This window comes from Micromonospora sp. SL4-19, assembly GCF_047921475.1.
Lineage (GTDB): Bacteria > Actinomycetota > Actinomycetes > Mycobacteriales > Micromonosporaceae > Micromonospora.
The window spans coordinates 113,325-168,798 of the sequence record NZ_JBLROB010000009.1 but is presented as its reverse complement, the minus strand read 5'-3'; the positions used below and the strand labels follow the sequence as shown (position 1 = coordinate 168,798).

Below are 55,474 nucleotides of genomic sequence, written 5' to 3'. Positions count from 1 at the left end.
TACACCACCACCCCTGCAGGATGAACCAGGCCGCGACAGCTCAACAACCACTTCCTCGCAGGGCAGACCGCGTCGGCTGGGGACTCGAGCATGCCGATTCAGTAGTCCGGATCGGAGTCCAGATCACGGGCGATCTTCGCGCCCGTGGACGGATCGAACAGACCTCACCCGTCGTGCGATACGACCATCAGGATGTCGGCGCCGCTCGCCGGAACTGCTGCGGAGCCGACGCCAGCAGTCCGCCCACAGATACGTGTATGGCGTAGACAGGGCAGGCCATGTAGCAGGTGCAGGCATGACCAACGCACCGGGGAACCGGTCGCGTAGCTGCTGCTAATACTCACTCATGGGTAATGCTTCGTGACCGGCTCGTCGTCGTGGGTGGCGAGGATCGGGTGAAGCCGTCGAAGGAAATCTGTTCGACGTATGCCGCGCGTACGGTGGCGGCCAGTTCCTCGACGGCTGGCCCCAACCGCCTTCCCCGGCAACGTCCGCGCCGTATAGCTGGCCGAGGGGCAGGTCGACGACGCTGTTGCTGTAGTCGCCCGGATGACGATCTCCTCGAACCATCCGGGCGACCCAGCGTTCACCGGCCCGGCCGGTCAGGCACAGTTCGGCCAAGTGCCGGAAGGCATCGGCCGCGGCGGCCAGGTCGGTGGTCGGCAGGGCGATGCCGATCTCGGCCAGCGCGGCCGGCAGGAGGTCGCGAACGGCATGTGGGTCCCGGCCGCTGAGTCCGGCCAGTTCTCGCAGGGTCTGGCTGTCGTGGCCGTCGACCAGCCAGGCGGCGGCGTACCACGGAACGGTATCCACGGAGCGAGCATCCGCGCCGACGAGCGGATCCCATCTGAGGATCACCCTGCCTACACCGAGCGTCGGCACCGCTGGCTGCGGACCCGCCGGTCGTGCGGACGAACGGGTCCTACATGGAGTGGACTCAATGAAGTGATCTCAGCAAGGTTCGGCGGCCGAGTGGGGATGACACGGGCGTAACGTCCATACCAGACGGTGTTGGATATGCGGCGTGGAGCCATCGATAGACAGGTTCTTGCGACAGAATCCAGTCTTCGAGAGGGCTCCACGTGATCGCCTATTCTGCCAGGCTCGACGTGCCCAGGGAACTCGTACAGCACGTGGCGCGGCTGCTTCGTGCCGAGCGTCGGACGGTGGGCACCCGACCGGGAACCCGTGCGCTGACGTGCTTCTACCAGTCGATCCTGGTGTTGGTGTGGTTCCGCAAGGGCGAGGACAAGACCACCCTCGGGGCGGGGTTCGGGGTCTCGCGGGCTACGGCCTACCGGTACGTTGCCGAGGCCGTGCGGGTCCTGGCGGCGCAGACACCCACCCTGCACGATGCGCTGCGCCGGGTCGCCGCCGACGGCTGGTCGCACGTGATCCTCGACGGGAAGCTGTTCGACACCGACCGCCTTGCCGAGACCACCGTGAGCGTGAAAGGCGACACGATCGACGCGTGGTACTCCGGGAAACACCGCGACTTCGGGGCGAACATTCAGGCGGTGATGCGCCCCGACGGGCTCCCGATCTGGACCTCGGATGCGATGCCCGGGCATCTGCATGACCTGACCTGCGCCCAGCGTTTGAACGTCACCGGCGCCCTCTACTGGGCGGCCTCCGAACTGCGGCTGCCGACCCTGGCCGACTCAGGCTACGAAGGCGCTGGCCAGGGCATCCACGCTCCATACAAGCAGCCCGCCGACGGCCGCCGGCTCGCCGTCGACAACCGGACCTACAACACCGTCCTTCGATCCATGCGGTGCCTCGGAGAACGCGGCTTCGCGATCCTCGTCGGCCGCTGGCGGACCCTGCGTCACAGCACAGCCAGCCCACGCCACGTCGGCGACATCGTCCGCGCCGCTCTCCACCTCACCCACTTCGAATACCGATACCTACCGGAATCTTGTTGAGATCACGTCAATGTGGCAGAACCCGACCCACATTCCAGCAACTCATGGACCTATTGTGACCGTTTTGGCGGTGCGTCGACGGGGGTTACAGCTCGGCAAATAGCCCGGTCAACCGGCACGCGGTCAGCCGGGCGGAAAGGGATCAGGCACGCCAAGCCGACACTTACCGACACGGCCGAACCCTGCCAGCCGGCGACGCCGTCCACGTGCATTCCCAGTTCTACGGTCGTCGACCTCAACGCACAATTCGCACAACGTCGAGCCGGCCCCGACTACGAGGCGGATCTCGTCGCTTGGCGCGCGACCCACCGCGTGCGGCCTGTCCGACTACGCCTGCCGTGCGGTGTGCATGCCCGATCGGTCGCCGGATCGCATGGACTGTCATCCGCCGGTGTTCGGTCGGGTGAGTCCCTGGTCGTAGGCGAATATGACGGCCTGTACGCGGTCGCGGGCACCTATCTTGGCGAGGACCCTGCCGACGTGGGTCTTCACGGTGGACTCCGACAGCACGAGCCGCTCGGCGATCTCCCGGTTGGTCCAGCCGCTTCCGATCGCCACCAGGATCTCGCGTTCCCGGTCGGTGAGGCTGGCCAGCCGCGGGTCGGTGCGGCCCGGCTGCGAGGGGCTGGCGGCGAGCTGGCCGGCGAAGCGGTCCAGCAGTCGGCGGGTCAGCGCGGGCGCGATGACGGCGTCGCCGTCCGCGACCGCCCGGATGCCAGCCAGCAGCTCCTCGGGGCGCGCGTCCTTGAGCAGGAAGCCGCTGGCCCCGGCGCGCAGGGCGGCGTGCGCGTACTCGTCCAAGTCGAAAGTGGTCAGCACGAGCACCCGGGACCGGTCGCCGGCCGCGACGATGCGTCGGGTGGCCTCGATGCCGTCCATGCCGGGCATGCGTACGTCCATGAGAATCACGTCGGGGTGCAGTTGCTCGGCGCGGCGCACCGCCTCGGTACCGTTGCCGGCTTCTCCGACGACGTCCGTTTCCTCGTTGCTCTCCAGCAACATGCGGAAACCCAGCCGTTGCAGGGGCTGGTCGTCGACGATAAGCACAGTGATCATTTCCGGCCTTCGAGTGTGGCGAGCGGGGTCAGGTCGAGGATCGCCCGCACCGTCCAGCCTCCGCCGGGGCGCGGGCCGGCCTCGACGGTTCCGGCGTACAGGGCGGCTCGCTCGCGCATGCCGGCGAGTCCGTGCCCGGGTTTCGCGGGCGGCGGTGGCGGTCGGTCGGGCAGCTGGGGGCCGGTGTCGTGCACGGTGATCTGCAGCCGCCCGTCGGTGGCGGTGAGGCCGACGTCGAGGGCGGTGTGCGGCCCCGCGTACCGCAGCGCGTTGGTGAGCGCCTCCTGCACGATGCGGTACGCGGTGAGCTGTACCCCGGGGTCGAGGGCGTCGACGTTGCCGGCGGTGCGGTAGACGACGTCCGGTCCGGCCACCCGGATGCGCTCACACAGGGCGTTGATCTCGGCGACGCCGGGCTGCGGGTGGAGCTCGGCGGCCTCGGTCTCGTCGCGCAGGACGCCGAGCACCCGGCGCAGTTCGGCGAGGGCCTGCCGGCTGGTGTCGCCGATGAGTTCGAGCGCCTCCCGGCCGCGTTGCGGGTTGCCGCCGACCGCGTACGCGCCGCCGTCGGCCAGTGAGATGATCACCGACAGGCTGTGGCCGACGATGTCGTGCATCTCGCGAGCCACCCGGCCGCGTTCGGTGGCTGCGGCGAGCAGGCTGCGCTGGTCGCGCTCGATCTCCAGACGCAGCGCCCGGTCACGCAGCGCGGCCAGCTGTGCCCGGCGGATGCGGATGGCGACACCCAGGGCGGCGGCCGCGGTAGCGGCGCTGTAGAGAAAGAACAGCGCGTCCCACGGCGCCACGACGGCGGAGGCCCGCCACGCGACCAGGGCCATCGCCGCAGCGACGGTCAGCCCGGCCCAGAACAGCCGGGCCGGATGGACCCGCAGCACAAGGCTGTAGATGGCGATGAGCAGCGCGACGTCGGCGCGGAGCAGCACGCCGAGGGACCATTGCAGGACAAACACCGCGGCGATGGCGTAGAACGCGGCAGTTGGTGCCCGCCTGCGCCAGAACAGCGGCAGGACGAGGCCGAGCTGCAGGGCGACTGCGGCTGCCAGGGGCGGATGGTGCAGCGCCCGCGGCTCGTCGGTGCGGACGAGGTCGGGAATGCAGAACACCAGCAGTACCGCGGCGACCACCGCCGCGTCGAACAGCCATGGCCGCCTGGCATCGAACCGCCGCAGCCGCTGGCCAAGGCCGGCGAGCCGGTCGACCAGCGGATGGGCGGCGAGATGGTCGGTGTCTTCAGGGCTCATTGTCACCAACGCCTGCGATGGTCATGCGTCCTTGCGTACCAGGCGGTAGGCGCCGCCGGCCAGCGCCAGGACCGTCCAGCCCAGCAAGACCAGCGCGCCGGTTCGCGCGGACAACATGCCCGTGCTGTGGTGCAGCGCGTACAGCGCCTCGCCGGCGTTGCTCGGCAGGTACGGCCCGATGTTGTCCTGCCAGGAGGCCGGCAGCAGCGACAGCAGCCCGGGCACCAGCAGCAGCGTGGCGACGAGCACCGAGATGGCCCCGGGCACCGAGCGCATCAGCATCCCGAGCGCGGTCCCGATCACCCCGACGAGGCTCAGATAGAGGCCGGCGCCGAGCAGCGACCGGGCGACGCCGCTGTCCGACAGGGACATGTGGGCCGGGGTGCCGTTCACGACGGCGTTGACGATCAGGAACCCGCCGAACGCGCCGGCGACACCGACGACGAAGGCGACCACGCCGTACACGGCGGCCTTGGACCACAGCACCGGCAGCCGGCGCGGCACCGCGGCCAGCGTCGAGCGGATCATGCCCGTGGAGTACTCACCCGCGGCGACCAGCACGCCGAGCACGCCGAGCGCCAACTGGCCGAACCGTACGCCGAACAGCGCCAGGGTCACCGCGCTCGCGTTGACGAACTCCCCCGAGCCCGTCCGGGTGCCGCCAGAGGTGGTCAGCGACTTGTACCGCACTGCCGCGATGGTGCCGAACACCAGCAGGCCGGCCAGCCCGAGGGCGAGCGTGATCCAGGTGGAGCGCAGGGTCCACAGCTTCGCCCACTCCGAGCGGAGCACCCGCCGCCCAGTGACCTTGTACGCGGGCCGCGACGCGGGCCCGGCGCCGGCTCCCCCGGTGCGAACCTCCGTAACAGTGCTCATGCCGTCACCCCGCTCGTCACGGCGCCGTGGTACTCCACGGCGTCCCTCGTCAGATCCATGAACGCCTCCTCCAGCGATACGTGCTTCGGGGTGAGCTCGAACAGGGCGATGCCGTGCTCGGCGGCCACGAGCCCGATCTGCCGTGCCGACAGGCCGCTGACCTGCAGCTGCTCGGAGCCGGCCCGCCCGGTGATCTCGACGCCCGGGCCGGCCAGTGCGGCCCGCAGCCGGGCCGGGTCCGCGGTGGCCACGGTGACGGTGTCGCCGCCGGCCTGGCGCACCAGGTCCTGCACGGTGGTGTCGGCGAGCAGCCGCCCGCGCCCGACGACGATGAGGTGCTCGGCGACGAGCGCCACCTCGGCCATCAGGTGCGACGACACGAACACTGTGCGGCCCTCGGCCGCGAGCCCGGCGAGCAGGTTGCGTATCCACAGCACGCCCTCGGGGTCGAGGCCGTTGACGGGCTCGTCGAGCATCACCGTGGCCGGGTCGCCGAGCAGCGCGGCGGCGATGCCGAGCCGCTGCCCCATGCCCAGCGAAAACGACCCGGCACGCTTGCGCGCCACGGACTGCAACCCGGTCAGCTCGATCATCTCGTCGACCCGCCGCCGCGGGATACCGTGCGTGTGGGAGACGACCATCAGGTGGTCGAATGCGGTGCGGCCCGGGTGGATCGACCGCGCCTCCAGCAGCGCTCCGACCTCCTGCAGCGGCGCCCTGTGGCGCGCGTACCGCCGGCCGTTGACGGTCGCCGACCCGCTGGTCGGAGCGTCCAGCCCGATGATCAAGCGCATGGTGGTGGACTTCCCCGCACCGTTCGGCCCGAGGAACCCGGTCACCATGCCGGGCTTCACCTCGAAGTCGAGGCGGTCGACCGCCGTCTTCTCGCCGTACCGCTTCGTCAGCTGCCGTGCCTCGATCATCGACCATCCCTCGCCTCGACTCCGCCGCCTTTCCGGCGTCCCGCCAACGACGCTAGAGACCGAACGCCCTCCGGCAGCGGTACCACGGCATGATCTCCCGGTTCCGGCGTAGTACCGCGGTACCCATCCCGGCAGCCAACAGCGTCGCGCAAGGTACGGCGGGTAGCGGCCGTGACCTGGCCGCAGAGCGGCCGATCGACTGCGGCGATCCGCGCGCTACGCCCAGTAACAGCGAGCGGGACGGTCGGTGCCCAGACCTACCGAATGCTGCATATGGCTCTGCCCACGGCGGAAGGTCTTGAATTCGGAGGCGACGGTCGGAGAGGCTCAGGGCGTGCCTGAGCTGATGAACATCACGGTCGGTGACCTACACTTCTCACTGCGGGTATGGCAAGCCGTCGACAAGGGTAAAGCGCCTATCGTGCTGCTCCACGCCACCGGAAAGACCGCACGCGACTGGGACGTGATCGCCTCGGGCCTTTGTGTTGAGCGGACCGTCTACGCCGTCGACCTGCGGGGCCACGGCGCCAGCGACTGGCCCGGCACGTACCGCCTGAAGCTGTTCGCGCAAGACGTCATCGGCATCCTGGACCAGCTGGACATCGGCGCGGTGGACCTGGTCGGTCATTCCCTCGGCGGTCTGGTGGCCTGTACGGTGGCCGCCGAACGGCAGGGACACGTCCGCAAACTCGTGCTAGAGGACATCGGTTTCCCGCACCCACGCCCGCCAGAACTGCCCGACCGTCCCGCAGGGGATCTGCCCTTCGACTGGCACGTCGTGGAGCAGGTCCGGCCCGAGATCGACGATCCGGATCCAGGATGGGCCGACATCGTCGCCCGGATCACGGCACCCACGCTGCTCATCAGTGGCGGAGCAGCGAGCCCGGTCCCCCAGAAGCACGTCGCCGAACTCGCCGATCGTTTGGCCGACGCCCGGCTGACGGCGATCGAGGCCGGCCACCTGGTGCACGAGACCCTGCCCGACGAGTACCTCGGGACCCTGATCGCATTCCTTACCGAGTGATCGACGCCCATCCGCCATTGCCACGATCCGATCGCTACGGCGCCACGTTCGGGCAGGTCATCGGCCTCGTCCGAGCCCGGGCGATCCTCCGCGCCATGCACGCGTATCACGACCGGGTCCAAACTCAAGATCATCGGTCGGCGGCTTGTCGTCCATCTCCGCCATCGCGAGCTCGGTGCGTTCGGCGCGGATCCGTGCATCGCGCCGTTCGCGTCGTTCCGCGACTTCGTCGCTCGGCTGACGTGGGCGCCCGTGTCCGTTGCGGCTCATAGCGAGTGAGACTCGCATCTCGGGGACAGTTCTTCAAGAGCCACTGCTCGGCACGCCTCGCCACTCAAGGCGCCGGGCCCGGCGACCAGTCGACGCCGCGTTTGCCTGCTCGCCGATGCCAGTGCAGCCAAGGGTCGATGGCGCCCGAGCGGGCGGCGAGTGACCCGCCGCCCGCTCGCTGTCGGGTGGACCTCGCTACCCGACGGGTGAGCCCGTGACCAACGCATCGACACCGAGGAAGTCCCCCCACGATCTGCCGGACCGGTTCGTGGTGCCGGCGGGTCGCGTGCACGTACACGGGCCCCGGAAACGACGAAGGCCGCCGTGCTGGATTCTTCCAGCTCAGCGGCCTGTTGCGTTGGTTCTCAAGATCGTGTCCGAGGGGGGGATTCGTACACGAATTTGCGGCACCCATGCTCAGCATGGGTGCTCAGGCCGTAATCCTATAGCAGTCAGCGGGCACTGTGGAGAATTAGCCGACGGTCGGAGTGGGCAGGACTCCGGATTACTCATTTCATGACGAAGCTGAATGGCTGCCACGTAAGCTTCCCCCGGATTGATGGAGCGGCGGTTACCTGCCGCCGCTTGGTGCAGGGGGTGGCGATAGCTGGCTCAGCCAGGTCGTTCTGGCGGGTGTGCCAGGCGGTCTTGTACTCGTCGGGACTACTTCTGCAGGTCGGACAAGAGCAGCTTCCAGTCGACCACGCGAAGACTCTAGCCGCCGCGTACGAGGCACTGCCCTCCGTTAAGTTAAGAAGTTGTCAGTAGCGACTACAGGAGGTTGTGCTTACGGGCGAAGTCCGGGAACTCCGCTCCGGAGCAGGGCAGACGAGCACCGGTTGCTCTCAGTGCCTCAATGAGGTTCCCCGAAGCCGTCAGGGTTTGCTTGCCGTCCCGGCAGGCCCCCGCGAGAAGCCAGATGGTGCCGTGGACGCGGGCGTCGTGGGCACGGGCGACCTGCGTCGCGTTCCTGTCGTCCGTGATGGCCACGCCTCCCCGCAGTTCGGCGGCCGCGAGGACGGACGCTTCCCCGAGGTCGCGCTCACCCGAGCCGAGCCGCGCGGCCCATTTGGTGAAGCACCGCACCTCATCGAGCGTGTCCAGTTGGGCAGTGGCCAGCCAGTCCGCCTCGCAAGCGACGGCCAGTTCGCGATGATCCTCAGATCCCGCCCGCAACTCCTCCCGAACCACCTGAGTCGTCCAACAATCGGCATCGAGCAGCAGATCCTGCAAGACGTCTAGCCGGTCAGCGAGAGTGAAGTGGCTGAGAACCATCGTGTCGAGCACAAGGACGGAGGTGGCTTGCGCCGACCGGCTCACGGCGCGATCTCCAGGTCGTCGTCCTGCGGTAGATCCGCCTCGGCGATGTGGCCATGCATCAACTCCAGAGCCCTGGCCCGGGTGATTCGCCTGTTCCGCAACGCTTCCATCACGGCCTGTGCGTAGGCGGGCGATACCCGTACCGACGCAAGGTCGGGCTGCGGCGCCCAGCCCAACGCCTCCATGAACTCCACGTGTGTAGGCCGAACCTGGCTCCAGGACCTACGCGTCTCCGGGTCGATGGCCCCTGCCTGCTCAGCCTGCCGCAACGCCAGCAACCAAGAGGTACGGTATCGAGCCGCATAGCTCACGATCTGATCCCGGCTCACCGTCCCACGGGCTCCCGCTGCGGCAATCGCTTGCACGGGCAGCAGCAGTTCCGCGGCGAAGGCATCAATCACCGCCTCCCGTTCTGCACGCGAGGCACTCACGCCGAGGTCGGCGGAATACTCATCACCAATGATGAGATGCCCCAACTCATGCGCAGCGGTAGCCCGACGGCGGCCAGGATCGCCCGTGGTGCTCACGACAGCAACCGCGATGTCGCCCTCGATGAGCGATGCGCCGTCGCCTGGCAGGTCGGTGACCAGAACCCACTGACCTGCGCGCTCACAGACGTCCATGATGCTGCCGATCGGTTCATCGCCGAGCCCGAACCGCTGTCGCAACCACCGGGCTGTCTGACGCGCATCATCCTCGGATGCCACCGGATGCGGGTAGCGCAGCAAAGGACGGGCACGCAACACGCCAATGTCCAGCAACTGCTGAACATTGCGCAGCCACTCAACCATCGCGATTTCGAGGCGTTCCGATGACCGTGCTGCCTCAGTGTCCGTTTCCTCGGTCAGCGGCGCCGCCCGTCGGGACAACACCGCTGGCGGCGGCTGAATCAAGTACTCCATCGACACCTTCAGCGCCCTGGAAAGCCGAGCCAGCTCCAAGCCGTCCAAACGGCGGCTGCCAGCCTCAACCTTGGCCAGCATGGTTCGGTCTAACCCCACCATCGCCGCGAGATCCTGCTGCGAGATCCCCAACGACAAGCGGGCTTGCCGTACCTGCTCACCGACAAGGGGCCAGTCCCAGCCATCAGCCATGGTGCGATAATCGCACACTCAGCGCCGGAATGGGTCAACACACGGAAGATCAGGGTTTCGCGCATCCAAGTCTGGGGTCGGTGACGAAGACACCCTTGCCCTGCTGACGCCGGATGACACCGCCGGGCCGTCGCGCGTCGAGCGCGGCTTGGGCGGCCAACATCCAAAGCCGCGGGCCGAGCCGGCGAAGCTCGTCGTCCGGCTGCACGAGTACGGGCCAGCAGGCGCTCGACCTACACGTCCTCGTTCCCAGCGCCCACGTGAGCGCGAACGCATCGACTGCCGCACACCTGCGGGGAGCTTCCTCGCCGCCACAGCAAAAATCCCCGCCCAACGGGACGGGGATCACGCAAAACACGAAAACCATCACGCTTCGTGTGGAAATAACGTGTCCGAGGGGGGACTTGAACCCCCACGAAGCAGCCCGCTGAGCTGGGCAAATTCTATCGCTCCTGCTCAGCGTGTGTCTACTCGTGTTCCATTGTGGCCGCTTGTGGCCCTCTGTTCCCGGCGATGTTCCCGGCGGGAACATCGTTGATCTCGTCCAAGCGAAGGGGGCCGGCCCAGCGGACCGGCCCCCAGCTGTAGGGCTACGGTCGCTCAGCGACCCCGTGCACCGTGTCGGCCGCGTCGACCGGCACCTCTTCCCACATCCAGTGGCCGCCCATCACCACGTACCGGCCGTGCTCGTCCGGCTCGATGCGCAGGTCCTCCGCGCCGAGCGCCTGGCGCTCGACCACGATCACGTCGTCTTCCCAGCGCATCGGCGGCACGTCCTGGTCCAGGTACCGCTCCAGCTTCTCGCCGGTCAGCCCGGAGTGCGCGAGCAGCACCCGGTTGTGCCGCCGGGCCATCTCCTGGTCGGTCACCACCGCGTCAGCGACGTCGCGGGTGCAGGACCACACCGCCCAGCCGTTCCACCGCTTGATCAGGGTGCCCGCGTACGCGGACTCGAAGCGCCGGCCGCCGTCGTACGGGTACTCCAGCCACTCGCCGGAGAAGTACCCGGGTTCGTCGGGCTGGAGGTGCGGGTTGAGGTCGAGCGGCACACTCGCCTCCGGTCGGTCAAGAGTCAGTTCCACGTGAACTCCTTCGTCGTCAGAACAAGGTCGCTACCGGCGTTTCGCGCCGCCGGTCCAGCTCGCGTACTTCGTTGCCGGTCTGGTCTCCCCACCACGCGCCGAACATGCGCCGGTGGCACCAGTTGTCCGGCGGCGGCACGTTCAGGTCGCAGAAGCAGAGCAGGACCAGGCGGTCACTGCCGGCCGCGTCCGCGATCTCCGCCAGCTGCTCGGAGATAAGGTCCACCCCGGCGGCCTCCAGCCGCTCCAGGTAGATGTGCCGGTACGGCCCCTCCTGCATCCGCAGCATCGCGTAGCTGGGTGCGAGGAGCCGGGCGAACCCGGCCACGTCGTACGGCAACTGGAACCGGGGCTTCCCCACGGTCGTCCGGACCGGCGCCCCCTGGTCGGGCCTGAACCGCTGGTAGCGGTTCGTGAACAGCTGCAACTCAACCTCCATGTTGAGGCTCTTCGTGGTCGTCGTAGAGCTTCCCGATCAACGGGACCAGCTCGTCCAGGTGAGCGCCCAGCGCGTCCAGCGCGGACGCGACCACCGACGGCGGACCGTGGACGGTCAGCAGCTCCAGCCACTCGATTGGCTCGCCGTTCCCGGCGTCGGTTCGCTGGCTGTCCGGCAGCGGCGGCAGCGGCATCTTCGCCGTCGCCTCCACCATCGGCACGTAGATCCCGCCCTCGTGCCTCAGGATCACGCTCACGCTGCTCCTCCCATCGCTAGTAGCCGCTTGCGGTGGCACTTCGGTCCGACCCGCTCGGCGCGGGCCCGTGGCGTCCGCAGGGGACGTCCGCAGTCCTCGCACTCCACGGGCTCCTCGTCGGGGCTGGCCGCCACCTGGTCGGTCATCGGCTACCTCCCTCCTCGCAGCCGGGCGGCGATCCCCCGGCACCATCTGCGGTCGACCCCGAGTCGTTCGGCCACCTCGTCGGCGCTGTAGCCGTCGACGAGGTACCTCGTGGCCAGGGTCGCCACCCGGTCGTCGACCGGCGGGGCGTCCGCCGGCGGCCGGGTCACCATCGGCCGGCCCCGGCGCGGCGGCGGCTCGGCCCCCGTCTCGCGCCGGGTGGCGCGGGCCCGGGCCAACGCCCGGTCCCGCGCCGTCTGCGGCCCGTCGGCCACTACGCCGCTGCCTTGGCCCGGTGCTGGCCCTCCGGCGGGGACGGCATGGGCACCACCGCGACGACCTTCTGCCGCTCGGCCATCCACTGCCCGCCGACCCGGGCCAGCCGCTCGACCAGCTCGTCACGCAGCTTCGCCGCGCCCTCGACGTACTTCTCCAGGTCGTGCAGGACCCGGCGGGCCAGCGGGTCGCCGGCCTCGGCCTCCGCCTTCGCCCGAGGGAGCAGGTACCGGTGATGGGCGGCCAGCTCCATGTCGGCGACGTCGCAGGCGAACGCGATCCCGCGCACCTCGGCGCCCTTGTGGATTGCGTCGACCACGGCGTGCGCCAGGTCCCGGGCGTCGCGCTCGTCGAGGCGCAGCCCGATGTCCTTCCCGGCCGCGAGGAGCACGGCGGCCGCCGTCTCCCGCACCGCCAGGTAGCCCGGCAGGGCCGCCTTCACCTGGCGGGCTTGCTCCTCGTGCTGGGTGTTCCGGCTCATCCGACCTCGTTCCTCACCGTTCGGTGGCCGCAGTCGAGCATTGCGGCCGTACAGCTTGCGGGCACACTCGTCCCCTCTCCGTTCGGTTGCTCCGGCAGCTTCGCTGCCCTGACTTCCGCGACGAGCGCCGGACCGGCGTGGGTGTCGAACACCGCGCATCGGGCGACCCGGAAGGCCGCCGGTCCGAGCGGGACCGCGTTCAGCATCCGCGCCTGCCGGTACAGCTCGGCCTGCGCTCGCCGCATCGACTGCCGCAGGCGGTCCGGCCCAGACGGCAGCGGCCACGCCCACAGGACCGTGACCACTCGCCTTGCACCGATCGCCTCCAACAGCCGAGGATTGTACATAAACATTGTATCTAGCAGAGCATGCACGGTCAAACTGCGACCGTACAGCCTGCGGACACGACGACGTCGCCTCACAGGTTCAGGGCCCGCCGCTGGTCGTCGGAGAGCACCGCGCGGGCCTCGTCCACCAACGGCCCGCCATCGCAGGCCAGGCACAGCACCACCGGGTCCCGGTCGCCCCGACGCGCGCGGATCCGGCTGCGCCGGCAGATCCCGCACGACGGCAGGTCGATCGGCCCGACGACCGGCATCAGGACGCTCCACGCGAACAGCCGTCCACGCCCGGAGCATACGCATTCCCACTGCGCCCGCACAGGGATCGCCGGGACGCGGGACGGCCCGCGGGTCAGCCTGCGGGACGTCCACTCTCACCAGCCGCTCAGCTCAGTGCTGGCACACCGGGCAGAACCCGGCCTCGTCGACCGCGCTGGCGTGGCCCTCCCACGTGCAGTTCGGGTCCACCTTGATCGGCCCCGTCGACGTCACGTCGACGACCTCGGCCGGCACCTGCACCACGGCCTGCGGGTCCAGCTCCACCGTCACCGACGCCGCCAGGGCCTGCGCCTTGCGCAGCTTCGCCGACACCTTCCCCGCCGCCGTCCGCAGGTGGTCGACCCGCTGCCGGTACGCCGCCACACCGCCGTCGGCGCCGGCCAGGACCTTCGCCAGCTCCTCCGCGTCCATCGCCGCCAGCTCGGCCAGGATCTCGCCGGCCGCCGCCAGGCGGTCGATCTTGCTCGTCACCTTCTTCCGCTTGGCGACCACCTCCGCCTGCTTCTCCTCGCTGTGCTCTTCCTCGTCGATCTGGAAGAACCCGGCCTGCTCCTCAGCCAACTTGCACGCCTTCGCGAACTCCTCGGCGTCCCGCGCCGACCTGAACTCACCCCGCGCCCACTTCACCAGGAACCGCCGCTGCTGGTCGGCCGACAACCGGCACACATACCAGGCGACGCCCACCTGCAGCTGCCCCTTGGCGACGAGCTGCTTGGCGTCGTCGATCAGCCCGAGCAGGTCGATCCGCCACCCGATGTACGGCTGGCTCTTGCCGAACAGCTCGGCGATCCGCTCCGTCTCCCAGCCGGCCTGGGCAAGGCGCTGGTAGGCGGCAGCCTCCTCCATCGCCGTCATGTCCTGCCGGTTGACGTTCTCGGCCACCTGCGCGATGAACGCCGTCTCGTCGTCCATCTCCCACACCATCGCGTGCAGCTCCTCGATGCCGCCCTGCTGGGCAGCCCGCCAGCGCCGCTCGCCGACGACCAGGCGGTACTGGCCCGCCCTCGCCGTCTTGCGCACGGCGACCGGCTGGAGCTGCCCGAGCTTCTGCATTGACGCCGCCAGCTCGGCCAGCTCCTCCTCGGTGAACTGCTTGCGCGGCTGGTCCGGGTCCGCCTCGATCTTGGCGACCGGGATGGTCCGAACCACCGGCCCCTTGTTGCCCTTCGCCGGTCGCTTCGCGGTCGCAGTCGCAGTCATCGCTTCCTCCACAGTGAACGTGCACAGTACGCGCGGTGCGTACACATTCATTGTAGGCGAAAGTCGATCTTGGCGTCAATAAACTATGCATGCCGGACCGTGGAGCACATCACGCAACCGCGTTGGTCAGAGAGGAGAGGAATGTCGGCACCAAGGGACCGGCCGCCACGTAGACCATGCTGCGGCGCACCGCCCGGCGGACAATGCCGGACAGTTCGACCGGAGAGGACGGCCGCAGCACCTCCGCGACCCGCTCCGCCTGTTCGTCGCTCAGGTCGGCGTCGTCCACCCGCCCCGAAGCCAGCTCGGCCTCAATCCTGTCCGCCAACATCTGGATCTCGATCGTGCGCTTGCGATGCAACGTGCAGCTCCCCGTCCGTCTCGATGCGCCAGCCATCCCACTGTGACCCCACAAGGTAGGCGGCTTATGCAGGACCAAAGAAAGATCGAACAGGGGGGATCATATGGGCGAGAGCACGGCGTGCAACAGGGCAACTGTCCTCAGTGAAAGGAGAATCCCGCAATCTGGTTACGTTGCCCGGCTCTGCACCGATAGTCCGATATGGAGCAGTGTCACCCCACTACTTCCACACGAACTCAAGCCGGTCGACGTCCAGCTGCGCCGCGCCGGCCCGGGTCGCCGGCTTCACGATGATCCGATCCAGGACGAGCGCCAGCAACTCGCGGCGCCGCTCCAGCGGCGCGTCGACCCACCACTCGGACAGGCCCTCCGGCGTCGTCGCCGGCAGCGCCTGCAACCGCGCCGCCTGGGCGATGCGCTCGCGGACCTGCTTCTGCTCTCGCTTCGCCTCGGCCTCGATCGCCGTCAGCGTCACCAGGCTGATCTCCCGCCGCGCGTACGCCTGCCCCGCCTCAGCCAGCCGGTCCTCGATCGCCCGGAGCACCTGCTCCATCGTCGCCGCGCCGTCCTTCGCCGAGCCGACCGCGCGCTCCAGGCGCGCCCGAATCTTCGGCGACGCCAGCCGCGCCAGGGCCCGGGCGGCGACCTCCTCCTCCAGGCTCTCCGCCGCGATCCGGATGCGCCCGCACCCGTAGCTGGGGCTGCCGGCCCGGCACACGTACCCGCGCTTGCCGCTGTTGCTCGGCTGCGTGTACAGCGGCTTCCCGTCGATGTGCGTGCCCGACCCACTCTCGTCGGGCAGCGGGTACCCGCACACCAGGAACCCGCCGGACAGCAGGTACTTCCGCTGGTTCGTCGCGTGCGGCTGCTTCCGCTCCGGGGCGTCCAGCAGATCCAGCAGCCTCCGGTGCGTGTCCCGGTCGATGATCGCCGGCCACGGGGCGTCGCCGACAACCTCGCCGTGGTACGTCCGCAGGCCCGCCAGCCGCGGGTTACGCAGCAGCCGCGACAGCGACTGCTGGGTCCAGGGCCGCCCGGCGGACGTCGCGACCTCGCGCGCCCGCAGGCCCGCGACGACAGACCGCATACTGTCCCCGTCGAGGACCCGCTTCACGACCTCACGGATCACCGTCGCCTCGGCGTCGATGATCTGGCGTCCCGTCTCGTCGTACCCGTAGCACCGCACCGTCTGACCCCCACACGAAAGGCCGGCCTGAACTCGACCGGCCTATAAGCTAGCAGTGCCCCATAGCACCGTGCTACGTACAGGTGCGTAGGAGTTACCGACGCGTGATTGTCGCGTTCCGGACACCGTACCCCCCCACCCCGTCCGCGCAACCCCGGCACGCAAGAGCCCGGCACCCCCTGAGCATGGGTGCCGGGCTCTTTTGCCCGGTGCGGGCCCGGTCAGATTGCGCTGTCCCCCGACGGCTCCCCTGACCGGCCCCGCGCTCCGAACGACTCCCTCGGATGGGGCCGGTCACATTCAACCACTGCGGCCGGACGGCTCGCCACTACAGCGAAACCCAGCGGTCCCCGTCGCGGTACTGGATCTCGACGCAGCCGTAGTTCGGCGTGCCGAAGTCGTGCAGCGGCCCGAAGTCCTCGTCGCCGCCCGGCTCGCCCGCCGTCCAGATCAGCCCCTCGTACACCACGCCGCGCTCGTCCGGGTCGACGTCCTTCCCGTCCTCGATCGCGCCGTGGTCGATGTCGCCCTCGTCGAGCAGCCGGAACCGGCGGCCCTCCGTCCGGGCCCGCTCGATCATCTCGTCGTCGGCCTGCCGGGGACCGGCCGACCCCACCTCCGACTCCGACGTGCCGTGCAGCTCGTGGTCCCGATCCCGGATAATCACCCAGGCGTACGGGTTCCCCGGGAACTGCGCCGCCCGCTCGGCCGCGATCATCGCCATCGACACCATCTGTCTCTCCTCCTCTACTCGGCCCCGGCGCCGACCGGCACCCGGGCGTCCTGCTGGTCGGTTTCGCCGGCGACGTCGCCGCCGGCCTCCTGCTCGGCCTGGAGCTCGCGCCGGGCCTCCTTGATCCGGTTCCGGCCCCACCGCTCGCTCCGCTTGAAGCGGTCGCCGAGCGCCTTGCCGGTCAGCGGCTCGCTGGCCGCCACGGAATCTCGCCACGCCTTCCGCGCCGCCGCGTTCTCGTCGGCGCCGTCCGGCGGCACGAGGTCCGGGTCCGGCACCGGCTGCCGGGCCGGCCACGGCTCCGGCGGCACCACCACGTCCAGCGGCGGCAGCGGCACCCGCGCCGACTGCGGCACCGGCACGGGGTCCGGCTCCGGCTCGGGGTCCGGTTCCGGCTGCGGCACGGCGGCCGGCGGCACCGGCTCGGGCTGCGGCACGGCCACCGGCACCGGAGGCGGCGGCACCGGGGGCGCGGCGACCGCAGCCAGGAACGCCTCCTGCTCGGCGGCACGGGCCAGAGCGGCGGCACGCTCGGCCGCGATCGCCGCGTGCCGCAGCTGCGACAGCACCACCAGCCCGATCGACGCCACGACCACCAGGCCGTCGACGGACAGCGGCAGCGTGTTCGCAGTCAGGTCGTCCTCGCCGTACTCCAAGGCCAGGCCCCGCATGTGCCGGTAGCTGGCCAGGGCGGCGACCCCGGCGACGATGATCGTGCCGAGGACCTGCGCCGCCTTCAACAGCCGGTGCCGCGGTGCCGGCACCCGCGTCATCACCTCCGAGCACAGCAGCAGCGCCAGCGGCGCCCAGCCGGCGACCGCCTTCGCCCCGGCTCCGGCACCGGCGTGCGCGATGTTCGCCGCCAGCGATGCCGCGATGCCGGCACCGAACGCCAGCCACACCGACACCCACGCGCTCTTGCTCGGCCGCTCCGGCACGTCGACCTTCTCCACGTGAACCACACCGGCCTACCCGGCGGCCTCGGCGGCACGGCCGCCGGTCGGCAGTGCCGGCACGTCCGGCACCGTCTTGCTCTCCATCGGTTTCCCTCCAACAGGTCGAGGCCGCCCGGGGTCCCGGGCGGCTCTCCTCGGTCGTCACAGGCGGGTCAGCGTCTCCCCCACCAGCTCGCCGCGCTCGGCCACCGCCGCCTCGTGCTCGTGCAGGTGGTTGGCGCACAGCAGCCGCACCTGCCGCCACGGGTCCAGCTCCAGGCCCTCCTCTGGGTCGAACAGGCAGAGCCCGCCGTCCCCGCACTTCTCGCCGTCGTGCTCGATCACCAGGCGGGCGACGGCCGGCTCGGTGCACGGCCCGCCGTCCTCCTCGGGCACGAACTCGGCGTTGAAGGTCGGGATCACCAGGCGCTCGGCGCAGGTCAGGTCGCTCATGTCTCTCTCCTCAGGTCAGGGTCGGGTCAGGTCGGGGCGGGCACGGAGAAGGCGGGCGCGCTCGAGGCGCGCCCGCCGGCTCGGTCAGCGGTAGCGGTTGAGGGTCACCGTGTACTCACGGCCGTCGGTCAGGCGGATCACGATGCCGTTGTCCCGCGTCATGAAGCCCGCGTCGGCCAGCGTCTGGACCTCGCGGACCTCCACCGGCTCGCTGTCGCGCTCGTCGCGCAGCGGCTCGTCGCCGATCGTCTCGGCGGCCTCCTCCGGCGCCAGCTCCTCGGCGGCGGCCAGCAGGGCGCGCTCCAGGATCTCCTCGTAGCTCAGCATCGTGCTCCTCCTAAGTGCAGGATGGGGACAGAACGTACAACTTCATTGTAGGCAGACAGCACTCCTTGCGTACAGGTTTTATGTATGCTCTGGGCCGTGTAGCGAGTCACACGGGCCGCGACTCGGGCCGCTCCCCCAGCCGCCGCGCGTCCAACTCGGCCGCCGCCTCCAGCAGCCACGCCGGCGGGCCCGGCCGCCGGCCCGCGGGGCGCGGCAGCGCCCGGCCGCCCGGCGCGGTCCGCTCCCGCCCGCAGCCCCGGCAGCTGGTCGTCAGCCACACCAGGCCACCGCCCTCGGTCGCCGAGCCGTCGAGCAGCCCGGCGCAGGAGTCGCACACCCCGACCGGGCCGGCCTCGGCGGCGGCGGCGAACGCCTCGACGTCGACCAGGCCGTCACGCACCAGCCGCGCGTCGATCGCCACCGCCCACCTCCCCGGCTCCGATGTGGCGCGGGGCCGGGCGAGGGTCGCCCCCCCGCCCAGCCCCGCACCCGGTCACTCCTGCTCGGCCGCCGGCAGCGCCAGCAGCTCGGGTAGCGCCAGCCGACCGTCCCGGTAGGCCGCCGCCACCTCCTCACGGCCGCCCTTCTTGAAGGTCAGCGTCGTCGACGGCGGCGGCGGCTCCGCGACCTCCACGAAGTCGAGGACCCGGCCCGTCTCGCCGTCGACCACCGTCCCGTCCGACTCGACCCTCATCCGGCCGAGCAGCGCCTTGCGGAACGCCGGCCGCACCGACTCCACCGGCTCGGGCACGGCCGCCTGCACCTCGGACGGGTGCTCCGCCTTGCAGTACGCCAGGAACCCGGCCTCGTCGACCACGAGGCCCGTCTTCGGGTCGGAGAGCGTCACCTGCGCCACCGGGCCGTCGTAGCCCGGCAGCCGGACCTCGATCGTCTTCACGCCCAGCGCGCCGTTCAGCTCGACCAGGCGGCCGTCGGCCTCGCCGCGGGCCACGTTATAGACCTTCTTCACCTCGTCCATCAGGGCCTTGAGCACCGCCGCCCGCATGGCCGCCTGCTGCACCGTCATCGGCCCGCTCCCGCCGCCTCAGGCTGCCGGCCGTTGGCCGATGCGGCACCGGCCGCGTCGGTCAGCGCCTGGTCCAGCTTCTCGCCCGGCACCGGCAGCGGCGCGTTCCTGGCGGCCGCGATCTCCGCGCCCCGCGCGTCGAAGGCGGTCCGCAGCTGCTGCGTCTTGCCCAGCCGCTGCGCCCGCTGCCACAGCACCAGCAGGTCCTCCCGCGAGGCGCACGCCGCGAGGGCCGCCGTCCAGTCGACGTCCTTCGGCGGCTCGCCGTAGTCGAGCCAGTCGAGCAGCTGCAGCGCCAGCTCCGACCCCGGCTTGTGGATCACCTGGTCGGCGAGGGCGTCGCACCGGCTCTTCGTCACCCGCAGGTAGTGCTCCTGGTCGATGTCGCCCACCAGGTCGAACTCGTACTCCAGGCCGTCGCGCTGGTCAGGCTGCATCCCCAGCTTCGCCACCTTGGCCTTGCCGTCGCTGCCCTCGACCAGCTCGTACCGCTGCTTCGACCGCATGCACACCACGACGTGCCCGGGGAAGCTCATCAGCGCCTCGATGTACGCCCGCTCGATAGGGCGCACGTCCTTCCAGCCGTCCATCGACCGGCCGCCGTGGTTGCGGGCGAACCGGTCGACCAGCTCCAGCACGCCGCCCGGTCCGAACCAGTAGTGCGACAGCGAGTCGACCATCAGCCCGGTGAACCCGGCGACCGCCGCCTCGTCGATCAGCTCGACCAGCTCCCGCGGGTCGTACCGCACGGGGCTGACCTTCATGAACCCGTAGCCGCCGGCCTCGTCCGGCGTCATGTCGCCGACGCCCGGCAGCTCCGGGTTGACCGCGTACTTGTCCGCCGAGTCCCGCTCGGTGTCGATGAACGCGATCCGCTCCAGACCGTCCGCGACGGTCCGCGAGCCGGTCAGCGTGTAGAGCAGCTTCAACCCGGTCAGCGTCTTGCCGGCACCGCTCGGCCCGGCGAGGGCGACCCGTGCCTTCGCCTTCTTCCGGCTGGCTGGCATGAACCTCGAACTCATGTCGTTCCTTTCCACGTGAACGAACGTCCTACATAGACTTTATACGGTCGCGGTCAGGGACTGCGACCCCACACCCTTGACCGACGAAAAAGCACCCGCGCAGCCCGCGCAGGCCTCACTCCCGATAGCGGCCGGCAGGCCGCAGTCCGGGTACCGGCAGATCACCGGCTCGGCCAGCTCGGTGCAACCCGTGCCCTCGCGGTGCCGCCAGTCGTCTCCGGCGGCCACGAGCACGCCGCTGCACGTCGCGCACTGCGCGACGTCGACCGGCGCGAGGTACACCCTCACTCCCCGATCACTCTCCTTCCCTTCTCGGGCACGGCCCGCAGCGCGGGCCCGTGCAGCGGAGCCGACTTCCTGCACCCGGGATAGGCACAGGAGCCATTCGGCCCCTCGACGTACCGGTGGTCGACACCGCTCGCGGCGCGGACGCCAACCGGTTCAGGTTCCCTGTATGTCTTGCGTCCGCGTGGCGGACCAACTCGGTCCGCCTGGCGGACTAGTTCTAGTCCGCGACCCGGACCAGAACCGCCCATCGCTGGTCCGCCCACCGGACTACCAGACCCGGGCGGTTCGGGCACGGCTGGTCCGGCACGCGGACCAACTAGCCCCAGCTCGGCGAGCCTCCGCAACAGCTCCGGCGGCACCCCCATGCGGTACACCGTCCGGGCCTTCTTGCGCCGCGCGTCGGCCACGCTCGGCCGGTCGCGCCACACCCACTGGCCCTCCAGCTTGTTCAGCCACGCCGCAACCGTCGACCGGGCGAGCCCGGTCGCCTTCTCCAGGTCGGTGAGGCTTGGCGTGAACTGCTCGGGGATCGTCGCCGTGGCCGCGTCGGACCACGTGAGCAGCGTCAGGACGAGCTGCCGGCCGGGAGGGTCGAGCATGCAGAGCTCGTGCCTCACCGCCCTCTCGACCGTCCACCGGTCCACCATGCAGGCGGCCTCTCTGTGCAGCGCCGCCAGCGCACCGTCGCCCGAACTGGCGTACGATGCGCGTGCGACCCGTTCTCCGTTCCGGGTACGTCCACTTCGGCCCCGCCAGATGACCGCCTGGCGGGGCCGAGACGTTTTCCGGCACCCTACACCCGCCATGTACGGCCGCAATGGGAACCAGCGTGTGCATACCTACGCCGCCTCGTCGGCCTCTTCGAGGACATCCCACGGGTCCCACACGATCTTCCGGTTGGTCTTCTCGGCCCAGGCGTAGATCGTCATGAGCTTCCACTGCGGGTTGTTGCTGACCTCGCCGTCCTCCTTCGGCAGCTGGCCCTTCGACCGCCACTGATACGGCGTGTTGTCCTTCACGCCGAACATGCGAACCAGCTCCTTGAGCCCCACCATCGAGGGGATCTCCACCGGGCCCGGGGTCATCAGGTCTGCCGCGATCCGCCGAGTGACCGCCTTCAGCTTCGCCTGGTTCACCTTCACTGTTCCTCTCCTCCCACGGCCTGGTGCCATACAAGGTCAATGTACGGCACCCGCCGGGGGCGGTCAGGCCGCCACCCGGGCGGCGGCGTACGGCGCGCTGCGCAGCAGATCGCGCGCCAGGTCGAGCAGCGGGCAGCATTCGAGCAGGTGCACCCGCCCGTCCGAGAAGATCGACGGCGGCTCCAGCGGCACCTCGTCCAGCAGCCGCACCGCGGACTCCCGGGCGATTTCCTCCGCCACCTTGTCGTGCATCCACGTCGGCACCAGCGCCCACCGCACGCCCTGCTCGGACAGCTTCGCGGCGACCCACCGGCTGGCCATCGGGTTGCGCTGCGCGTTGGCGACCAGCAGCACCAGGTCGCACTGCCGGGCGACCTCGACCTGGCCGGCGTCCAGCGCCCTGTCCAGGTCGACCACCTTCACCTCGGCGGCGTGCCGCTCGACCGCCCGCAGCGGCCGGAACGGCTCGTCGACCACCCGCAGCTCGTCGGCCGGCGTGCCCAGCCGGTCGTCCACGCCGCCACGCCCGACCGCGTCGACGAGCAGCGTGCGCCGCCCCTCCTCGGCCCCGACCAGCCCCAGCGCCACCACCAGGGACGTCGCCCCGGCGCCGCCGTGGCCGCCGACCACGCCGATCCGCACCTCGGCCGCCTGACCCTTGGCCGCCTCGGCGACCAGCTGGCGGACGGCTGGCGCGCCGGTCGACAGGTGATACACCGGCACCTCCGGGTACTCGGCCTGCCAGCCGCGGTACACGGCGGCCAGCCGGTCACCGTCCAGCTTCTCCGGCGCGACGACCACCATCCGCGGGTGCGCCGGCATCCCGGCCGCCAGCGTCAGCACGCGGGCGTCGATCAGCACCAGCGGTGCGCTACGCCACCGCGCGACGGTCGGCTTGCCGACCACGACGTCCACTTCGGCGTCGCCGAGGGCGTCCACCACCTCGTCCACGTACTCGTGGCCCCAGGCCACGAGTAATGCCTTGCCCATCCAAACCTCCTGTTGAGGGCGACGATTCATACAAAGACATTGTATGTGAATCAAGGCGTGGCGTCAATGTTTTATGTACGTACGGTGCGGTGCTTTGCCCGCCGCTCGACCGGGCCGCTATGCTGGTGTCTCCACGTGAACGCAGCGCAGCCCCGGATTTCGCGGTCCGGGGCTGCGCTGTTTCCAAGGCCAGGTCAGCTGGCTACGGCGTCCGCCTGACCCGGTAACCGCCCAGGGCCGGCAGGGCACCGACAACACCCTTACGCGTCGATGCCGAGTGCCTGTCACAATCCACGCCGTGATCAGCCCTTCCACTGTTCCCGAAGGTGGCGCGACGGGTCCGAAGAAGGATCCGAGGCCGAACTGGCCTTACGTGCTCGCCACTGTGCTGCTCGTTGCACCATGCGCCGCGGTACCGAGCGAAACCATCTATCCCGGACCGGGCTGGCTCAACCTGCTGAAGCTCATCGGGGGGATCGTCTTGGCGCTGGCTGTCGGGCTCACGATCGTCGGGATTTGGGGTGGTCCGCACACCGGCGATGGGAAGGAACCCAAGTCGGCGGTGCCGAGCCGTGACCGCCCCCCGCTCCCTGCGGCGGTGGCAGCAGCCGACGAGCCCGTCGACGAACCGGAACCAGTAGCGGCGGCGCCGGACGGTGACCGCCCACAGCCTCGGGAGGTCGTGGGACCTGCCGAGCGGCCCGTTCATGAGGAGGAACCGATGGCGGACTTCTTGCGCGATGACGCCCGTACGGCCTGGGCCTACCGGAGGTACCTGGCCCAGCGCGCGCCCGGAGGGATCAACGCCGAGGTTGGTCGTCGGCTCCTATCCTCCCTCGAGCCTGGCGACCACGCCGAACTCATCGCGGATGCCATCCTCAGGAAGGATATCGGTGTGCTGGACGCGGTCGGCCTGCCGAGACCGGCAACCGCCCCGTTCGTCGCCGTCCGCACTCTCCGTTCCTGGATCTTCATCGACCGCTCAACGGGCCTCGCCACCGTCTTCGCCGGTGAGGCCTGGGGTTACATGCAAGCCACCACCAGCGGGGGCACCATTTGGCCGAACACCGGCTGGGCAACCGTCCTGCAGAGCGCGGACAAACGGTCGTACGGCGTCAAGCTCTTCCTCGATGACCGCGACGGGCCTGAACCCGACATCATCGAAAACGGTGCTGGCAAGCACATCCTTCGTCTGCCCGAGGCTCCCGCCGTGCCTGTCATGCCGGACCTGGAAGCCCTGCCGGCGGTGGTAGAGCCCGTACCCGCGGTTTTCCTGCCGGCTGACTGGCAAACGGCCGAGGAGATTGCGTGCGCTCACATGCGGAGCCTCGGCTTCTCTGACGCCGAGACGACAACCAGCGGCCGGGACGGCGGACTGGACGTCGTAGCGGACAGGGCCGTCGCTCAGGTGAAGATGCTCGCTCAACCCGTCGGTGCCCCGCCCGTCCAGCAGTTGCGTGGCACGCGGCCCCACGTCGCGTACCACCTCTTCTACTCGACATCGGGCTACACCCCTGCCGCCATAGCCGCCGCAGGCGAGATTGGGGTGGCTCTGTTCAGGATCGGACGGAACGGTTCGGTCACCGAGGTCAACGAACAGGCGGTGGCGCTGGTCCACGCCGGGGCTGTCGACGACGAGGACCAGGTACGCGCAGCACGGGGCCGGTCGGCGAAGCATCTCGTCGAGGAGTACGCCCAGGCTGTGGCAGATCGCATCATGCGTGCAGTGAAGAACACCAGCCTGGACAAGGCGCACGAGATGGAGACTTACGAGGGGCAGGCCAAGCGGGCGGGAGGGTACCTGAAGCGGGCGCTCGACAACCTCGAAGAGCAGCCCTCCTTCGGATCGCTGAAGTCGGCGCTCATCTTCTATCACCACACCGAGCTCTTGGCGCACGTCTGGTTCCAGGAACTGAACGTCCCCTACCCCGGTGGTGCCGGTGATGTGGAAGCCGACTCGCTGGAGTCCTATTACAGCTAGGCAGTGGGGCAGTTCGTTGTCACGGTACCTGCCGGCGACGGTAACGGGTGGTCGCCCGCGCGCGGCGACCGGCGGGTGTTCAACGGGATCGTGTGGAAGATCCGGGCGGGCGCGGCGTGGCTACCGCGCCCGCCCGTTACGGTCCTGGGTTACTGCAGTGGGTAGCCCTTCGGGGCGCTGGCTAATAGCCGACCTCCACGACCACCAGCCCGCCGAAGCCCTTACCGCCCGCGCGGGACGTCACGCTGGCGATCGCGCCCGAACCGCCGCCGCCCCAACCCTCCGCGTTGTTCCCGTTCCCGTTGACCGACCCCGACGCGGGAGCACCGAACCCGAGCAACGAGTTGCCGCCCCGGCCGCGGAACAGGTGCCGGTTGTCGAGAGACCGACCGTAGTCGCCGTGCTCGCCGGGTGAGTTCAGAACGTTTCCGCCCGTCGCGGTGCCGCCGGCGCCGCGACCGCCCACCGTGTCCCCGGCGTTCGCCGCCGCCGGGCCGCCCGAGCCGCCGCCGCCGGCCGTCCACAGCCCACCGAAGCTCGTCGCCCCGCCAGCGCCGCCACCGCCGAACGCGCCACCGGCGCCGCCGGCCCCGACGGTCACCGCCACCTTCGCCGCCAGGTCCGCGGCGGCGAACAGGCTCTCGCAGTAGCCGCCACCGCCGGCGCCGCCGGCCGCGCCGTTGCCGCTCGCCGCGCCGGTCACCCCGCCACCCCCGCCGCCCCCGCCGACGCCGTAGGCCCGGATCCACCGCGCGCCCGCCGGCACGGTGAACGTCCCGTTCTGCGTGAACGTCTGCACCAGCGCGTCGGACGGCTCGCCCGGCGCTGGCGTGCCCACCCAGCCGACGATGTGGTTTCCGGCGGGCGGCGTCTTGAGCACCATCACCCTCGCCCGAACCGCCACCGGCCCGATCATCGACGTCACCCGGATCGCCTGGCTGTCGCCATCGTGCAGCGCCCGGATCGTCCCGTCGGCCGCCACGCTCGTCACCGTCGCCGGCCGCAGCCGCCACACCAGGCCCAGCCGGACCGCCCGGTCCAGCACCGCCTCCGCGAGCGCCTTCACCGGCACCGCCAGGCCCGACAGCTTCCCGTCCCCGCTCACGCCTGCCCGCCTTCCGTTTCCGGGTACGCCCGCCGCAGCGTGTGCCGCATCTCCCCGCCCGGCACCAGCGGCATCGTCCAGCCGACCTCCAGCCACCGCGCCCCGTCCCAGCGCACCACCTCGTACGCGTCGTGCCGCGGGTCCACCGGGGTGCTCAGCTCCACCACCTCGTACACCGTCTGCTGGAGCCCCAACGTCCGCGCGTACACCGTCGCCTGCGCCTGCGAGCGCACCTGCACGTCGACCGTCTTCGGCAGCACGAACCCGCGCTGCGCGATCGAGTGCGGCGCCGACGCCGGCACGTCGTACACCCCGACGACCGGCTCCGCCTCCTCGCCGGGGTCGTTCGACACCACCACGAAGCGGTTCGGCGCGGTCAGCAGGTCCGTACCCCGCGAGATCGACCCCCGGATCACCCGCCGGGAGGCATCCAGGTCGATCGTCACCGCCTCATCGGCCGGGTCGAACGCCCGCCGCATCCGCAGCCAGCCCCGATGGTCGAACCACGGCATGAAGTACCCGCCCGACGCGGCCAGGTCCCGCAGCGCGTTCGCCCGCGACGTGCCCGGCGACCAGGCCGCCACCGACGTGAGCTCCGTCGCGTCGACCACCAGCTGCCCGATCGGCAGCCCGTCGACCAGCCGCGCGGCCACCTGGTCGACGAGCTGCCCGCCCGCGTCGAAACCGACGTCCAGCTCCTGGTCGACCACGAACATCTCGTCCAGCAGCGTCAGCGGCGCCGTCGACCCGGCGCTGGTCACCAGGTCCGACGAGTCCGACACCAGGTAGCGGCCCAGCCGGTACGACGAGCCGTCGCCCAGCACCATCCGGGGCGCGATCCGGTCGGTCAGCTGGTTGATCCGCTTCGCGTCGTCCACGCCGAGGGTCACCCCGGACAGCCGCCGCGGGATCGTCGACGTGCTGTCGTGGCTCAGGCTCGGCGGACTGTCCCGCAGCGGCGTGAGCTCACCCCGGCGCACGCCGGTCGGCCCGTCGATCAGGTCGAACCGGAACGACGCCGACCGCTGCCCGCGCCAGCCGGGCAGGTCCAGCAGGTCAGGCGACGGCGCAGATGCCACGACCGTCCACCTCCCACGTGTTGCCCTGCGCGTCGACGAACCGGGCCGTGCCGGCCGCCTGGCCCTCGAAGTCCGGCGCGGCCAGCACCAACCCGTCGACGCCCCGGCGCACCTCGGCCCGGGCCACCGTCACGCCGCCGGTCAGCGTCAACGCCAGCCGCCCCGCGTCCACCGTCGGCGGCTCCGGCGCGGCGACCGGGCCGCCCAGCTCCGTCCACGTCACGCCGTCGTCCGAGCGCCAGAACGACACCACGCCGTCGCCCACGAAATCGTTGCGGTACACCGCGCGCAGCCACCGCCGCTGCCGGGTCACCACCAGGTCCCGCGTGTCATCGCAGCCGGTGAACCCTGCGCCGCCCCACAGGTTGAGGCAGGTCCGCACCTGGTCGGCGGTCAGCTTCCAGCCGGTCGCCCCGCTGTCGTCGGTGCGTGACAGCTCCGCCGTCCACTCGTCGCCGGTCGGCCGCAGCTCCACCCACACGTCCAGGTCGTTCGACGCCGGCTGCCGCACCGACAGGTCGCCGACCTTGATCGTCGGGGCCGCGTTCGTGTTGCCGGCCGTCACCACGCCCCGCACACCGACCTGCCCGGCGCCGGCGATGGCGCTGTCCTTCGCCGACTGCTCCCACCGCGCCATCTTCTGCCCGTCCGGCCACACCGCCACCCGGACCGCCCCGTCGCGGACCTGCAACCGCATCCAGTACCACGGGCCCGCCTGGTAGCCGAGCAGGTCGATGCCGTTGGTGGCCCGCACCGTCGCCAGCGCCGTCACATTCGTCAGCGCGCCGCCCACAATCCGCTCGATCGCCACGCCCAGCTTGCCGTCCGTCTGCGCGGCAAGCCGGGCCCGGTAGTGCGTGTTGGCGTTGGCGTGCCGGCCGATCAGGTACGCGTTGATCGGCTGGCCCGTCGCCACGGCGTTGAACTGGAACCGCGCCTGGACGTCGACGTCCTTCCAGCCCGCGCCGACGACCGCCGTTCGGGAGCCCCCGCCGGCCACGTTGATCGTCGCCGCCTCGGCGGCCACCGAGTAGTCGGCCGCCGCGCCCTCGATGATCGCCCAGCCGTTCCCGAGGCCGCCCGACACGTTCCGGTTGAACCCGTCGGAGAACACGACCGGGGCGAGGCCGGCCGCAGGCACCGGCGCGGTCGCCGTCACCGACGACACCTGGCCCTCCGGCCGCAGGCCCTCGCACGCGGCCGGGCCGCCGTCCAGCGGGGCCGGCGTCGCCGTCACCTCCACCACCTGCACCTGCGCCAGCTGGAGCTGCCCCGCCTTGCGGCGCTTCACCGACGCCGACGGCACCAGCAGCGTCGACAGCCACCGGTTGTGCAGCTCGTCCCGCACGCACACGTACGGCACCGTGTCCCACGCCAGGTCCCGCAGGTCGGTGAAGCCGCGGTCCATCGTGTCCGGCGGCACCGCCGCCACGTTGACCAGCACCGTCCGGGTGAACTCGACGCCGCCGCGCTCCAGCGGCCGGAACGCCGTCCGGAAGTCCCGGTCGAACATCTCCTGCAGCTCGACCTGCCCCGCCTCGGGGAACACGAACTCCTCCACCGACGACCGGTCGAAGTTCTCCACGTACGCCAGGTTCCCGGCCGGGTTGTGGTTGCTGGTCAGGATCAGCACCCCGGTGCCGACGTTGCGGCCCTCCACGCCCGGCACGGCGACCGTCGCCGCCACCGGAGGCGACCACGGCCCGGCGAGGCCGAGGCGGTGCACCATCCTGATCCGGTACCGCGACTCGACGCCCACCCGCCCCTCGTAGTCGTCGACCGCCGTCACGGACGGCTCGACCACCTTCGCGATCGTCTCCCACTCGTCGGCGGCCATCGTGTCGTCCTGGCGCTGCACCTCGTAGTGCCCCCAGCCGCCCACCACCGCCGAGTTGACCGCCGTCCACGACAGCCGGTGGTAGCGGATGCCGGTCGGGATCTTCGCCGCCGGCCGGTCGCACTGCTCGTCGACGACCCGCAGCGGCTGCACGGCCGGCTGCACCGCCAGGCCGGTCACCGCGTCCATCTCCTGCGCGAACATCAGCGTCAGGTCCGCCGACTCGTCGGACTGCCCGTCGATGACGGCCCACGCGGTGCGGCCGCCGTACCCGGTGTCCGCCTCGGACCCGGCCGGCTGGGTGCTCCACGGGTTCGCGTCGGCGCCGAGGACCTGCCACGGCGACTGCCCGTCCGCGCTGCTGGTGAACGTCCAGTACGTCGTCGCGCCCAGCCCGTCGGACAGGTACGGCGGGTCGAGGCGCACCGTCACCTCCCGCCAGCCGTCCGCGATCTCCGGCAGCGCGTCGAACTCCTCCACCGTGACCCGCGCGATCGGGCCCAGCCGCCGCGTCGTGTCCAGCTCAGACACCTGCGCCAGCTCCAGCGGGGCCCGGGTGCCCGGCAGGTGCCGGGCGTAGAACCGCACCCACACCCAATCCGCCGCCACGTCCTCGACGAGCTGCTGCATCGTCCAGCCCACCGGCGTCAGCTTCGACACCGTGGCCACCGCCTGCGTCACGTAGCTGTGCGAGCTGAGGTCCGGGTTGCCCGGCGCGCTGATCCCGGTGAACAGCACCACCGACGGCAGCTCGTCGACCGTCTCCACCGTCGGCGTCTGCCCGGCCCGCAGCGTCTTGCGCAGCAGCACCCCACGGTGCGCCGGGTACGGCTCGACCGGCCCCAGCCGGTCCGCCTTCACCGGCACCGGCGACGCCACCGACAGCTGCCCCGCGTACGCCTGCCCGACGGTCACCGCGTACTCCCGCCCGCCGGTGAGGTCCACCGAGCCGGAGAAGTTCACCGCGTCCCAGACCGGCACCTCGTAGTAGTAGCCGCCGATGTAGTTGGCCCCCTGGGACAGGTCGACGCCGCCGCCGCCGACCCGGTTCTCCTCCCCGTACGACACCTCCAGCGCGAGGTAGTGCACCTGGAACACCGCGGTGGCCGCCGCGTTGGCGGCGACCTGGAGCCGCACGTTGATGTTCGTCCCGCCCGACGCCGACAGCGAGGGCAGGCCCGCCGGCGGGTTGCCGGTGCCGGCGAGGTTCCGCGCCCGCCACGGCACCCTGCCCCGCTCCGTCGTCGGTGCCGCCGCCGTGTTCCACCACGGGTTCAGCTCGCCGAGACGCGACCGGCCGATCGCCGTCACCCCGTTGTGGACCGCCGGCCCGTTCAGCGTCTCGTCCATCAGCCAGTTCACCCCGGACGACGGGCGCTCGAGGCCGAGGGTAACCGCCGGGGCCAGGTCGGCGAACGGCCCGCTGATGACGTACAGCACCGTCACGTCGAGGATCCGCCGGCCGTCCAGCTTCGCGTGGGTCAGCGACGAGTTCGTGTCGAACCAGAACCGGGCTGCCGCGTTCGGTCCCGTCAGCGTGAGGTGCCGCGGGTCGGACGGGTTGCTCACCGCGTCAGGCGGCGTCGCCGACCCGCCGGCCAGGGCCGCGCCGGTCACCAGCGCGCCGTCGCGCACCGGGATGGTCAGCTTCCGCACCGGCCCGGTGCCTGCGACCTGACCCGCCGGGTACAGGTTGACCAGCAGCTCCTTGCGGTTCGGCAGGCCCGGCGGCGGTGACGCCACGTGCAGCCGCACCCGCCGCAGCCCGCTGCCGGCCGCGTGGCTGGCGCGGGCCCGGAACGTGTAGCCCACCTCGCTGCCCGTGTCGAGCAGCACCGTGTCGGCCACCAGCGGCGCCCACTGCATCCCCAGCACGTAGGGCCGGTCAGGGTTGTACTCGCCCACTCAGATCGTCCTCACGGTCGTGGCCACGTCCCTGCGGGCCAGCGTCTCCAGCACGCCTTCGCCGACCGCCCGGCCGGTGTCCAGCGCCTCCTGCCGGGTCGGCAGGACACCCTCGAAGGTCACGCGGATCGCGTCGCGCCCGAACACCACCGACGCGCCGCCGCCCGGCTCGCCGAGCAGCCGCATCAGCCCGGACTGCTCGGCCAGCTCCCGCGCCCGACGCGGCCGGGTCAGCGGCACCACCACCTCGTCGCCGGCCTCACCGCCGACGAACAGCGTCGGCCGCCGCAGGATCGCACCGTTCGCCAGCATCGGGATGCGCGGCAGCGACCCGGGGAGCTTCGCGTCGATCGACGCGATACCCGAGTTAATCTTGCCGATGACCCGGTTGATGAACCCCTTGATCGCCGACGTGATCGACCCGGCCACGTCCCCGATGAACCCGCCGATGTTCTTCAGCCCGTTCATGAACCCGCCGATGAGGCTCCGGCCCGCCGACACGAACTTCCCGGCCAGCCCCGCCAGCCGCGACGGCACGCTGCTGATGAACGACACCAGGGCGCTCACGCCCCTCGACGCCGCGCTCTTCGCCGCCGCCCACGCCGACGTGAGCGCCCCGCCGAGGACCCCCGGCAGCCGCGACAGCCCCGACATGATCCGGCCGGGCAGCCCGGTCACGAACGACACCACCGCGGTGACGCCGGACGTCGTCAGCGCCTTCGCGCTGGCCCACAGCCGGGTGAAGAACCCGGCCAGCAGCCCCGGCAGCGCCTGGATCCCGTTGAGGACCAGGCCGGGCAGCTGCGTCACCGAGAAGATCAGCAGGCCGATCCCGACACCGACCGCCTGCAACCCCATGTCCAGCGCCGACGTGAACAGGTTCCACAGCATCCCCGGCAGGCTGGCCAGGAACGAGCCGATCTTCCCGGGCAGCTCCGCGAACCACTGCCCGATCGACTGGAAGAACCCGACCACCGCGTTCCACGCCGACGAGAACGCCCCACCGATCGCCGAGCCGACCCCGGCCCAGTCGATGCCCGCCAGCCAGCCGGCGACCCTGCCCAGCCACTCGGCCACCCCGGTCAGCGGCGACAGCAGCCACGCCAGCGCGCCGGCAATCGCCGAGATCAGCGGCGCGACCGCCTGCGCGACCAGGAACTGCAACAGCAGCGCCCCCACCTTGAGCAGCGGCGCGACGAGCTGCACCGCCACAGCGGCGAGCTGCGCCACCAGCTGGATCAGCGGCGTCAACGCCACCACGATCTCGACGAGCGGCGGGAGCAGCGACACGATCGTCGGGATCAGCGGCATGATCGCCTGCACCAGCGTCCCGATCAGCGGGCCGACCGCGGCGAGGATCGGCGCGAGCGCGGTGCCCAGGGCGGCGACCACCTGGCCCAGCGGCGGGCCCAGCTGGGTGAACAGCTCGGCGAGCAGCCCGGCGACAGGGGCGAGGACCGCGGAGAGCGTTTGACCGATCTGGAGCAGCACCGGGCCCAGCGCCGACACCAGCGGTCCGAGCAGCGGGCCCAGCGCGTTCAGCGCGGTGGCCAGCGGCCCGATCAGCATGGTGATCAGCTGCCCGATGACCGGCAGCAGCGGCGCGAGCGCCAGTGCGATCGACGCGATGACCTGACCGATCGGGCCCAGCGCCGGGGCGAGCGCCTGGATGCCGACCGACAGCGCGGAGAACACCGGCCCCAGGGCGGGGCCGAGAGCGGCGACCGCCGGCCCGAGCCCCGACGCGAGGGCCTGCAACGCCGGCACGACCGCCTGCGCGATCGGCATGAGCGCCGGCACCAGCGACTCGCCGATGATGCCGAGCAGCGTCCCGAACACCGGTGACAGCCCGGCCGCCAGGGTGCCCAGCGTGGCGAACAGCCCTTGCAGGGCCGTCCCACCCTCCGCCGACGACAGGAACTGCCGCAGCGTGCCGGTCACCGTCACCAGCGTCCCCAGCAGCCCGCCGCCGCCGGCCTGCGCGTTGGCCGCCGCGAACACCGAGCTGATGATCGACCCGACGTTCACCGCGACCGCGCCGAGCTGACGCATGACGCCCAGCGCCGCCTGGATCGCCGCCGCCGCCTGGCCGCTCTGCGCCATCGACGACAGCCACGTCCCGAACTTCACGCCCAGCCCGCCGGCCACACCGGACAGCTCGCGGATCGTCGGCAGCGCCACCACCGCCAGGTCGCGGAACCCGGCCAGCACCGGCCCCACCGAGACGCTGAGGTTCGCCACCGAGGCGCGCGTCGTGTCGAGGACCCCGCGCAGCACCGACACGGTGGCGCCCCGGCGGGCGAACTCCAGCGCCTGCCGTGCCGCCTTGCCGTACTCGGCGGCGACGCCGGCCAGGCCCACGCGCAGGTACCCGGACAGCGCCGAGGCGGTCGCCTGGATCTGCCCCACCAGCGGGGCCGCGAACGCGTCCTGCGTCGCCGTCCTGATCGACGTGAGCGCCGGCTGGATCGCCAGGAACTCCCGGGCCACCCGCTGCGCCTGCGGCGACAGGTCCTCCAGGGCCTTCTCGAACTTCTTCATGTCGCCCTCGACGGCCGCGGAGAACGCGTCCCCGAGGCCGGAGATGGCGACCTTCAACGCCGCCATCGCCGACGCGCCGACCGCCATCGCCGCCGGCAGGGCGAACGCCGCCCCGGCGGTCTGCGCCAAGGCGGCGGCCAGGCCGACGACCTGACCGGCCGATGCGGCGGCCGCCGCGCCGACCCCGGTGATCGCGGTGACCTTCAGCGCCTTGGTCAGTCCGGCCTTCAGCTGCGGCGCGAACTTCCGCACGTCGCCGATGATCTCGATATACGCCTTGCCCAGCGCCACGCCCCCAGCGTAGACCGGATTCAACGGTCGCAGTCTCTCACTGCGACCGTATGGCGATGTGGACAGACGAAGGGCCCCGGTGACGCAACCGGAGCCCTCCGCGGGCGCTCATCCAGCGAGCCCGACCCGTCCCGCGCGCCGAGTCTTGCCGCACAGCCTAGCCACCACGCCGGGCCAGCCGAAAGCCTCACGCATACCGCCCCCCGCCGTCGCCGCGTACCCTCACGGCAGGCCGCGTGCCAACCTGGCACCGTGCCAACGCCCGGAGGTGCAGCACACGTGATCAGCCCCCTCGCCCGACGTCTTCGCCTCGGGCGCGCCATCCGCGAGCTGCGGGAGGCGAACGACATGACCGGCGCGGCGCTCGGCCGCGAGGCCGGCCTGGACCGCACCGCGGTGTCGAAGGTGGAGAACGGCGAGCGGCGGCCGCTGGACACCATCCTGCGGATCCTCGACGTGTTGCTCCCCGAGAGCGACGACCGCTACCGGGCGCTCCAGCGGGTCGCCCGGGACGGCCTGGCCAAGGGCTGGTGGACCGAGGCCAAGTACGCCGCCATGGGCGACCGGCAGGCCCGCACCGCCGACATCGAGTGCGGCGCCCGCACGATCCGCGAGTACCAGAACTCGCTGCTGCCCGGCCTGCTCCAGACCGAGGCATACGCCCGCCACCGGGGCCAGGTCGCGCTCGACGACGGAGCCGACTTCGACCTCAACGGCACCGTCGCCGGCCGGACACGCCGGCAGCTCCAGATTTCCGGCCCCGACGGGTCGGAGTACGACGTCGTGCTGGAACCGCAGGCGATCGAGCGGCTGCCCGTGCCGCCCGCCGTCATGCGGGAGCAACTGCACCACCTGCTCGCTCTGGCCACGACCAGGGAGAACGTCAGCGTCCGCATACTGCCGGTTGACGCCCGGCTGGGACGCGGGTACGTCCCACGCTCGCCGTTCTCCCTGTACGCCTACCCGGACCCCGAGGACCTGACGCTGGTCGCCGTCGACACCGTGACGACCGACCTGCTGGTCACCGAGGCCGAGGAGGCGCAGCGGTACGCGCGGCTGTTCGACCAGCTGCGTGACGCCGCGCTGTCCCCCGAGGCCAGCGCGGACCTCATCCAGAAGGCGGCCGACCTGGTGGCCGCCGAAGCCTGACCCAGGGAGTCACCATGAGTGATCTCGCTTTCCGCCCCTGGCGGAAGTCCACCAAGTCCGACGGGGGCCAGAACTGCGTCGAGGTGTCCGACGCCGTTGACGGCAGCACCATGCTGGTCCGCGACAGCAAGGACCGCTCTGGCCCCGTCCTGACCTTCAACAGCGCCGGCTGGACCGCGTTCATCGCCGGCGCGAGGAAGGGCCAGTTCGACCTGGCCTGACCGACCGCAGCACCCCAGAGAGGGGCCGGCACCGCACGGTGCCGGCCCCTCGCGCGTCCACGACCGACACGCCGAGTCAACTTCCACGTTCCCCTTGTGACATAGACCGGCTCCGTGCCATGCTGGCACCGTGCTAAACAGCACGGTGCCGAGGCGGCACCGTGCGGCAAGTGACCACCATCGAGAACCGCACCCCTGGGGGCAGCTCATGGTCCAGTCAGGACACGTGCCACACGCAGCACCACCACCGTCCACGCTGGTCGCCGGCGACGTCCCACCGCCGCCGCCCGGCGAGCTGGTCCCCCACGAGGGCTACATCGTCTTCACCGGCCGGGACCACCGCGAAGCGTTCGCCGGCTACGTCCTAGCCGTGCACCTGCCCGGCTCCTCACAGATCGAGGTGCGGGCCTGGCCGCCCAAGGTCAAGGTCCACCGCCGCTGCACCTGGTGCAGCTCCCCGTTCCCCTGCACCGCCGTGCAGTGGGCCACCGGAGCCCTGAACTCGGAGGGGCCGGCGGGCCCGGCAACCCCGGCCCCTCCGCACGCCACCGCGCAGCCCAACTGGAACGCGCCCACCGAGATCATCTGGCCGGAAACCGGGCTGCTCACCACCCCCGCCCAGCAGCTCCGAGGCAACGGAGGCCGCCGGTGAACCGCCTCCGCACCGCGACCCGGCTGCCCGCCGACATCATCACCACCCTGCCCGGCAGCGTGCTCTACCGCGCCGCCGTCGACAGCTACCTGCGCCACCGGCCTGGACCGAACGGTGTCTGCTCCTGCGGACAGCTCGGCTGCCGGTGCCGCTCCAACGCATCCCGAGTGATCGAGGCGGCAGGGGTCGAGCCGTCGTCCGTCACGGCCGCCGACGCCGCGCCAAAACCGTGGCACGAGCGGCCCGTTCCGTCCGCCGTCCCCGCAGGGGGTGCCGGGGCGGCGCAGTGGCCGGCAAACCCGACGGGCGTCGCGTCAACTCCCGGCGTGGCCCGGCCGGCACTGGCCGGGGGGCAGGCGGGGGGTGACCGCCGCCCCCCGGCGCACGGACCGCGATGAGCCAACCGACACTGCGATCCCGCATGACCGCCAGCAACGACCCGTACCTGCTGCGCCTGCTGCTCCACTGCTGGCACTGCGACCTGCGCCTCGTGCCCGTCAACACCACCGAGTTCGACGAGGAGCAGCAGACCCACGCACCCAAGCGCACCTACAAGTGCGGGCTCGGCTGCCACAAGCAGCTCATCGACGCCGCCGCCATCGAGTCGAAGACCTGGACCGCCGCCGAACGCCGAGCCACCCTCACCGACATCCAGCTCGCCTACCGCCAGTCCGTGCTGGAAATGCTGCTCGCCAAGGTCGTCATCGGCCCCACCGAGGCCGACATCACCTACACCTGGCGCATGTAGACCCCCGCCGGTCACCGCACCCGCGCAGTTCACGCGGTGACCGGCGGGCCTCAGCCACCGTGCGACGCGGTTCCCCCCGTGCTCGTCGCGCGGCGAGCGGACCGGCTGTCCTCCAACTGGTGCGGCGGCGGGCCAATCCGCTCACCCGGGCGGGCGCGCCGCCCAGGACAGCACCCGGCGCGCCCGCCCACCTTCCAGCCGCCCCGCGCCAGTCACCCCGGGCCGCTACCGTAGAGCCGCTGTCCCCCGACAGACGATCACTGCCGTCGGGAGGACAACCAGTGGACATCATCAGCCGCGCCGAATGGGGCGCCCGCCCACCCGAGTCCCGCTCGACCGTGCCCTGGTCGAAGCGGACCGTCTTCATGGGCCACTACTCCGCCGCGTCGGCGACGCAGACCCCCCGCCAGATCCAGGACTACCACATGCGGGTCAAGGGCTGGTCGGACATCGGCTACAACTTTCTCATCAACTCGATCACCGGCGTCCTTTACGAGGGCCGCGGGTGGAACCTGCTCGGCGCGCACTGCTCCGGCCACAACACCGAGGCCATCGGCGTCTGCATCATCGGCAAGGACCAGCCCGGCCGCCAGGACGTCACCGACGCCGCCCGCCGCGCCTTCAAGTGGCTCTACGACGAGGCCAACGACCGCAAGGGCAAGCGGCTCCAGCTGCTCGGCCACCGCGACCGCGGGAACACCTCCTGCCCCGGCGACGAGATCTACGCCTGGCTGCACGCCGGCCTGCCCATCGTCGGCGGATCCACGCCCGCCCCGCAGCCGAAGCCGCCGGCCGCCGGCAAGCCGGCACCAGGCACGCCGATCGCGTTCCCGTTGCCCGCCGGCTGGTACTTCGGCCCGGCGTCCGGCCCCGACTACAGCGTCTCCGGCAAGTACGAGCGCTACTTCAAGGGCCGCACCGACCGGGCCTGGCTGCGCGAGTGGGCCACCCAGCTCAGCCGCCGGGGCTGGTCGATCGGCAAGGGCAAGCGGTGGCTCGGCGGCGCCGGCAACGACGGCATCTACGGCCCGGAGTACAAGGCCCTCGCCGAGGCGTTCCAGCGCGACCAGCGGCTGCGCGTCGACGGGCTGATCGGCGTCGCCAGCTGGAACGCCGCCTTCAAAAACCCGGTCACCTGAGGCGGCGACGATGGAGCCCGTGCTCATCGCCGCGCTCGTCGGCGGCGGGTCGGTCGCGGGCGCCGTCGTCGACCGCGTGCTCACGGCGGTCCTCGGCCGGCGCAAGGAGCGCACCAGCCTCGCCGACTACGAGACGCAGATCGCCGAGCGGCTGCTCGGCCGCATGGACGCCCAGCTCTCTGGCGCCGAGACGAAGCTCAGCCTCGCCGAGACGCAAATGGCGGCGGCCAACCTGACCATCCACCAGCTCCACGAGGAGCTGGCCATCACCAAGGCCGAGGTCGCCCAGCTCCGTGCCGAGCTGGCCGCCCGGCAAACCCTGGCCGCCGAGCGGGACAAGCTCCTCATTGAGAACGTCCAGCTCAAGGCCCTCATCCAGCAACTAGGAGGGAAGCTCCCGTGACCGTCAGCACCACGCAAACCCGCTACCCGTGGCGGGCCGTCGCCCGCACCACCTTCGCGGCCGTCGTCGCGCTGCTGTCGCTGCTGCCGACCATCGCCGCCGCCGCCGGCGTCGACGCGGTGCCGCTCGTCGCCCAAGCCCTCGCCGTCGCCGCCGCGGTGACCCGTGTCCTCGCGATCCCCGGCGTCGACGACTTCCTCCGCCGGTACCTGCCGTTCCTGGCGTCGGCGCCGGCCGGCGAGGCTCCGCCGCCGCTGCCCCGGCGTGAGCCCGGAAGCACCCTGTTCCGGGGCGACGGCTTCCGCAGATGACCCCGATGATGAGGAGGGCGGCCACCGGTGCTGGGCCGCCCTCCTTCTATTTTGGGGCCGCGTCGGCCATGCTGCCCAGCACAACAAGAGTGTCTACGTCCGCGCAGACTCATCCACGCGCCACTCGTGCCCCTCAGAACAGGTCCACGTCGGTTGGCCTTCGTAGATGACGCACCCACCGAGTGCGATCCGTCCCTCCTCCGCCGCGGCAATCATTTCCGGGCCTGGCGCCCCATACATGATCGGCACGCCCGTCCGACCACAGTCAGGGCAGGTGGCGGCCGGTGACTTCTGGGCAGGCACGGTGCGTCTCGGGCCGACGCTGGTGCGGGATGCCCGGATCCTGGCGGCCAAATCATCTGGTGGCATCGGCGGGTCCTGCGTATGGACCATCGCGTGGCAGTTGGGGCAAAGCGGCCGTAGGTCCGCGATCGGGTCAACCTGGTAGTCGGGTCCGAGCTGCGACACTGGCGTGAGGTGGTGGACATGGATGAATCCCTTGCCCATTTCGCCGTAGACGGAGGCAAAGTCGAGCCCGCACGCTATGCAGGCCAGGCCCCAATGCTCGACGCACGCCGCGCGGGCGCGTGGATCGCGTTCGTAACGATTGACGACGATGGTCCGCACCGCGCCCTCTGGGAACAGCCCCGGGGGGAGCTCGCCTGGGTCGCGGGCCTCGTGCTGCGGGCCGAAACGCTCCCACAAGGCGTGAACGGCCGCCTCGGACTCCACCGGGACCGATCTTCCCGATCCGTAGACGTGGTCCCACCGCACGCCCGGGGCCTCTGCGTTCAGCACGACCGGGGGAATCCGATCCGGGATCGGCAGGAGGCTCAGCCAGTCGATCTCCACATAGTTGGTGGTCTTGTCCGGATCCGAATAGTGCTCGGCCTCGTACGGCTCGGACCGTACGATGGCACGTCCGATCAGACCGCGGTACTTGCCCTGCACCAGCAACCACGCGTCGGATCCTGCAGCGATGTTGACGTGTCGACCCACACTCCATCTGTCGCGTTTCGTCCCGTCGCGCTGCACCTGGGCGGCCCATTCGTCGTAATCGGCCCAATTCCACCGCTGCGGGTTCCAACCCAGGAGGATCGCCGACATCCCTGCACCTTTCCCCGTAGGTTGTCCAGTGGCGGTGATCCTAACGGGCCGCCCTGACAGCACCCTCGCTAGAACACCCACGACGATCTCCGCGCCGGATCGAACATGATCTGCATCCGCAAACACCGGTGTGGCATGCTCTCGCGGTGCAGCCTGAGGATCTAGTCCGCGTCCGCATCCGCGATGTGCTCGCCGTTCCAGGCATCGACCGGCTCGTTGCCACCTACTTCAATCCCGATGGGCCATTCGCCGGCACGTCGTTCGACCTGCTCGGCGAGAACCCGCCCGATGTGCTCACGCTCGACGACCTGCTCGCAACCACACTGCTGGACATCTCCTGGCGCCCGCTCGCTATCCGTGCACTCCTCGCTGGCAGCGGCCCCGTCACCGCAGGGCTCGCTGCGATCCCCACCAACCTGGACCTATGGAATGCCGGTCCCGACGCCCTACAGTCAGCAACGGTGTTGCATGAGTGGCTCGACGATCTGCCTGGGGTCGGCCCAGTGATCGCGAGCAAACTCCTGGCCCGGAAGCGACCCCGGCTTGTGCCCATCCATGACGACGTCGTGCTTCGTGTGCTCGCTCCGCCAGAGAAAAAGTTCTGGGTGACGCTGGCAGCCGCGCTGACCCAATCCGCGCTCCGCCACGAGATCGAGGCGCTCCGCCCAGCCGGCGCCGACTCAATCAGCCTGCTTCGGCTGCTCGACGTCGCCATTTGGACACGTCATAGCCGGTCGCGAAACGCCCGCAATGCCCGCAGCGCAGTCGGGGTACCCGAACCTGGCCCGCTTCCGCCACCAACTGCCAACGGGAGCGCCCGATCCCCGGCCGCGGTCAGCCGCAAATGAGGCTGCCGATGCCGCACCTACCTAAGCGTTGACAGTTGGAACACGTTTCCACCGAGATGTAGCAACTCGAGCGTGGGTGGGAAGCCCTTGGGCCAAGGTGCCAGGCGATGGGCGAGGAGCCAACGACCAACACTCGCGCTCCGAAGTTCGGTACATCTAGCCCAAAAGGATTCAGAAAGCGGAATGGCGGCGCGACCGTGGACGCCCAGGTCGACATCCACATGCTCCCAGCCACGGTCGAAGTACGTATCCCGGTCTGCGGAGGTTACGCGAAAGCCATACCCCGCACCTGACGAACTCGCCGAACCGTTACTCCAGGCCGTCACTCGCATGTCAGCTCCTATCCGCCACAAGCATTACAGGGCCCAGGACGATCGTCGAGGTATGCGGCTGACCGTCCAGCGCCGGCACCACGGTTGGCTTTCACGAGGTCTGCCGAGGTGTACGGTCTGTGCCGGAGGTGCACCGTGGCCGAAGAGTTGCTGTTCACCGTGGACGGCGCGACCGCCGTTCCCGCCCAACGAATCTCGTTGGCCGAGGCGGGCCTGTTGGAGCGCCAACACCTGCAGCAGTGGGTGATCGACAATCCGGAGCTAATCGGCTCAGGAGTCAAGGTCGTCACGTTCGAATTCGGCAAATGGGTTTCCGCTGGCGGAACCGCGACCCCAGACCGGCTGGACGTGCTGGGTCTTGACCGCACCGGACGGCTGGTGGTTGTGGAACTCAAGCGCGACCGCGCACCGGACACGGTGACCATGCAGGCGATCAACTATGCGGCCATGGTCCGCCGCTTCAGCCTGGACATCCTGGCCGATGTGCATGCCGCCCATCTTGGCGGCTCGACGACTGCCGAGGAGGCGTTGGTCCAGTTGATGGAGTGGGCCGAAGGAGTCTCGGACGAGACGCTGGGCCCACCACGGATCGTGCTCATGGCCGCGGATTTCGGCCCGACTGTCACGAACACCGCCCTGTTCCTGTACGAAGCAGGCATCGACATCCGGCTGGTCCGCTACCAGCTGTACCAGGCCGCAGCCGGTGAGAAAGTACTGTCCGTCGCGCAACTGCTGCCCGTGCCCGATGCCGAGGACTTCATGATCCGGCCGCGATCCAGCAGCGCAACACAGGCAGCCGCCCGGGCCTCGGGCGAACGCCGGGCGGCAGCTGTCCAGCGTCTCATCTCCCACAGCGCCATCCCGGACGGCACCGAGTTGACCATCGTCGTACCCGATCTCGTCGACCAAGATCGAGATAGCATTCGCGCGTGGCTCGGCACCGACCCGAATCGGGCGCGAGTGCAGTGGCACAACGACGTCAGCGGGCCCGTCAAATGGGCTGCTGATGGGCAACGCTATCGGATCCTCCCACTGATCCGACACATCATCGAAGCCGCCACCGGGCAGCCGCCGCGAGCCCAACTCTGGCCGCCGAACTGGTACCGGACACATGATGGACGGACCCTCCACCAGATCGCAGAACCTCTGTCGTAACCCAGCCAAAGGTCACTGGCAACCACTCCATTGCAGACAAGACGGCTCTAACTGGGGCTCGTACGGCGGGATGGGCGCGGCGCCGCGCGCGGACAGCGGCAGAAGCGCACACGCGACCTTGCTTGATGGGCGGCCTCGCGGCGGCGGTGTCAGCGACCTCGGTGATCTCGAAGCCCTCCGGCGCTGGGGTGCTCGGCACTGTCGTGATCGTGTGGTCAAGGTGCGGCAGCTGAAGGACTACCTCGACTGGGTAACGCACCTGATGACGGAGATGTCGAGTGAGCGCCTGGGATTGCCACTGCCTACGACGGATTCGATGTCCGGAGCCTGCTGGGCACCTGACCGGCACACCGGCCGCAGCGCCCTATCTCGGCGTTGCACCTGGCCGGAAGGGCCGCAGATGAGCCGCTGAGGGCGCGGCTATGATCCACTTATGAGCAAGCAAGGGCCGCCCCTGACGAAGGAGCAGAAGGTCGGGTTTGGGGTTGCGGCTGGTCTGCTCCCCATTCTCGCCATCATCATCACTATCGGAGCGATCAACGAGAGGAACGCGCCGACGCCTCCGGCTGCCACCACGACGGAAACCCCGGCAGCGCAAGAGCCGGTAGAGGCCGCGTCGTCGCCGACACCTGCGTCTGCCGAGCCCAAGGCCGAGGCGGTCTTGACCGTGGAGAACAACAAGGATCTCGCAGCGCTCTTGGCAGCGGTGGAGGACTACGACCTGTTCCAGGAGTTCGCGGTCAAGTACGAGGGCCGAACCATCAAGTTCGATGGCATCATCGGCGCAATGAACCATCACGGCGATTACAAGACGCGGTACGACATCTTGGTCCTCGCCGGAGATAGCACCGGCGCGGGAGCGACTGGGCCCAACTTCCAGTTCAGAGACGTCAACATCACCAGCGATCTGCGCCTCACAGGCTCGAACATCCCCGACACCATTGGCGTGGGGCAGAAGCTTCGCATCACTGCTGAGGTAGAGCGCTATGCCGGGAACCAAGTCCTCTTCCTGCTCGATCCGGTTTCCACTGAGGTGAGATAAGACTGTGGCTGTAAAGAAGGCGCGGCGAGCTGCGTGTCTGCCGCTGCTGGCCACGCCGGCGTACGGCCGTCGAAGAGCTCCCCGGCGAGGCGAGCCTTTCAGGGGCATAGCCGGACGCCGCCCAGTCAGCCGGTGAACGTTTCGGGGCCGCAAAGCACCCGTCAACTGAGCACGGGCTGTTATCGGTAGAGCGGCTGGTGCTGGGTGGGGTCGGCGGGGACCACGTCGAGGCGCGGGTCGGTGGTGAGTTTGGTGATCAGCGCCCGAGTCCCGCCGATCCCGGCCCAGTGCGGATCGACGTCCTTGGCCACGCACCAGGCGTGATCAGCGGGCCAGGCGAACGCCGGCTCGGCGTTGCTGAGACGACGCTGGCCCGGCCACTCCGCTGCGGTGTCCCATGTGCCGACGTCGGCTAACGGCCCTCGAAACAGCCAGTACGCACGGTGGGGCACCACAACCTTGGGTGCCCGCGGCGTCGAGGGCGGGGCAGCGGGTGTGGGCGCCAGTCCTGGCTGGGCGCTGGGCCGCCCGAGTGGGGCGATGTCCCCTTCGTCGATGTACACGGCGTCGTTGTCGGCTGCGACGTCGGCGTCGCCGAAGCCTTCCCAGACGCAGAAGTAGCAGTCTTCGGGGGTCGTGGTGTGGGTGGTCAGCACCTCGAAAAGGGTGGGCAGCTGGTCGGTGGGCCAGTCCGCGTCGACATCGTTCTCGCTCTGGCCGGGGCGTGTCGGATCGGGCAGGAACCGGAGCCGCGCGTAGGCGTCGAAGCCCGGGGGGCCGAGGCTCACAAGCTGCTGCCACGGCAGGTCGCTGTGGGCGATCCAGTCGGCGGCCGACAGTTCCCGACAGAAGTGGAGTGTCACGTTCCGGTTCTACCGCCCAGCCCCGTACCGGCGCATTTGCCACGCCAGGCCGACGGGTCAGATAAGGAGTGAACTGCCGCCCAGGGCAAGGCAGAAGCAGGCTTATGGGTGCTGCCCTTGCCGGTACGGATGACAGCCAGCCGGGGTGGGGCCCCGAGACCACCGCAGGCTCGCGACCATCGGCATGGAAGCTCAGAACAGCCATGTGCGGAAGTAGACTCTTCACCTCTCACCTGGAGCCTGACAGCGCCCGGGCGAAACTCTGGTCGGTCTCCTCGTCGGACCACTCCTCGCGGCCCTCCAGCTCCGCCTCGACCGGCGGGGCCTCCAACGCCTGCCGGAACTTCGCCACGTCCTTCTCGGTGCCGCCCTCCACCCACCAGGCGTAGATCACGTCTAGCAGCGACGGCAGCGGCAGGTCCAGCGGCTCCCGGCCGGTCCGCATCAGCAGCGTGCCGTGGAACTCGGGCCAGCGCTTGACCGCCAGGGTCAGGAGGCGCTGCCCGATCCAGTAGGGCGGCCGGACCACTCCTCGCACACGTGCTGGAAGATCCCCATGGCGTCGGTGAAGTCGAACTCGTCGTCGGTGGACAGCAGCCGCTTCCGGAACACCGCCAGGCTTGCCGGGTTCAGCGTCTGCTCGAAGAAGTCGAGCACCGCCGCCACCTGGTCGGCCTCCGTCCGGCTCGACGACGCCGCCGCCATCAGGTACGCCAGCTGCGCGTCCTTCGGCGCCCGGCACACCATCTCCACCCCGTCCAGCTTGAAGGGCACATCCGGCAGCTTCTTGTCGCCGCCGTTCTGCTTCGCCGCCTTCGCGCTGGTCGTGAACTCCCGCATCCCGCTTCCTCCCTACGAGCGGACGAGCCGGAACCCCTCCGGCACCGCCACCTCTTCCATCGCCTCCCGCAGCCACGGCTGCGCCCGCGTCCCCGGGTGGTTCACCAGGCTGGTGAACACCACCTGGCCGCCCGTCTCGAACCGCAGCATTCCCCCGGCCCGCCGTGGCCGGATGACGTGCGCTCCCGTCCCGTCGTGGACCGCCGCCGCGTACTCGACGTCGTTCTCGACGAACCCGTACACCTGGCCCGCCCGCACGCCCACCTCCTCGCGGTGCGCCGCCCGCAACCGGCCGGTGTCCACCGGGCACTTGAGCACCGCCCGCGTCCGCACCTTCCGGGCCACGCTGCGGATGAACGACACCACCTGCCCGGTCGAGCCGGTGAGCAGCTGGCGCACCTCGCCGGCGAACAGGTCGACGCGCGGCCGGACCACCACCGCCATCAGCGGCTCACTCTCCGCGTCTTGCCGTCGCCGTCGGCCTCCGTCGTCGGCGCGAGCGTCGGCTGGCTGGCGTCCGGCGGCTCCAGGTCCGCAGTGGCCGCCTGCTCGGCTTCCTCACCCTCCAGCACCTCGTACCGGCCGGCGCCCACGAGCGTGGCCAGCCGCGGCCCCCACTCCATGTGCTGCACCGCCCCGTCCGGCACGCCCGGCATCGCCGTCAGCGCCCGTACCGTCACCTTCTGGCCCTTGCGCATCGCCCTCACTCCTCGCACACGCACACGTTGGTCATCACCGCGACCAGGACCTCCTGGCCGACGCAGCCGCCCGACGGGCCGACGCTGGACTGCTCCCCGATCCACACCGACTCGACGGCCGGCAGCTTCTGCAGCTCGCACAGCACCGTCCGCCGGATCCGGCCGGCGTCGTCGGCCAGCTCCGCCGCGCTGCGCTCGAGCTGCGCCCCGGTCGGCGGGTTGCCGGCGTCGTCGGGGCTCGGCGCGCACCTGGCGGTGCCCGCCCCCAGCTCCACCGTCCAGAACGCCCCCGGATCGACGCCGTCGTCGAGGGGCGTGCCCCGCCCGCCGGGGAATTCCTCCGGCAGCACCGGGTACGTCCGCACGACCCGCACCCACGCCTGGCCCTCGCAGCACGAGTCGATCGCCACGTCCCGGCCCGGCACCACCGCCACCACGGCGGGCGTGCCGCCGAGCGCCCCGTCCAGCGCGCCGCCGATCATCTCGCGCAGCTTCACCGCCACCGGCCACGCCACGTCGTCCTGCGGCTCCACCACCGGCTCGGTCACGACGTCCTCCTTCGTCCACGATCCAGGTCCGGCGACCACACCACCGTGTCGCGGGGCAGCCGGTTCGGGTTCACCACCCGCAGCCACTGGTCGACCTCAGGCAGCCCGGTCATGCCGTCGCGGGCGAGCCGCGCCGGGTCGACGAACGTCTGCTGCACGCCCTGCCGCACCACCGACTGCACGCGCCGGGGCAGCCGGCACGTCGTGTCGGCGACCATCGCCTTCGCCAGCTCACACGCGTACGCGCCGGCCGCCACCTTCCCGCCGCCGGACACCTGCACGCCCCGCTGGTAGGTGACCGCCCAAGCGCCCGGCTGGTCGTCGGCCTTCGTCAGGTCCTGGCGGGTCGGCCAGGTCCCGCCGTCGATCCGCACCAGCCACCGCCGGTCGTACACCGCGTACGCCTCGGCCGGCACCTCCTGGCCGTCGACCACGACCCGGGTCACGGCGTGGATCGGGCCGGGCAGGTTCAGCTCCCGCCCGACCGGCCCGCACCCGCACGCCCCCACCGGGCAGCCGCAGAACGTCACCGCGAAGCTGCTGCCGTACGGCAGATCCAGCCACGACTCCCACCGCCGCCACGCCTCGCTGTCGCCGCGCCGCACCGGCCGCACCGTCGACGTACACACGCCGAACCGGCGGCCGGACAGCGCCCACAGGACCTCCGTCGCGAGATCCGTGGCCGCGGTCCGGACCGCCTCGTCGTACTGGTCCCAGCCCTTGCAGGACGCCGTGTTCAGCGGCCAGTCGCACGGGCCGGTCCGCGCCGGCTGCGTCACCGTCTACCCTCAGGCGACCGGGGCGACGAGCGACTTGAAGCGCTGCGCGCCGCTCCCCGTGTGCGTGACCGTGATGAGGTACGTGCCGTCGGCCGCGTACTGGTGCGTCACCTTCTGGCCGGCGGTCGGCCCGGCCGACGACGCCCCGTCGCCCCAATCCACCGAGTAGGTGTCGTTCGGGGCGTCCGGCACGTACGTCGCGGTGAACTGCGCGGTGCGCCCGGTCGGGTCGGCGGCGTCCGCCGCCACGTCCCCGTCCGGCGGCCGCGCGGTCAGCCCGCACGTCGGCGCCGGCGGCGGCAGGTGCGTCCAGTCGAGGTGCAGCAGGTCCCGGTCGCCCATCGGGTCCATCAGCGGCTCGACGCCCGTCTTGCGCAGGTAGACGTCGTACGGCCCGACACCCCAGCCCGGGTTCTCGATGGCCTTGCCGGTCAGCGTGAAGCTCGCCGCCCCGTTCTCGATCGTGAAGTCGCCGATCTGCCCGTCGATGATCTGCGGGAGCAGGAAGTACCCGAACCTCGGCCGCTGGATCGCCCCGGCCACGCACTTCTTCAGCTGGGTGCCCGACCACACCTCCAGCGCCACCGCCGAGTCGAGGTTCACCGCCGACGTGATCCGCATGCCGGTCGCGTTGCCGTCCTCGTCGAGCACCACCGGCATCCCGGTGAACAGCGTGTACAGCTCCGGGTCGACCCGCCCGCAGGTCACCGTCACGTTGTACAGCTTGATTCGCCGCCGGGCCGGCTCGTAGACCAACGGGTCGCCGTTGGCGTCCTTCTGGTCGATCTCCTCGCCGTCGTCGACCTCGGCCGCGTACTCGACGCTGACGAAGCCCTTCGACGTGACGTGGACCGGCCATCCTCCGGCGCCCAGGATCGGGTCGCCGCACACCCCGAGCTTCGTGGCCCGGAGCATTTTCCCCTTCACCGGGGTGTCGCACACTGCGGTCATCTGGCATCCCTCAACAGCGAAGGTCCATGCCCGGCCCGCAGCCAGCGGCGAATACCCCGTCAGCGTAGCCGAGACGAGGCCCTGCCAAAGCGGAGCGGGGCCGCACCCGGCTGGGTGCGGCCCCGCTCGCTGCGGCGGTCAGTTCAGCGTCCGGCCGTCGATCACCTCCAGCTCCGCGCCGAGGTCCGCGACCTTGGCCTGGACGTGCGCGGCAACCTCGTCCCACGCCTCACCGGTCACCGCCACGGCGCTCCGGCTGTCGCCCCTGATCCACGTCACCAGCACCGCCGTGCGGACGTCGAGGACCTGGCCCGTCCTCTCGCAGGTGATCTGCCGCATCACCGCGTGCCGCAGCACCTCCCGGTTGAGGAACTTCTCCCGGTCGGCGTCGTTGTCGGCCATCAGGGCCGCCAGGACGTCGTTCATCAGTACCTCCCCACAGGGGCGGACGAGGTCACCCGCGCCGTGCCCTCGACGATCCGGCCTCGGCACCCGCCGCACACCGTCTGCGGCGCCGGCCCCTGCGCCAGGTCGACCGGCGTCTGCACCAGCGCCTGGCAGCCCTGGCACCGCAGCGGCAGCAGGCGAGGCAGCCGCATCCCCAGCAGCAACATGTCCCGGGGCACCAGCGTCTCCCTCGGCTGCCCGCCGCCGCGCGGCAGGATCACCAGGTTCACGCAGCTCGGGAACTCCCGCACCCCCTGCACGTCGGCGACCTCCACCAGCTGCCCGAACAGCAGCACCTCGTCGCGGCGCCGCAGCTCCTCGACCCGGATCGTCGGGTTGGCCGGCTTCCTCGTCTCGACGGTCACGCCGCCGCCTCCTCTCGCTCCAGCCAGCAGAACATGGCCTCCACATCGATCACCAGCTGCGTCGTCAGGCCGGCCCACACGTCGGCGGGCAGCGTCGCCAGGTGGTGCCATCGGCCGCCGTGCGCCGCGTAGACGTGCAGCGCCGCCAGCTTGTGCTCCCACAGGTACGCCCAGCCCTCGTCGTGGAACGGCTGGTCGGCGCCCATCAGCCCGACCGCCGCCGGGCTGCCCACCTCGTCGCGGTAGCCCCGGCCGACGCCGCACACGTACGTCCACTCCGGCCGCTTCTCGGACACCGCCTGCGCCGGCCAGTGCGTGTTCGCCAGCACCGACCAGTGCCGGTGCAGCAGAACGTCCACCATCACCGCCGTGTTCCGCTGGAAGCTGCGGTCCCACATCGCCCGCATCTGCGCGAGGGTCCAGCTCGGCTGGCCCTCCAGCTCGACGAGGCGGGCCCGGTACCACCGGCTGCCCGGGGCGAACTGCCCCACCAGCGCTCTCACCGGCCGGCCTCCATCAGCCCGATGCGGGTCGCGTCCCGCACCGACTGGCGGACGGCCTCCATGTAGCCGCGGTAGTCGGACGCCCGCCACTGCGCCGCGTAGCCGGCCTTCTGGACCTCCAGCAGGTCCAGCTGGCTCAGGCTCGGCAGCTCGTGCAGCGACCAGCACGCCCACGGCTGCCACCGCTTCGGGCCGCGCTCGGGGAACACCCCCAGGTAGACGTGCAGCCGGTGGTCGCCGAACAGGTACGCCCACTCGCGGTCGCCCGCGCGGGCCTCGGCGATCCGGCCGGTCTGCGGCGGGTAGCCCTCGGAGGGCACGCCGACCATGTGGCCGGTCGGCCCGGTGCCGGGCACGGCGTACAGCCGCGACCAGTCGCACTGCAACAGCACCGCCGCCGCCCGCTCGGGGCTGTGGCCGCACAGCTCATGCAGCAGCACCGACAGGGCCGGGACGACCATCGTCGGGCACCCGTCGTGCTGCACGTGCCGCGCCAGGTACACACCGTCGGCACCCTCGGTGCCGACCAGCGCGCGTAGACCCATGGTTTACCTCCACGTGAACCGGGTCCTACTCGGACAGTTACCTTGCTCTGTCCGGTCGCAATCGTCAATAGCGGCCGGACAGCAGAACCCCGGCTAGGGGCTCCGCACCGGGGCCAGACAGCCGCCCGGCCCCGCCTGCGCAGCCGCTAGACGCGCTCGGGCAGGGTCACCACGCCGATCCACTCGGGCAGCCCGTCGCCCTTGCGGAACACGTTCACCGACTGGCCGGCGACGTCGAAGCCGGCCTCCTGCAACGTCTCCACCGCCCGGCGCACCAGCTCCAGGCCGCCGTGTCCGCGCAGCTCGATGAACGCCTGCACCCGCTCCGGCTCCGCCGGCCGCGCGTCGCACTCGTCGTCCGGCTCCTCCAGCGGCTCCACGTCCGGCTCGTCGGCGTGCGGGCAGTCCGGCTGGTGCGGGTCCGCGATGTGCTCGCGGCAGTGCACGCAGCGGTTCTCGCCGTCGTAGCAGTGGCCGCCCGGCTTGCACTCCACCGCAGCCCGCTTGCCGGACTGAATCGCGCTCTTGCCCATCTCAACCTCCACGTGAACAGGGCGGGACGTACATATTCATTGTATGCAACCGGCTCCCCCGCGTACATGTTTTATGTACGCGGGGGGTCGTGTAGCGCGTCACACAGCCGGCCGGTTCAGAACAGCCGGCCCTGCCGGAACACCGCCTCGGCGTCGAACGTGGACGAGTCCGGCGCGGGCGGCGGGGGCGGCGGCTTCGGCGCCGCGCGCCGCATCGCCCGGCCCAGCTCGCTCTCCGGCGTCGGCAGGTCCAGCAGCCGGCGCACCGCCACGATCTGCATGGCCTGCCGCCACGCCCGCCGCATTTCGTCGATCGCCACCTGGCGGTCCCGCAGCGCCTCGTGCATCCAGTCGTCCTGCAACCCGTCGCCGCAGCCGACGACCACCCGCCAGCCCAGCCCCCACAGGTGGAAGTTCACCGCGCACAGCGCCGCCGCCAGCGGGTCCAGGTCGTTCGCCCACCACTCGCACGTCGTCGGGTCGAGCCCGTTCTCCCGCATCGCCTGTGCCGCGCCGAGCAGCATCGTGCCCGTGCCGGCGCACGGCTCCAGGATCTTCGCGCCCTCATCCGGGGCGACCATCCGGCCCAGCAGCAGCGTGACGCTCTCCGGCGTCAGGAACTGCCCGATGCCCTTCTTGCCGCCGTGGCTCTTCATCGTCTGGAGCAGCATCCCCAGCAGGTCCGTGTCGCCCCAGCCGTCCGGCCCGAACCGGCCGAACACGCCGCGCCGCAGCGCCGCCTGGCCGACCGCGTGCACCGCGCGCTTCGTCGTCTCGTCCGGCTCCTCGTCGATCCAGTACCACAGGTGCTTCGTCTGCGGGTTCAGGTCCGGCCGCAGCGCCGCGAACTCACACCACAGCCGCTGCACCAGCAGCCAGAAGCCGTCGTGGTCCAGGCGCTCCGCGACCTCGGCCAGCCGGTCCAGCTGCTCCGGGCCCGGCGCCTCCCGGGCCACCAGCGCCAGGGCGGCCACCACGCTCATCGGCACCTCGATCCGCGAGCCGCCGTACCGGCTGTGCCACGCCTCGTCGACCGCCTCGGCGATCGCCCGCGCGTGCTCGCGCGGGTCGGCCGCCCAGGCGTTCGCGCGCCGGGCCACCGTCGTTGTCGTCATGCTCTTCCTCCACGTGAACCGCCGGCGGCCTCCCGCCGGCGGGAACGGCAGCGCCCCCGCAGCCAGCACGGCTGCGGGGGCGCTCGGTGCGGCTCAGACCAGCCGCAACGCCTGCATCTCGGGCACGCCCACCACCGTCGGGTAGGCCAGGTCGTAGAAGTCCAGCCGCACCATCTCGCCCAGCTCCTCCTTCACCGCCACGGCGGCGGCCTCCTCCATCACCCGCGTCCAGTCGACCCGCGGGACGCTCTCGTGCCGCCGCTCGGTCAGCGCCGCCAGGTCGAACGACAGGACGTCGCCGTCCTCCACCTCGGACAGCGCGATGACCTCCCACTGCCCGGCGGTCGGCTCGGCCTCGATCAGCTCGATGCTCACGGTCAGCTCCCTCTCTCTCGTCTGTCCCGGTCAGCAGTTGCCGCACACGCCCGACGCCGGCAGCTCGCAGAAGCAGCTGTCGCACAGCCGCTTGCGCACCGCCGCCACCTCCCGCGCGTTCTCGCGGGCCTGCCGCTCCCGCGCCACCCGCTCCCGCCCGGCCAGCACCCGCGCGTTGTGCTCGCGCACCCGCCGGTTGTGGGCCAGCAGCGCCCGGTCCTCCTCCTCGGTGGGGCGGCGGACCGGCGCCCGCAGCGCCTCCTGCAGTGCCTCGGTGATCGCGTTGAGCCGGTTGATGGTCACGGTGTCGGTCCAGCTCAGCACCCGCCGGCCGTGCTCGTCGGTCACGTTCAGGTCCATCGGGTTCATCGGGCTCTCCTCACGCAGTCGGGGCGGCTTGCTGTACATATTCATTGTAGGTAGACACCGGGCTCGCGTACAAGTTTTATGTACGCCGCGGGCTGTGGAGCGGGCCACACAAACGACGACGCCCCCGCGCCCGCGTGGGGCGCGAGGGGCGTCGGCTCGCTCGACTCAGAACGACTGGCGGTACAGCTCGTGCGTATAGCAGTGCCAGTAGAACTCCTGGTTGTCGAAGCCCCGGCACCCCAGGTGGTCGTCCACCTTCGCCGGCGGCACCTTCGTCAGCTCGGCGGCCGGCAGGTACCACCGCACCTCGCCCGCGTCGACCACCACCACCTTGTCGCCCTTCACCTGGTCGACCACGCCACGCTCCTCGCGCCCGTCCCACGTCCAGGTCACCACGTCGCGCTCGGCCAACTCCGGCGCCGGCTTCGGCCGCGCCGCCTTCACGCTCTCGGCGACGTACGCCAGGGCCGTCCGCCGCTCGGCCACCTTCATCAGCGCCGCGTCGAACGCCGCCGCCTTGTCGGTCACGGCGGCCAGCAGGTCGCCGCGCACCGCGGTGAGCAGGTCGCCCGCCTTCGCGGTGGCCACCGCGTCCTCGGTCGCCCCGGTGAGCTCACGCGCGTGCCGCTCCAGCTCCCGCTCGGCCTCCACCACCTGCCGCGCCAGCTGGGCGACCAGGCCCCACTGGTCGGCCGCCTCGGCCTCGACGCCGAACTCCACGGCCAGCTCGTTGACCCGCTTCTCCATCTCGAACCCTCCTGTAGGGGTAGCGCGTGACGTACATATTCATTGTAGGCAAAGATCATCTCTACGTACAACTTTTATGTACGCCTTGGGCCGTGGAGCGGGTCACACGTAAAGCGCCGCCCCACCTGGCACGGGGAAGGGACCAGGTGGGGCGGCGCGGCCCAGGACGAGGGGTGCCGGTCAGCTCCGCGAGCTGCGCGACGACCGGGACGCCTTCGCCGGCGGCTGGGAGGAACCGTCCGCCGACTTGACGTCCGCCCCGGACCCGTCGGCCCCGGCGTCAGCCGACGCGCCCTGCGCGGTGGCCTCGTCCTCCGCGGGAGCCTCCACACGCTGCCGGCCGTCGCCGGAGCTCAGCACCTTCTCCGCCAGGTCGTCGGGCACGTCGAACGCCAGCCCCACCGGGCCGTCCGTCGTCGTCTGCACCTCGAACCGACGCTCCTCGCCGGCCGCCTCCAGCAGCTGCTTCGCGAGGACCTGCGCGTCCGCACGGTCCTTCGGGTAGATCAGCGCCATGTCTCCTCCTACGCCGGCACGCCCGGCAGCTTGACCTTCACCGCCGCCGTCGCGCAGCTCCACCCCACCGTGTAGAACCGCTCCGCGACGGCGAACACCTCGTTGTCGTTGCGGTCCAGGGCCTCCGGCAGCTTCGGCAGGAACACCGTCGACCGCCGCACCATCACCGGCCCCGTCCCGTACAGCCACGCCTCGTCGGCGGCCGGCGCCGCGCCGCCGGGCCCGACGCCGGTCGTCTGCGCGAACACGATCGGGTCCCCAAGCGGGGCCACCGTCCGCGGGCCCTCGATCCGCGTCAGGCCCTTCCCCGCGAACCACCCGGCCGTCCACCGCGGTGCCCACACCGCGCCGAGCACGCCCGATCGGTCGCCGATGTGCGCCTCCAGCAGGCCCACGCCCGCCTCCAGCGGCACCGGCGCCGCGTCGGAGCCGGCCAGCACCTGCGTGCCGGCCGCCGCCAGGAACACGTCGTTGCCCGCCTCCCCGGTCCACACGTAGTGCTCCAGCGACTGCTGCTCGACCTGGCCCATCGCCCGCCGCGCCCGGTCGATCAGGTCCGGCCGGGCCACCGACCGGCCGGTCAGGCCGGCGTACAGCCGGATCACCCCGGACTTCACGCTCGGCACCCCGTCCGGCAGCGCCATCGCCGCGCGGTTCGCGTCCGAGGCCGCCGCCGCGTTCGTCGGCGCAGGCGCGTTGACGCACTGCGGCTCCCACTCCACCCCGGCCTGGAACTCGCGCTGGTCGGCGGGGTCGACCACGGCCGCCGCCGAGAACAGCCCGAACCGGTACGGCGTCGTCGCCGGGGCGTCCACATACATCAGGGGCTGAGTCACCCGTCATCTCCTCACCGGCTGGGGGGCCGCGCCCGAGATGGGTGCGGCCCCGTCAAACGGGTAGCTCAGACCGCCGAGCAGTCGAACGGCACCGTGCTGCCGGTGACGCCCGTCGGGCACAGCGGCACACTCACCTTGTAGGACACGAAGCACCGCTTCACCAGCAGCGTCGCCTGCTCGGTGAACATGGCCAGGTACTCGTTGTCCTTCAGCTTCGTCGAGTCGTAGACCGCCGACAGGTCGATGATCGGCTTGGTGCCCTTCACCCACGTGCCCGGCGCGTACATCAGCAGGTCCACCGTGCCCGGCCACTGGCCCGGCGCGGTCGTGCCGCCGAAGCCGGCACCGTCCGCGGCGGCGTACCCGTCCTGCCAGTCGTAGACGAACTGCGGCCGCAGGTGCCGGCGGGTGAACCACGCCGTGATCTGCTCGTCGGTCACGTCGAGGTAGTTCACCCCGGCCCGGCGCGACATGTCCGCCCGGATCCAGTCGATCAGCCACAGCGGCGCGACGCACTCCAGCATCTGCCGCCGGCCCAGCCGGTACCGGTACCGGTAGTCCGTCGCCGCCAGGGACACCGCGCCGAGCAGCGCCGTGGTCGTCTCATCGCCGTCGACGTCGCCGCCGAGGGTCAGGGCGAACTGCGTCGACTGCGCCGGGGCGGCGGCCATCCGCTGGATCAGCCGGGCGTTGATCTTGTGCTCGTGGGCGGTCAGCGCCCGACGCACCACGTCCCGGGTCAGCTCCGGCCACACCGCGTTCTGCACGATGTCCTGCTCGATCTGCACCCCGTCCACCTCGAGGCGCGTCTCCGCCCAGTTCACCGTCGGCACCCGGTACGAGGGCTTCTCCACCCCGGCGGTGCTGTCGGCCTCGGTCTGCACGAAGCCGATCCCCGAATACATGTCGCGGAAGTCGAGGTTGGCCGGCACCTTGATACCGCCGCCGCGCGGGATCGTGATGCCCGGCAGGTCCAGCAGCCCCTCGGTCGTCTCCAGGCCCTCGCACAGCTCCCACAGCGTCTCCGACGGCGCACCCCAGCCGCCGGCCGCGACGAGGTTGCCGCCCGACAGCCGCGACTCCGACGCGGCCAGCTCCACCAGCTCCATGTCGGTCAGGCCCCTGCCCCCGGCGACGAGCGCCTGGTCGACGGGCAGCTCCACCCGGGCCACGTTCTGCTTGATGCGGGTCGCGACCCCCACCCCTCGCGGGAAGCCGGCGAACTTGTCGTCGAACGCCGAAGCGACCTCCGACACAGACGAGAACACGTGCCCGTGCGGCACGTTCGGCACGTCGGCCGCCGCCTTGATGACCGCCGACTTGCCGGCCCTGGTCACCTTGGGCTTCGGCTGCCGGCGGGCCGCCCGGCGAGCCAGCGACGCGACGACTGGCGTCGCCTGCTGACGCTGCGCAGGTTCCTCGACCGGCGTCTCGTCGACCGGCGGCTCCTCGGTTGGCGTCTCCTCGACCGGCTCCTCCTCGGCTTCGCCGCCGTCGCCCTCGTCACCGTCGCCATCGCCGTCCTCCGGAGCGCCGTGCACCGTCGCGGTCAGGTCGTCCAGCTCGGAGGCGACCTGCTCGGCCGCCTGCTCGATGCTCGCCTGCTCGGTACGCACCGACTGGACGAACGTGGCCAACTCCCGCAGCCGGGCGAGGCCGTCGGCATCCAGGTCCTGGTCGTCGCGCAGAGCATCGAACGCCGCGACGGCCTGGCTCTCCATCTCGGTCAGGGCGTCCAGGTCGAGCCCGTCAAGGCTCTCGGGGATCTGAAAGTCCACCGTCGGCTCCTCAGCACGGTAGGGATCTCGTCCCGACCGGCCCGCAGCCAGCATCGGTGGTACCGGCACAGCCTAACCCAAGCCGGATCAGCTACCGATCAGAGACGA

67 protein-coding genes (1 of these 67 running past the window's edge) are annotated in these 55,474 nt (G+C 71.0%); 15 read left to right on the top strand and 52 right to left on the bottom strand.

Translation table 11 applies throughout. The annotated features are described in order from the left end of the window. Nucleotides 1-24: the 3' portion of a hypothetical protein gene (locus ACNAVT_RS15325; RefSeq protein ID WP_416296776.1), read on the top strand. 1,281 nt of this gene lie to the left of the window's left edge; 24 of the gene's 1,305 nt are visible here — the last part of the coding sequence; its start codon lies off the left edge, out of view; its stop codon occupies nt 22-24. A 309-nt stretch (nt 25-333) separates the two neighbouring features. Here the strand turns inward: ACNAVT_RS15325 and ACNAVT_RS15320 are convergent, their stop codons facing one another. Next, nucleotides 334-813, bottom strand: coding sequence for a hypothetical protein (locus tag ACNAVT_RS15320; RefSeq protein WP_416296773.1), 480 nt, complete (start codon nt 811-813; stop codon nt 334-336). Nucleotides 814-1,166: 353 nt separating this feature from the next. On the opposite strand from ACNAVT_RS15320, the gene ACNAVT_RS15315 reads away from it, so the two are divergent. Then, nucleotides 1,167-1,925: a transposase family protein gene (locus ACNAVT_RS15315; RefSeq protein ID WP_416296772.1), complete on the top strand. Its 759-nt coding sequence runs from the start codon at nt 1,167-1,169 to the stop codon at nt 1,923-1,925. Between the two features lie 381 nt (nt 1,926-2,306). Here the strand turns inward: ACNAVT_RS15315 and ACNAVT_RS15310 are convergent, their stop codons facing one another. Genes ACNAVT_RS15310 through ACNAVT_RS15295 form a run of 4 tightly spaced genes read right to left on the bottom strand, consistent with a single transcriptional unit; the run spans nt 2,307 to nt 6,042 of the window. After that, complete coding sequence (locus ACNAVT_RS15310; RefSeq protein ID WP_416296770.1) at nt 2,307-2,981, bottom strand: response regulator; 675 nt, start codon at nt 2,979-2,981, stop codon at nt 2,307-2,309. Further along, a complete protein-coding gene (locus tag ACNAVT_RS15305; protein ID WP_416296768.1) occupies nt 2,978-4,243 on the bottom strand; it encodes a sensor histidine kinase in 1,266 nt (421 codons plus the stop codon). The genes ACNAVT_RS15310 and ACNAVT_RS15305 overlap by 4 nt, the downstream gene beginning before the upstream one ends. 21 nt (nt 4,244-4,264) lie before the next feature. After that, nucleotides 4,265-5,119 carry an ABC transporter permease subunit gene (locus ACNAVT_RS15300; RefSeq protein WP_416296766.1) on the bottom strand — a complete coding sequence of 285 codons (855 nt, stop codon included), beginning with the start codon at nt 5,117-5,119 and terminating at the stop codon, nt 4,265-4,267. Continuing rightward, nucleotides 5,116-6,042, bottom strand: coding sequence for an ABC transporter ATP-binding protein (locus ACNAVT_RS15295; protein ID WP_416296764.1), 927 nt, complete (start codon nt 6,040-6,042; stop codon nt 5,116-5,118). Before ACNAVT_RS15295 ends, ACNAVT_RS15300 begins: the two co-directional genes overlap by 4 nt. 334 nt (nt 6,043-6,376) lie before the next feature. On the opposite strand from ACNAVT_RS15295, the gene ACNAVT_RS15290 reads away from it, so the two are divergent. Beyond that, on the top strand, nt 6,377-7,066 hold the full coding sequence (locus tag ACNAVT_RS15290) for an alpha/beta fold hydrolase (RefSeq protein ID WP_416296762.1): 690 nt from the start codon (nt 6,377-6,379) through the stop codon (nt 7,064-7,066). A 1,041-nt stretch (nt 7,067-8,107) separates the two neighbouring features. Here the strand turns inward: ACNAVT_RS15290 and ACNAVT_RS15285 are convergent. The 22 genes from ACNAVT_RS15285 to ACNAVT_RS15180 all read right to left on the bottom strand — a co-directional run bounded on the left by ACNAVT_RS15285 (nt 8,108) and on the right by ACNAVT_RS15180 (nt 22,712). Beyond that, nucleotides 8,108-8,656 (bottom strand): hypothetical protein, encoded by a 549-nt coding sequence (locus ACNAVT_RS15285; protein WP_416296760.1) that lies wholly within the window; start codon nt 8,654-8,656, stop codon nt 8,108-8,110. Then, the gene (locus ACNAVT_RS15280) at nt 8,653-9,750 is read right to left on the bottom strand and encodes a helix-turn-helix domain-containing protein (RefSeq protein WP_416296758.1); all 1,098 of its coding nucleotides are present in this window, start codon (nt 9,748-9,750) and stop codon (nt 8,653-8,655) included. Before ACNAVT_RS15280 ends, ACNAVT_RS15285 begins: the two co-directional genes overlap by 4 nt. Before the next feature lie 590 nt (nt 9,751-10,340). Beyond that, nucleotides 10,341-10,832 (bottom strand): hypothetical protein, encoded by a 492-nt coding sequence (locus ACNAVT_RS15275; protein WP_416296757.1) that lies wholly within the window; start codon nt 10,830-10,832, stop codon nt 10,341-10,343. Nucleotides 10,833-10,848: 16 nt separating this feature from the next. Then, entirely contained in the window at nt 10,849-11,271 is a 423-nt protein-coding gene (locus ACNAVT_RS15270) for a hypothetical protein (protein ID WP_416296754.1), read from the bottom strand. Continuing rightward, complete coding sequence (locus ACNAVT_RS15265) at nt 11,261-11,527, bottom strand: hypothetical protein (RefSeq protein WP_416296752.1); 267 nt, start codon at nt 11,525-11,527, stop codon at nt 11,261-11,263. Before ACNAVT_RS15265 ends, ACNAVT_RS15270 begins: the two co-directional genes overlap by 11 nt. Further along, nucleotides 11,524-11,673 (bottom strand): DUF6011 domain-containing protein, encoded by a 150-nt coding sequence (locus ACNAVT_RS15260; RefSeq protein WP_416296750.1) that lies wholly within the window; start codon nt 11,671-11,673, stop codon nt 11,524-11,526. The genes ACNAVT_RS15265 and ACNAVT_RS15260 overlap by 4 nt, the downstream gene beginning before the upstream one ends. Before the next feature lie 3 nt (nt 11,674-11,676). Next, a complete protein-coding gene (locus tag ACNAVT_RS15255; RefSeq protein WP_416296748.1) occupies nt 11,677-11,946 on the bottom strand; it encodes a hypothetical protein in 270 nt (89 codons plus the stop codon). Continuing rightward, on the bottom strand, nt 11,946-12,428 hold the full coding sequence (locus tag ACNAVT_RS15250) for a hypothetical protein (RefSeq protein ID WP_416296747.1): 483 nt from the start codon (nt 12,426-12,428) through the stop codon (nt 11,946-11,948). Before ACNAVT_RS15250 ends, ACNAVT_RS15255 begins: the two co-directional genes overlap by 1 nt. A gap of 418 nt (nt 12,429-12,846) precedes the next feature. Continuing rightward, complete coding sequence (locus tag ACNAVT_RS15245; RefSeq protein ID WP_416296745.1) at nt 12,847-13,026, bottom strand: hypothetical protein; 180 nt, start codon at nt 13,024-13,026, stop codon at nt 12,847-12,849. Nucleotides 13,027-13,159: 133 nt separating this feature from the next. After that, entirely contained in the window at nt 13,160-14,248 is a 1,089-nt protein-coding gene (locus tag ACNAVT_RS15240; RefSeq protein ID WP_416296743.1) for a ParB/RepB/Spo0J family partition protein, read from the bottom strand. 109 nt (nt 14,249-14,357) lie between these two features. Next, nucleotides 14,358-14,609 carry a hypothetical protein gene (locus ACNAVT_RS15235; protein WP_416296741.1) on the bottom strand — a complete coding sequence of 84 codons (252 nt, stop codon included), beginning with the start codon at nt 14,607-14,609 and terminating at the stop codon, nt 14,358-14,360. A 220-nt stretch (nt 14,610-14,829) separates the two neighbouring features. Then, nucleotides 14,830-15,795: a recombinase family protein gene (locus ACNAVT_RS15230; RefSeq protein ID WP_416296739.1), complete on the bottom strand. Its 966-nt coding sequence runs from the start codon at nt 15,793-15,795 to the stop codon at nt 14,830-14,832. Nucleotides 15,796-16,123: 328 nt separating this feature from the next. Continuing rightward, nucleotides 16,124-16,528, bottom strand: coding sequence for a hypothetical protein (locus ACNAVT_RS15225; RefSeq protein WP_416296737.1), 405 nt, complete (start codon nt 16,526-16,528; stop codon nt 16,124-16,126). Nucleotides 16,529-16,542: 14 nt separating this feature from the next. Continuing rightward, nucleotides 16,543-17,481, bottom strand: a complete 939-nt coding sequence (locus tag ACNAVT_RS15220) for a DUF2637 domain-containing protein (protein WP_416296735.1) — start codon at nt 17,479-17,481, stop codon at nt 16,543-16,545. Nucleotides 17,482-17,625: 144 nt separating this feature from the next. Beyond that, complete coding sequence (locus ACNAVT_RS15215) at nt 17,626-17,916, bottom strand: hypothetical protein (RefSeq protein ID WP_416296733.1); 291 nt, start codon at nt 17,914-17,916, stop codon at nt 17,626-17,628. A gap of 84 nt (nt 17,917-18,000) precedes the next feature. Continuing rightward, nucleotides 18,001-18,243, bottom strand: a complete 243-nt coding sequence (locus tag ACNAVT_RS15210; RefSeq protein WP_416296732.1) for a hypothetical protein — start codon at nt 18,241-18,243, stop codon at nt 18,001-18,003. Between the two features lie 106 nt (nt 18,244-18,349). Continuing rightward, nucleotides 18,350-18,664 (bottom strand): hypothetical protein, encoded by a 315-nt coding sequence (locus ACNAVT_RS15205; protein WP_416296730.1) that lies wholly within the window; start codon nt 18,662-18,664, stop codon nt 18,350-18,352. 72 nt (nt 18,665-18,736) lie between these two features. Further along, nucleotides 18,737-19,270 carry a hypothetical protein gene (locus ACNAVT_RS15200; RefSeq protein ID WP_416296728.1) on the bottom strand — a complete coding sequence of 178 codons (534 nt, stop codon included), beginning with the start codon at nt 19,268-19,270 and terminating at the stop codon, nt 18,737-18,739. Beyond that, nucleotides 19,267-20,292, bottom strand: a complete 1,026-nt coding sequence (locus tag ACNAVT_RS15195; RefSeq protein WP_416296727.1) for an AAA family ATPase — start codon at nt 20,290-20,292, stop codon at nt 19,267-19,269. The genes ACNAVT_RS15200 and ACNAVT_RS15195 overlap by 4 nt, the downstream gene beginning before the upstream one ends. Nucleotides 20,293-20,331: 39 nt before the next feature. After that, nucleotides 20,332-20,580, bottom strand: coding sequence for a hypothetical protein (locus ACNAVT_RS15190; protein ID WP_416296725.1), 249 nt, complete (start codon nt 20,578-20,580; stop codon nt 20,332-20,334). Between the two features lie 839 nt (nt 20,581-21,419). Further along, nucleotides 21,420-21,722, bottom strand: coding sequence for a hypothetical protein (locus tag ACNAVT_RS15185; RefSeq protein WP_416285620.1), 303 nt, complete (start codon nt 21,720-21,722; stop codon nt 21,420-21,422). A 63-nt stretch (nt 21,723-21,785) separates the two neighbouring features. Then, on the bottom strand, nt 21,786-22,712 hold the full coding sequence (locus tag ACNAVT_RS15180; RefSeq protein WP_416296724.1) for a hypothetical protein: 927 nt from the start codon (nt 22,710-22,712) through the stop codon (nt 21,786-21,788). Between the two features lie 298 nt (nt 22,713-23,010). Between ACNAVT_RS15180 and ACNAVT_RS15175 the strand changes: the two genes are divergently transcribed. After that, a complete protein-coding gene (locus ACNAVT_RS15175) occupies nt 23,011-24,693 on the top strand; it encodes a restriction endonuclease (protein ID WP_416296722.1) in 1,683 nt (560 codons plus the stop codon). 181 nt (nt 24,694-24,874) lie between these two features. Here ACNAVT_RS15175 and ACNAVT_RS15170 read toward each other — a convergent pair whose 3' ends face one another. From ACNAVT_RS15170 to ACNAVT_RS15155, 4 genes are read right to left on the bottom strand one after another with little or no spacing between them, the layout of a single operon-like run. Beyond that, the gene (locus tag ACNAVT_RS15170; protein ID WP_416296720.1) at nt 24,875-25,798 is read right to left on the bottom strand and encodes a hypothetical protein; all 924 of its coding nucleotides are present in this window, start codon (nt 25,796-25,798) and stop codon (nt 24,875-24,877) included. Next, nucleotides 25,795-26,877 (bottom strand): hypothetical protein, encoded by a 1,083-nt coding sequence (locus ACNAVT_RS15165; RefSeq protein WP_416296718.1) that lies wholly within the window; start codon nt 26,875-26,877, stop codon nt 25,795-25,797. The genes ACNAVT_RS15170 and ACNAVT_RS15165 overlap by 4 nt, the downstream gene beginning before the upstream one ends. Then, nucleotides 26,855-30,619 (bottom strand): hypothetical protein, encoded by a 3,765-nt coding sequence (locus ACNAVT_RS15160; RefSeq protein WP_416296717.1) that lies wholly within the window; start codon nt 30,617-30,619, stop codon nt 26,855-26,857. Before ACNAVT_RS15160 ends, ACNAVT_RS15165 begins: the two co-directional genes overlap by 23 nt. Beyond that, on the bottom strand, nt 30,620-33,451 hold the full coding sequence (locus ACNAVT_RS15155; RefSeq protein WP_416296715.1) for a phage tail protein: 2,832 nt from the start codon (nt 33,449-33,451) through the stop codon (nt 30,620-30,622). A 279-nt stretch (nt 33,452-33,730) separates the two neighbouring features. Here ACNAVT_RS15155 and ACNAVT_RS15150 point away from each other — a divergent pair, with 279 nt between their 5' ends. The 8 genes from ACNAVT_RS15150 to ACNAVT_RS15115 all read left to right on the top strand — a co-directional run bounded on the left by ACNAVT_RS15150 (nt 33,731) and on the right by ACNAVT_RS15115 (nt 38,074). Then, a complete protein-coding gene (locus ACNAVT_RS15150; RefSeq protein ID WP_416296713.1) occupies nt 33,731-34,600 on the top strand; it encodes a helix-turn-helix domain-containing protein in 870 nt (289 codons plus the stop codon). Nucleotides 34,601-34,614: 14 nt separating this feature from the next. Then, complete coding sequence (locus ACNAVT_RS15145; RefSeq protein ID WP_416296711.1) at nt 34,615-34,821, top strand: DUF397 domain-containing protein; 207 nt, start codon at nt 34,615-34,617, stop codon at nt 34,819-34,821. A gap of 226 nt (nt 34,822-35,047) precedes the next feature. Further along, on the top strand, nt 35,048-35,473 hold the full coding sequence (locus ACNAVT_RS15140; RefSeq protein WP_416296709.1) for a hypothetical protein: 426 nt from the start codon (nt 35,048-35,050) through the stop codon (nt 35,471-35,473). Continuing rightward, nucleotides 35,470-35,871, top strand: coding sequence for a hypothetical protein (locus ACNAVT_RS15135; RefSeq protein WP_416296707.1), 402 nt, complete (start codon nt 35,470-35,472; stop codon nt 35,869-35,871). Before ACNAVT_RS15140 ends, ACNAVT_RS15135 begins: the two co-directional genes overlap by 4 nt. A gap of 23 nt (nt 35,872-35,894) precedes the next feature. Further along, a complete protein-coding gene (locus ACNAVT_RS15130) occupies nt 35,895-36,221 on the top strand; it encodes a hypothetical protein (RefSeq protein WP_416296705.1) in 327 nt (108 codons plus the stop codon). Nucleotides 36,222-36,502: 281 nt separating this feature from the next. Continuing rightward, complete coding sequence (locus tag ACNAVT_RS15125) at nt 36,503-37,360, top strand: N-acetylmuramoyl-L-alanine amidase (protein WP_416296703.1); 858 nt, start codon at nt 36,503-36,505, stop codon at nt 37,358-37,360. A gap of 10 nt (nt 37,361-37,370) precedes the next feature. Further along, nucleotides 37,371-37,763, top strand: a complete 393-nt coding sequence (locus ACNAVT_RS15120) for a hypothetical protein (protein WP_416296701.1) — start codon at nt 37,371-37,373, stop codon at nt 37,761-37,763. Continuing rightward, nucleotides 37,760-38,074, top strand: coding sequence for a hypothetical protein (locus tag ACNAVT_RS15115; protein ID WP_416296699.1), 315 nt, complete (start codon nt 37,760-37,762; stop codon nt 38,072-38,074). The genes ACNAVT_RS15120 and ACNAVT_RS15115 overlap by 4 nt, the downstream gene beginning before the upstream one ends. A 93-nt stretch (nt 38,075-38,167) precedes the next feature. On the opposite strand, the gene ACNAVT_RS15110 is transcribed toward ACNAVT_RS15115, so the two are convergent. Continuing rightward, nucleotides 38,168-39,181, bottom strand: a complete 1,014-nt coding sequence (locus ACNAVT_RS15110; RefSeq protein ID WP_416296697.1) for an HNH endonuclease — start codon at nt 39,179-39,181, stop codon at nt 38,168-38,170. Between the two features lie 146 nt (nt 39,182-39,327). Between ACNAVT_RS15110 and ACNAVT_RS15105 the strand changes: the two genes are divergently transcribed. The 3 genes from ACNAVT_RS15105 (at nt 39,328) to ACNAVT_RS15095 (ending at nt 42,558) form a co-directional block, all read left to right on the top strand. Beyond that, complete coding sequence (locus ACNAVT_RS15105; protein ID WP_416296695.1) at nt 39,328-40,029, top strand: DUF6308 family protein; 702 nt, start codon at nt 39,328-39,330, stop codon at nt 40,027-40,029. Nucleotides 40,030-40,496: 467 nt separating this feature from the next. Further along, nucleotides 40,497-41,516, top strand: coding sequence for an endonuclease NucS domain-containing protein (locus tag ACNAVT_RS15100; RefSeq protein ID WP_416296693.1), 1,020 nt, complete (start codon nt 40,497-40,499; stop codon nt 41,514-41,516). Between the two features lie 433 nt (nt 41,517-41,949). After that, on the top strand, nt 41,950-42,558 hold the full coding sequence (locus ACNAVT_RS15095; protein ID WP_416296691.1) for a DUF4839 domain-containing protein: 609 nt from the start codon (nt 41,950-41,952) through the stop codon (nt 42,556-42,558). Nucleotides 42,559-42,737: 179 nt separating this feature from the next. Here the strand turns inward: ACNAVT_RS15095 and ACNAVT_RS15090 are convergent, their stop codons facing one another. The 20 genes from ACNAVT_RS15090 to ACNAVT_RS14995 form a co-directional block, all read right to left on the bottom strand. Then, nucleotides 42,738-43,421, bottom strand: a complete 684-nt coding sequence (locus ACNAVT_RS15090) for a hypothetical protein (protein WP_416296690.1) — start codon at nt 43,419-43,421, stop codon at nt 42,738-42,740. Nucleotides 43,422-43,650: 229 nt separating this feature from the next. Then, nucleotides 43,651-43,950 (bottom strand): hypothetical protein, encoded by a 300-nt coding sequence (locus ACNAVT_RS15085; protein WP_416296689.1) that lies wholly within the window; start codon nt 43,948-43,950, stop codon nt 43,651-43,653. Next, complete coding sequence (locus ACNAVT_RS15080) at nt 43,911-44,261, bottom strand: hypothetical protein (RefSeq protein WP_416296687.1); 351 nt, start codon at nt 44,259-44,261, stop codon at nt 43,911-43,913. The genes ACNAVT_RS15085 and ACNAVT_RS15080 overlap by 40 nt, the downstream gene beginning before the upstream one ends. 12 nt (nt 44,262-44,273) lie before the next feature. Further along, nucleotides 44,274-44,705 (bottom strand): hypothetical protein, encoded by a 432-nt coding sequence (locus ACNAVT_RS15075; protein WP_416296685.1) that lies wholly within the window; start codon nt 44,703-44,705, stop codon nt 44,274-44,276. After that, nucleotides 44,705-44,959, bottom strand: coding sequence for a hypothetical protein (locus ACNAVT_RS15070; RefSeq protein WP_416296683.1), 255 nt, complete (start codon nt 44,957-44,959; stop codon nt 44,705-44,707). Before ACNAVT_RS15070 ends, ACNAVT_RS15075 begins: the two co-directional genes overlap by 1 nt. A 5-nt stretch (nt 44,960-44,964) precedes the next feature. Next, a complete protein-coding gene (locus tag ACNAVT_RS15065; RefSeq protein WP_416296681.1) occupies nt 44,965-45,507 on the bottom strand; it encodes a hypothetical protein in 543 nt (180 codons plus the stop codon). Beyond that, nucleotides 45,504-46,286, bottom strand: coding sequence for a hypothetical protein (locus ACNAVT_RS15060; protein WP_416296679.1), 783 nt, complete (start codon nt 46,284-46,286; stop codon nt 45,504-45,506). Before ACNAVT_RS15060 ends, ACNAVT_RS15065 begins: the two co-directional genes overlap by 4 nt. A gap of 9 nt (nt 46,287-46,295) precedes the next feature. Then, nucleotides 46,296-47,237, bottom strand: coding sequence for a PKD domain-containing protein (locus ACNAVT_RS15055; RefSeq protein ID WP_416296677.1), 942 nt, complete (start codon nt 47,235-47,237; stop codon nt 46,296-46,298). A 138-nt stretch (nt 47,238-47,375) separates the two neighbouring features. Next, on the bottom strand, nt 47,376-47,663 hold the full coding sequence (locus ACNAVT_RS15050) for a hypothetical protein (RefSeq protein ID WP_416296676.1): 288 nt from the start codon (nt 47,661-47,663) through the stop codon (nt 47,376-47,378). Then, a complete protein-coding gene (locus ACNAVT_RS15045; RefSeq protein ID WP_416296674.1) occupies nt 47,663-48,049 on the bottom strand; it encodes a hypothetical protein in 387 nt (128 codons plus the stop codon). The genes ACNAVT_RS15050 and ACNAVT_RS15045 overlap by 1 nt, the downstream gene beginning before the upstream one ends. Continuing rightward, nucleotides 48,046-48,552 carry a hypothetical protein gene (locus ACNAVT_RS15040; protein ID WP_416296672.1) on the bottom strand — a complete coding sequence of 169 codons (507 nt, stop codon included), beginning with the start codon at nt 48,550-48,552 and terminating at the stop codon, nt 48,046-48,048. Before ACNAVT_RS15040 ends, ACNAVT_RS15045 begins: the two co-directional genes overlap by 4 nt. Continuing rightward, a complete protein-coding gene (locus tag ACNAVT_RS15035) occupies nt 48,549-49,097 on the bottom strand; it encodes a hypothetical protein (RefSeq protein WP_416296671.1) in 549 nt (182 codons plus the stop codon). Before ACNAVT_RS15035 ends, ACNAVT_RS15040 begins: the two co-directional genes overlap by 4 nt. 146 nt (nt 49,098-49,243) lie before the next feature. Next, a complete protein-coding gene (locus ACNAVT_RS15030; protein WP_416296669.1) occupies nt 49,244-49,630 on the bottom strand; it encodes a hypothetical protein in 387 nt (128 codons plus the stop codon). 116 nt (nt 49,631-49,746) lie between these two features. Beyond that, nucleotides 49,747-50,745: an N-6 DNA methylase gene (locus ACNAVT_RS15025; RefSeq protein WP_416296667.1), complete on the bottom strand. Its 999-nt coding sequence runs from the start codon at nt 50,743-50,745 to the stop codon at nt 49,747-49,749. A gap of 93 nt (nt 50,746-50,838) precedes the next feature. Continuing rightward, complete coding sequence (locus ACNAVT_RS15020; RefSeq protein WP_416296665.1) at nt 50,839-51,120, bottom strand: hypothetical protein; 282 nt, start codon at nt 51,118-51,120, stop codon at nt 50,839-50,841. A 30-nt stretch (nt 51,121-51,150) separates the two neighbouring features. After that, nucleotides 51,151-51,489 carry a hypothetical protein gene (locus ACNAVT_RS15015; RefSeq protein ID WP_416296663.1) on the bottom strand — a complete coding sequence of 113 codons (339 nt, stop codon included), beginning with the start codon at nt 51,487-51,489 and terminating at the stop codon, nt 51,151-51,153. 165 nt (nt 51,490-51,654) lie between these two features. After that, complete coding sequence (locus ACNAVT_RS15010; RefSeq protein WP_416296661.1) at nt 51,655-52,236, bottom strand: hypothetical protein; 582 nt, start codon at nt 52,234-52,236, stop codon at nt 51,655-51,657. Between the two features lie 180 nt (nt 52,237-52,416). Then, complete coding sequence (locus ACNAVT_RS15005) at nt 52,417-52,752, bottom strand: hypothetical protein (protein ID WP_416296660.1); 336 nt, start codon at nt 52,750-52,752, stop codon at nt 52,417-52,419. Nucleotides 52,753-52,760: 8 nt separating this feature from the next. After that, nucleotides 52,761-53,588 (bottom strand): hypothetical protein, encoded by an 828-nt coding sequence (locus tag ACNAVT_RS15000; RefSeq protein ID WP_416296658.1) that lies wholly within the window; start codon nt 53,586-53,588, stop codon nt 52,761-52,763. 65 nt (nt 53,589-53,653) lie between these two features. Further along, nucleotides 53,654-55,366: a major capsid protein gene (locus ACNAVT_RS14995; protein ID WP_416296656.1), complete on the bottom strand. Its 1,713-nt coding sequence runs from the start codon at nt 55,364-55,366 to the stop codon at nt 53,654-53,656. Nucleotides 55,367-55,474 lie beyond the last annotated feature (108 nt).

Bases quoted from the DNA above. Each gene is read 5' to 3' on its own strand.
- ACNAVT_RS15310 (WP_416296770.1), bottom strand. From the start codon at position 2,981: ATGATCACTGTGCTTATCGTCGACGACCAGCCCCTGCAACGGCTGGGT.
- ACNAVT_RS15305 (WP_416296768.1), bottom strand. From the start codon at position 4,243: ATGAGCCCTGAAGACACCGACCATCTCGCCGCCCATCCGCTGGTCGAC.
- ACNAVT_RS15300 (WP_416296766.1), bottom strand. From the start codon at position 5,119: ATGAGCACTGTTACGGAGGTTCGCACCGGGGGAGCCGGCGCCGGGCCC.
- ACNAVT_RS15295 (WP_416296764.1), bottom strand. From the start codon at position 6,042: ATGATCGAGGCACGGCAGCTGACGAAGCGGTACGGCGAGAAGACGGCG.
- ACNAVT_RS15280 (WP_416296758.1), bottom strand. From the start codon at position 9,750: ATGGCTGATGGCTGGGACTGGCCCCTTGTCGGTGAGCAGGTACGGCAA.
- ACNAVT_RS15270 (WP_416296754.1), bottom strand. From the start codon at position 11,271: ATGGAGGTTGAGTTGCAGCTGTTCACGAACCGCTACCAGCGGTTCAGG.
- ACNAVT_RS15260 (WP_416296750.1), bottom strand. From the start codon at position 11,673: ATGACCGACCAGGTGGCGGCCAGCCCCGACGAGGAGCCCGTGGAGTGC.
- ACNAVT_RS15250 (WP_416296747.1), bottom strand. From the start codon at position 12,428: ATGAGCCGGAACACCCAGCACGAGGAGCAAGCCCGCCAGGTGAAGGCG.
- ACNAVT_RS15245 (WP_416296745.1), bottom strand. From the start codon at position 13,026: ATGCCGGTCGTCGGGCCGATCGACCTGCCGTCGTGCGGGATCTGCCGG.
- ACNAVT_RS15240 (WP_416296743.1), bottom strand. From the start codon at position 14,248: ATGACTGCGACTGCGACCGCGAAGCGACCGGCGAAGGGCAACAAGGGG.
- ACNAVT_RS15225 (WP_416296737.1), bottom strand. From the start codon at position 16,528: ATGGTGTCGATGGCGATGATCGCGGCCGAGCGGGCGGCGCAGTTCCCG.
- ACNAVT_RS15215 (WP_416296733.1), bottom strand. From the start codon at position 17,916: ATGAGCGACCTGACCTGCGCCGAGCGCCTGGTGATCCCGACCTTCAAC.
- ACNAVT_RS15210 (WP_416296732.1), bottom strand. From the start codon at position 18,243: ATGCTGAGCTACGAGGAGATCCTGGAGCGCGCCCTGCTGGCCGCCGCC.
- ACNAVT_RS15200 (WP_416296728.1), bottom strand. From the start codon at position 19,270: ATGACGGTGCAGCAGGCGGCCATGCGGGCGGCGGTGCTCAAGGCCCTG.
- ACNAVT_RS15195 (WP_416296727.1), bottom strand. From the start codon at position 20,292: ATGAGTTCGAGGTTCATGCCAGCCAGCCGGAAGAAGGCGAAGGCACGG.
- ACNAVT_RS15180 (WP_416296724.1), bottom strand. From the start codon at position 22,712: ATGGGCAAGGCATTACTCGTGGCCTGGGGCCACGAGTACGTGGACGAG.
- ACNAVT_RS15145 (WP_416296711.1), top strand. From the start codon at position 34,615: ATGAGTGATCTCGCTTTCCGCCCCTGGCGGAAGTCCACCAAGTCCGAC.
- ACNAVT_RS15130 (WP_416296705.1), top strand. From the start codon at position 35,895: ATGACCGCCAGCAACGACCCGTACCTGCTGCGCCTGCTGCTCCACTGC.
- ACNAVT_RS15120 (WP_416296701.1), top strand. From the start codon at position 37,371: ATGGAGCCCGTGCTCATCGCCGCGCTCGTCGGCGGCGGGTCGGTCGCG.
- ACNAVT_RS15110 (WP_416296697.1), bottom strand. From the start codon at position 39,181: ATGTCGGCGATCCTCCTGGGTTGGAACCCGCAGCGGTGGAATTGGGCC.
- ACNAVT_RS15095 (WP_416296691.1), top strand. From the start codon at position 41,950: ATGAGCAAGCAAGGGCCGCCCCTGACGAAGGAGCAGAAGGTCGGGTTT.
- ACNAVT_RS15080 (WP_416296687.1), bottom strand. From the start codon at position 44,261: ATGCGGGAGTTCACGACCAGCGCGAAGGCGGCGAAGCAGAACGGCGGC.
- ACNAVT_RS15075 (WP_416296685.1), bottom strand. From the start codon at position 44,705: ATGGCGGTGGTGGTCCGGCCGCGCGTCGACCTGTTCGCCGGCGAGGTG.
- ACNAVT_RS15070 (WP_416296683.1), bottom strand. From the start codon at position 44,959: ATGCGCAAGGGCCAGAAGGTGACGGTACGGGCGCTGACGGCGATGCCG.
- ACNAVT_RS15055 (WP_416296677.1), bottom strand. From the start codon at position 47,237: ATGACCGCAGTGTGCGACACCCCGGTGAAGGGGAAAATGCTCCGGGCC.
- ACNAVT_RS15050 (WP_416296676.1), bottom strand. From the start codon at position 47,663: ATGAACGACGTCCTGGCGGCCCTGATGGCCGACAACGACGCCGACCGG.
- ACNAVT_RS15035 (WP_416296671.1), bottom strand. From the start codon at position 49,097: ATGGGTCTACGCGCGCTGGTCGGCACCGAGGGTGCCGACGGTGTGTAC.
- ACNAVT_RS15030 (WP_416296669.1), bottom strand. From the start codon at position 49,630: ATGGGCAAGAGCGCGATTCAGTCCGGCAAGCGGGCTGCGGTGGAGTGC.
- ACNAVT_RS15025 (WP_416296667.1), bottom strand. From the start codon at position 50,745: ATGACGACAACGACGGTGGCCCGGCGCGCGAACGCCTGGGCGGCCGAC.
- ACNAVT_RS15015 (WP_416296663.1), bottom strand. From the start codon at position 51,489: ATGAACCCGATGGACCTGAACGTGACCGACGAGCACGGCCGGCGGGTG.
- ACNAVT_RS15010 (WP_416296661.1), bottom strand. From the start codon at position 52,236: ATGGAGAAGCGGGTCAACGAGCTGGCCGTGGAGTTCGGCGTCGAGGCC.
- ACNAVT_RS15005 (WP_416296660.1), bottom strand. From the start codon at position 52,752: ATGGCGCTGATCTACCCGAAGGACCGTGCGGACGCGCAGGTCCTCGCG.